At 56.1% G+C, this 57,671-nt stretch carries 47 protein-coding genes and 4 pseudogenes (2 of these 51 cut by a window edge); 29 read left to right on the forward strand and 22 right to left on the reverse strand.

Going from position 1 to position 57,671, the window contains the following annotated elements; translation table 11 throughout:
- Together ACR0JI_RS03050 and ACR0JI_RS03055 are read left to right on the forward strand one after the other, a co-directional pair.
- A protein-coding gene (locus ACR0JI_RS03050) for a right-handed parallel beta-helix repeat-containing protein (protein ID WP_480495633.1) crosses the window boundary here: on the forward strand, positions 1-25 show its final stretch. It extends 1,247 nt beyond the left edge of the window; only the last 25 of its 1,272 coding nucleotides appear in the window; its start codon lies off the left edge, out of view; its stop codon occupies positions 23-25.
- Positions 26-181: 156 nt separating this feature from the next.
- The gene (locus ACR0JI_RS03055) at positions 182-559 is read left to right on the forward strand and encodes a GtrA family protein (protein WP_480495635.1); all 378 of its coding nucleotides are present in this window, start codon (positions 182-184) and stop codon (positions 557-559) included.
- On the opposite strand, the gene asnB is transcribed toward ACR0JI_RS03055, so the two are convergent.
- From asnB to ACR0JI_RS03075, 4 genes are all read right to left on the reverse strand, one after another.
- A complete protein-coding gene (gene asnB / locus ACR0JI_RS03060) occupies positions 556-2,460 on the reverse strand; it encodes an asparagine synthase (glutamine-hydrolyzing) (protein ID WP_480495637.1) in 1,905 nt (634 codons plus the stop codon). The genes ACR0JI_RS03055 and asnB overlap by 4 nt on opposite strands.
- Complete coding sequence (locus tag ACR0JI_RS03065; RefSeq protein ID WP_480495639.1) at positions 2,460-4,190, reverse strand: glycosyltransferase family 39 protein; 1,731 nt, start codon at positions 4,188-4,190, stop codon at positions 2,460-2,462. The genes asnB and ACR0JI_RS03065 overlap by 1 nt, the downstream gene beginning before the upstream one ends.
- Positions 4,191-4,234: 44 nt before the next feature.
- Positions 4,235-6,355, reverse strand: a complete 2,121-nt coding sequence (locus ACR0JI_RS03070) for a hypothetical protein (RefSeq protein ID WP_480495641.1) — start codon at positions 6,353-6,355, stop codon at positions 4,235-4,237.
- Between the two features lie 475 nt (positions 6,356-6,830).
- On the reverse strand, positions 6,831-8,258 hold the full coding sequence (locus ACR0JI_RS03075) for an oligosaccharide flippase family protein (protein WP_480495643.1): 1,428 nt from the start codon (positions 8,256-8,258) through the stop codon (positions 6,831-6,833).
- A 239-nt stretch (positions 8,259-8,497) separates the two neighbouring features.
- On the opposite strand from ACR0JI_RS03075, the gene ACR0JI_RS03080 reads away from it, so the two are divergent.
- The 7 genes from ACR0JI_RS03080 (at position 8,498) to ACR0JI_RS03110 (ending at position 15,147) form a co-directional block, all read left to right on the forward strand.
- Positions 8,498-9,724 (forward strand): O-fucosyltransferase family protein, encoded by a 1,227-nt coding sequence (locus ACR0JI_RS03080; protein ID WP_480495644.1) that lies wholly within the window; start codon positions 8,498-8,500, stop codon positions 9,722-9,724.
- 179 nt (positions 9,725-9,903) lie between these two features.
- Positions 9,904-10,923 (forward strand): hypothetical protein, encoded by a 1,020-nt coding sequence (locus tag ACR0JI_RS03085; RefSeq protein WP_480495646.1) that lies wholly within the window; start codon positions 9,904-9,906, stop codon positions 10,921-10,923.
- An 18-nt stretch (positions 10,924-10,941) separates the two neighbouring features.
- Positions 10,942-12,111: an NAD(P)/FAD-dependent oxidoreductase gene (locus ACR0JI_RS03090; protein ID WP_480495648.1), complete on the forward strand. Its 1,170-nt coding sequence runs from the start codon at positions 10,942-10,944 to the stop codon at positions 12,109-12,111.
- On the forward strand, positions 12,111-12,509 hold the full coding sequence (locus tag ACR0JI_RS03095) for a GtrA family protein (protein ID WP_480495650.1): 399 nt from the start codon (positions 12,111-12,113) through the stop codon (positions 12,507-12,509). The genes ACR0JI_RS03090 and ACR0JI_RS03095 overlap by 1 nt, the downstream gene beginning before the upstream one ends.
- A gap of 102 nt (positions 12,510-12,611) precedes the next feature.
- On the forward strand, positions 12,612-13,514 hold the full coding sequence (locus ACR0JI_RS03100; RefSeq protein ID WP_480495652.1) for an NAD-dependent epimerase/dehydratase family protein: 903 nt from the start codon (positions 12,612-12,614) through the stop codon (positions 13,512-13,514).
- The gene (locus ACR0JI_RS03105; protein ID WP_480495654.1) at positions 13,511-14,323 is read left to right on the forward strand and encodes a sugar phosphate isomerase/epimerase family protein; all 813 of its coding nucleotides are present in this window, start codon (positions 13,511-13,513) and stop codon (positions 14,321-14,323) included. Before ACR0JI_RS03100 ends, ACR0JI_RS03105 begins: the two co-directional genes overlap by 4 nt.
- 11 nt (positions 14,324-14,334) lie before the next feature.
- Entirely contained in the window at positions 14,335-15,147 is an 813-nt protein-coding gene (locus tag ACR0JI_RS03110; RefSeq protein WP_480495656.1) for a glycosyltransferase family 2 protein, read from the forward strand.
- Positions 15,148-15,251: 104 nt separating this feature from the next.
- Here the strand turns inward: ACR0JI_RS03110 and ACR0JI_RS03115 are convergent, their stop codons facing one another.
- Together ACR0JI_RS03115 and ACR0JI_RS03120 are read right to left on the reverse strand one after the other, a co-directional pair.
- Positions 15,252-16,172: a glycosyltransferase family 2 protein gene (locus tag ACR0JI_RS03115; protein ID WP_480495658.1), complete on the reverse strand. Its 921-nt coding sequence runs from the start codon at positions 16,170-16,172 to the stop codon at positions 15,252-15,254.
- On the reverse strand, positions 16,172-17,224 hold the full coding sequence (locus ACR0JI_RS03120) for a Gfo/Idh/MocA family protein (protein WP_480495659.1): 1,053 nt from the start codon (positions 17,222-17,224) through the stop codon (positions 16,172-16,174). The genes ACR0JI_RS03115 and ACR0JI_RS03120 overlap by 1 nt, the downstream gene beginning before the upstream one ends.
- Positions 17,225-17,384: 160 nt before the next feature.
- Between ACR0JI_RS03120 and ACR0JI_RS03125 the strand changes: the two genes are divergently transcribed.
- The 7 genes from ACR0JI_RS03125 to ACR0JI_RS03155 all read left to right on the forward strand — a co-directional run bounded on the left by ACR0JI_RS03125 (position 17,385) and on the right by ACR0JI_RS03155 (position 24,397).
- Entirely contained in the window at positions 17,385-18,470 is a 1,086-nt protein-coding gene (locus tag ACR0JI_RS03125) for an NAD-dependent epimerase/dehydratase family protein (RefSeq protein WP_480495661.1), read from the forward strand.
- A 44-nt stretch (positions 18,471-18,514) separates the two neighbouring features.
- Complete coding sequence (locus tag ACR0JI_RS03130; protein ID WP_480495663.1) at positions 18,515-19,690, forward strand: glycosyltransferase family 4 protein; 1,176 nt, start codon at positions 18,515-18,517, stop codon at positions 19,688-19,690.
- Positions 19,691-19,909: 219 nt separating this feature from the next.
- Positions 19,910-21,280 carry a nucleotide sugar dehydrogenase gene (locus ACR0JI_RS03135; RefSeq protein WP_480495665.1) on the forward strand — a complete coding sequence of 457 codons (1,371 nt, stop codon included), beginning with the start codon at positions 19,910-19,912 and terminating at the stop codon, positions 21,278-21,280.
- Positions 21,281-21,387: 107 nt separating this feature from the next.
- Complete coding sequence (locus tag ACR0JI_RS03140; protein WP_480495667.1) at positions 21,388-22,824, forward strand: UbiA family prenyltransferase; 1,437 nt, start codon at positions 21,388-21,390, stop codon at positions 22,822-22,824.
- Positions 22,825-22,838: 14 nt separating this feature from the next.
- Positions 22,839-23,501, forward strand: coding sequence for a class I SAM-dependent methyltransferase (locus tag ACR0JI_RS03145; RefSeq protein WP_480495669.1), 663 nt, complete (start codon positions 22,839-22,841; stop codon positions 23,499-23,501).
- Between the two features lie 18 nt (positions 23,502-23,519).
- Positions 23,520-23,876, forward strand: coding sequence for a DMT family transporter (locus ACR0JI_RS03150; RefSeq protein WP_480495671.1), 357 nt, complete (start codon positions 23,520-23,522; stop codon positions 23,874-23,876).
- Between the two features lie 317 nt (positions 23,877-24,193).
- Positions 24,194-24,397 carry a hypothetical protein gene (locus ACR0JI_RS03155; protein WP_480495673.1) on the forward strand — a complete coding sequence of 68 codons (204 nt, stop codon included), beginning with the start codon at positions 24,194-24,196 and terminating at the stop codon, positions 24,395-24,397.
- Positions 24,398-24,401: 4 nt separating this feature from the next.
- Here ACR0JI_RS03155 and ACR0JI_RS03160 read toward each other — a convergent pair whose 3' ends face one another.
- Positions 24,402-25,409 carry a replication initiator protein A gene (locus ACR0JI_RS03160; protein ID WP_480495675.1) on the reverse strand — a complete coding sequence of 336 codons (1,008 nt, stop codon included), beginning with the start codon at positions 25,407-25,409 and terminating at the stop codon, positions 24,402-24,404.
- A 401-nt stretch (positions 25,410-25,810) separates the two neighbouring features.
- Between ACR0JI_RS03160 and ACR0JI_RS03165 the strand changes: the two genes are divergently transcribed.
- Together ACR0JI_RS03165 and ACR0JI_RS03170 are read left to right on the forward strand one after the other, a co-directional pair.
- The gene (locus ACR0JI_RS03165; protein WP_480495677.1) at positions 25,811-27,226 is read left to right on the forward strand and encodes an AAA family ATPase; all 1,416 of its coding nucleotides are present in this window, start codon (positions 25,811-25,813) and stop codon (positions 27,224-27,226) included.
- Positions 27,227-27,299: 73 nt separating this feature from the next.
- On the forward strand, positions 27,300-28,322 hold the full coding sequence (locus ACR0JI_RS03170) for a ParB/RepB/Spo0J family partition protein (RefSeq protein WP_480495678.1): 1,023 nt from the start codon (positions 27,300-27,302) through the stop codon (positions 28,320-28,322).
- Between the two features lie 46 nt (positions 28,323-28,368).
- Here ACR0JI_RS03170 and ACR0JI_RS03175 read toward each other — a convergent pair whose 3' ends face one another.
- The gene (locus ACR0JI_RS03175) at positions 28,369-28,581 is read right to left on the reverse strand and encodes a hypothetical protein (protein ID WP_480495680.1); all 213 of its coding nucleotides are present in this window, start codon (positions 28,579-28,581) and stop codon (positions 28,369-28,371) included.
- A gap of 211 nt (positions 28,582-28,792) precedes the next feature.
- Positions 28,793-29,065, reverse strand: a pseudogene (locus ACR0JI_RS03180) (integrase core domain-containing protein); the annotation flags it as partial.
- A gap of 473 nt (positions 29,066-29,538) precedes the next feature.
- Here ACR0JI_RS03180 and ACR0JI_RS03185 point away from each other — a divergent pair.
- From ACR0JI_RS03185 to ACR0JI_RS03210, 6 genes and pseudogenes are all read left to right on the forward strand, one after another.
- Positions 29,539-30,936, forward strand: coding sequence for a hypothetical protein (locus tag ACR0JI_RS03185; protein ID WP_480495682.1), 1,398 nt, complete (start codon positions 29,539-29,541; stop codon positions 30,934-30,936).
- A gap of 120 nt (positions 30,937-31,056) precedes the next feature.
- Entirely contained in the window at positions 31,057-32,388 is a 1,332-nt protein-coding gene (locus ACR0JI_RS03190; RefSeq protein ID WP_480495683.1) for an arylsulfotransferase family protein, read from the forward strand.
- Between the two features lie 7 nt (positions 32,389-32,395).
- Positions 32,396-32,725 (forward strand): annotated as a pseudogene (locus ACR0JI_RS03195) (dTDP-4-dehydrorhamnose 3,5-epimerase family protein); the annotation flags it as partial.
- Positions 32,722-32,975 (forward strand): annotated as a pseudogene (locus ACR0JI_RS03200) (GDP-mannose 4,6-dehydratase); the annotation flags it as partial. The pseudogenes ACR0JI_RS03195 and ACR0JI_RS03200, both read left to right, overlap by 4 nt.
- Positions 32,950-33,318 (forward strand): annotated as a pseudogene (locus tag ACR0JI_RS03205) (sugar phosphate nucleotidyltransferase); the annotation flags it as partial. The pseudogenes ACR0JI_RS03200 and ACR0JI_RS03205, both read left to right, overlap by 26 nt.
- Entirely contained in the window at positions 33,281-33,919 is a 639-nt protein-coding gene (locus ACR0JI_RS03210; protein ID WP_480495685.1) for a hypothetical protein, read from the forward strand. The pseudogene ACR0JI_RS03205 and the gene ACR0JI_RS03210, both read left to right, overlap by 38 nt.
- Positions 33,920-33,960: 41 nt before the next feature.
- On the opposite strand, the gene ACR0JI_RS03215 is transcribed toward ACR0JI_RS03210, so the two are convergent.
- Positions 33,961-34,962, reverse strand: a complete 1,002-nt coding sequence (locus ACR0JI_RS03215; RefSeq protein WP_480495686.1) for a glycosyltransferase family 2 protein — start codon at positions 34,960-34,962, stop codon at positions 33,961-33,963.
- A 205-nt stretch (positions 34,963-35,167) separates the two neighbouring features.
- Between ACR0JI_RS03215 and ACR0JI_RS03220 the strand changes: the two genes are divergently transcribed.
- Positions 35,168-36,991 carry a hypothetical protein gene (locus ACR0JI_RS03220; RefSeq protein WP_480495688.1) on the forward strand — a complete coding sequence of 608 codons (1,824 nt, stop codon included), beginning with the start codon at positions 35,168-35,170 and terminating at the stop codon, positions 36,989-36,991.
- A gap of 30 nt (positions 36,992-37,021) precedes the next feature.
- Here the strand turns inward: ACR0JI_RS03220 and ACR0JI_RS03225 are convergent, their stop codons facing one another.
- Together ACR0JI_RS03225 and ACR0JI_RS03230 are read right to left on the reverse strand one after the other, a co-directional pair.
- Positions 37,022-37,924 (reverse strand): MBL fold metallo-hydrolase, encoded by a 903-nt coding sequence (locus tag ACR0JI_RS03225; RefSeq protein ID WP_480495690.1) that lies wholly within the window; start codon positions 37,922-37,924, stop codon positions 37,022-37,024.
- A 23-nt stretch (positions 37,925-37,947) separates the two neighbouring features.
- Positions 37,948-39,633, reverse strand: coding sequence for a glycosyltransferase family 39 protein (locus ACR0JI_RS03230; RefSeq protein ID WP_480495692.1), 1,686 nt, complete (start codon positions 39,631-39,633; stop codon positions 37,948-37,950).
- 364 nt (positions 39,634-39,997) lie between these two features.
- Here ACR0JI_RS03230 and gmd point away from each other — a divergent pair, with 364 nt between their 5' ends.
- The 3 genes from gmd to ACR0JI_RS03245 are packed head-to-tail and all read left to right on the forward strand — an operon-like array spanning position 39,998 to position 43,332.
- Positions 39,998-41,047, forward strand: coding sequence for a GDP-mannose 4,6-dehydratase (gene gmd / locus ACR0JI_RS03235; RefSeq protein ID WP_480495725.1), 1,050 nt, complete (start codon positions 39,998-40,000; stop codon positions 41,045-41,047).
- Between the two features lie 16 nt (positions 41,048-41,063).
- On the forward strand, positions 41,064-42,035 hold the full coding sequence (locus tag ACR0JI_RS03240) for a GDP-L-fucose synthase family protein (RefSeq protein WP_480495694.1): 972 nt from the start codon (positions 41,064-41,066) through the stop codon (positions 42,033-42,035).
- A complete protein-coding gene (locus ACR0JI_RS03245) occupies positions 41,950-43,332 on the forward strand; it encodes a class I SAM-dependent methyltransferase (protein ID WP_480495696.1) in 1,383 nt (460 codons plus the stop codon). The genes ACR0JI_RS03240 and ACR0JI_RS03245 overlap by 86 nt, the downstream gene beginning before the upstream one ends.
- A gap of 32 nt (positions 43,333-43,364) precedes the next feature.
- Here the strand turns inward: ACR0JI_RS03245 and ACR0JI_RS03250 are convergent, their stop codons facing one another.
- Positions 43,365-44,540: a glycosyltransferase family 4 protein gene (locus ACR0JI_RS03250; RefSeq protein WP_480495698.1), complete on the reverse strand. Its 1,176-nt coding sequence runs from the start codon at positions 44,538-44,540 to the stop codon at positions 43,365-43,367.
- 240 nt (positions 44,541-44,780) lie between these two features.
- On the opposite strand from ACR0JI_RS03250, the gene ACR0JI_RS03255 reads away from it, so the two are divergent.
- Entirely contained in the window at positions 44,781-46,025 is a 1,245-nt protein-coding gene (locus ACR0JI_RS03255) for a glycosyltransferase (protein WP_480495699.1), read from the forward strand.
- Positions 46,026-46,047: 22 nt separating this feature from the next.
- Here ACR0JI_RS03255 and ACR0JI_RS03260 read toward each other — a convergent pair whose 3' ends face one another.
- The 9 genes from ACR0JI_RS03260 to ACR0JI_RS03300 all read right to left on the reverse strand — a co-directional run.
- Positions 46,048-47,577 carry a GMC oxidoreductase gene (locus ACR0JI_RS03260; RefSeq protein WP_480495701.1) on the reverse strand — a complete coding sequence of 510 codons (1,530 nt, stop codon included), beginning with the start codon at positions 47,575-47,577 and terminating at the stop codon, positions 46,048-46,050.
- A 34-nt stretch (positions 47,578-47,611) separates the two neighbouring features.
- A complete protein-coding gene (locus tag ACR0JI_RS03265; protein WP_480495703.1) occupies positions 47,612-48,583 on the reverse strand; it encodes an NAD-dependent epimerase/dehydratase family protein in 972 nt (323 codons plus the stop codon).
- Positions 48,584-48,616: 33 nt separating this feature from the next.
- Positions 48,617-49,360 carry a polysaccharide deacetylase family protein gene (locus tag ACR0JI_RS03270; RefSeq protein ID WP_480495705.1) on the reverse strand — a complete coding sequence of 248 codons (744 nt, stop codon included), beginning with the start codon at positions 49,358-49,360 and terminating at the stop codon, positions 48,617-48,619.
- 3 nt (positions 49,361-49,363) lie between these two features.
- Entirely contained in the window at positions 49,364-50,806 is a 1,443-nt protein-coding gene (locus tag ACR0JI_RS03275) for a protoporphyrinogen/coproporphyrinogen oxidase (protein WP_480495706.1), read from the reverse strand.
- A gap of 44 nt (positions 50,807-50,850) precedes the next feature.
- Positions 50,851-51,777, reverse strand: a complete 927-nt coding sequence (locus ACR0JI_RS03280; protein ID WP_480495708.1) for a glycosyltransferase family 2 protein — start codon at positions 51,775-51,777, stop codon at positions 50,851-50,853.
- Between the two features lie 226 nt (positions 51,778-52,003).
- Positions 52,004-53,509, reverse strand: coding sequence for a PepSY-associated TM helix domain-containing protein (locus ACR0JI_RS03285; protein ID WP_480495710.1), 1,506 nt, complete (start codon positions 53,507-53,509; stop codon positions 52,004-52,006).
- A 74-nt stretch (positions 53,510-53,583) separates the two neighbouring features.
- A complete protein-coding gene (locus ACR0JI_RS03290; RefSeq protein WP_480879238.1) occupies positions 53,584-55,119 on the reverse strand; it encodes an NAD(P)/FAD-dependent oxidoreductase in 1,536 nt (511 codons plus the stop codon).
- Between the two features lie 564 nt (positions 55,120-55,683).
- Positions 55,684-56,706, reverse strand: a complete 1,023-nt coding sequence (locus ACR0JI_RS03295; protein ID WP_480495714.1) for a glycosyltransferase family 2 protein — start codon at positions 56,704-56,706, stop codon at positions 55,684-55,686.
- On the reverse strand, positions 56,706-57,671 hold the 3' portion of the coding sequence (locus tag ACR0JI_RS03300) for a hypothetical protein (RefSeq protein WP_480495716.1). It continues 546 nt past the right edge of the window; the window shows 966 of its 1,512 coding nt (coding positions 547-1,512); the start codon falls outside the window, past its right edge — the gene reads right to left on this strand; it ends in the stop codon at positions 56,706-56,708. Before ACR0JI_RS03300 ends, ACR0JI_RS03295 begins: the two co-directional genes overlap by 1 nt.

Consider the following 57,671-nt stretch of genomic DNA (forward strand, 5'->3'; position numbering starts at 1 on the left):
TACAGAGGATTATCCCACCCGCTGACGGAGGCGGCTTTGAATTTTTCATGAACCAAACACCTTTTATGGCAACCCTCACCAACCAGCGATTTATCGCGTTTGTCGGGCTTGTAAGTCTTTGCCTTTGCCCCGAATTCCGGAACCTGGCCCTGAAATGATTTCAAAACTCAATGACAAAAGTTTGCTTTTCAGGTTCCTCAGCATCAGCGTTCTGGGAACGGCTGCTGATTATCTACTCGCTGTTTTGTTGGCTCTTATCTTCTCTGCGCCTTACGTCCTCGCTTCGATCTGCGGCTTCATCCTGGGCTCGATCGTCAATTACTGCGGGCACAATATCTTCAGCTACGAGCATACCGACAAAGGCACCATCTCGATCAGGGGGTATGGCAAGTATCTTCTGGCCGTGCTGTCTTCGCTGGCGGTGCGCCTGGCCGTGGTGGCGGTTCTGGGCTATGTGACCGCCCTGCCCTTCTGGTTCATACTGCTGGTTGCAATCGGTGCTTCGTTTGTCACCAGCTATGTTATTTCAACGCTCTGGGTGTTCCACAAACCAGGCTAAGCGTCGATATAAAGTTCGTACCACATCATGTAATTCAGCAGACCCCAAAGCGGGCGGCCGTTGTCACGTCGGCCAGTCAGATGATCGTTGATCAACGTCTGGATCGCCTGGACACGGAACAAGCCCACTCTTTCGACATTCTCCGGGCCGAGATAGCGCATCATCAGATCCTTCAGGTCGGTTTTGAGCCATCGGGAATAAGGCATCTCCAACCCGACCTTTTTCTTGTCGAGGATGCTGTCAGGCAGATCATTCTCCATCGCCCGACGCATCAGGTGTTTCTTGCGTCGGTTCTTCATCTTTAAACCTGATGGCACCGTGGCCAGAAACCCAGTCAGTTCCGGATCGGTAAAGGGCACCCGCGCCTCAAGTGAATGCGCCATGGTCATCCGGTCATTCTTGATCATCAGATCATCAGGTAAGAAAATAGTTGAATCGATGTACATCAGCCGCGACAGGGTTTCTTCCGCGCCGCAATGTTCATAGGCTGCCTGAAAATGCCGCACTGACGGTTGCAACGTCTCTGCCTCGGCAACACCGTCCGCGTAAAGATCCAGTTTTTCGGCTTCGCCCAGCACGATCCGCCACCACAGGTGCGCCTCTTCGGGCGGCAAATCTAACCCGCCAAGAAACCGCTTTGCCTTGAATTCGAAACTGAGTTTCTTGTCTGAAACGGGCAGGCAGTTCACCAGCGGTTTCATCACCCCGTTCCGAACAAAGGCGGGTATCTTCCGGGCCTGTTTATAGATGTTATAGGCCGCATGCGTATCATAGCCGGCAAAGGCCTCATCACCGCCTTCGCCCGACAAAACAACCACCACTTCGTCCTTGGCCAGTTCACTGATAAAATAGGTCGGTATGGCCGATCCATCACCATACGGCTCGTCGGTGAAGCTAAGGTATTTCGGCAGCATCTCCCGCACCATATCGGCCGTGACGATCACCTCACGATGTTTCGTATTGAAGGTCTCGGCCACGATCCGGGCATAAGGCAGTTCATTAAAGCTCTGGTCTTCAAACCCGACGGAATAGGTGTGGATGGGTTCGTCCACATGCTTGTGCATGAGCGCCACCAGAGTACTGGAATCCAGCCCACCAGACAGAAAGACACCAATTGGCACATCGGCAACCAGACGGCGCTGCAGGGATTTGTCCATCAACTCATACGACCGCGCGATAGCCTGATCCTCAGTGATGCCGTGATCCACATCGAAGTTCAGATCCCAGTAACGTTGTGTCGTGACCTCTCCTGTGGCGGTAACGGTCATGTAATGGCCTGGCGGCACCTCAAATATGCCCTCAAAGGCGGTCTGAGTGCCGGGGATGTAGTTGAAAGTCAGAAAATCGTGCAGAGCCTGGATCGACGGTTTCCGCACGACCCTCTCATCAGCAATGATCGCTTTGATTTCAGAGCCGAAGCGGAAATGCGCCCCGTCATTTTGGTAGAAGAACGGTTTTATTCCGTAGCGGTCGCGCACCAGATGTAATTCCCTGCTGCGTGTATCCCAAATAGCAAAGGCATACATCCCATTGAGTTCCGGGATCATGTCCAAACCGATTTCCTCGTAGAGATGGATGAGGACTTCGGTATCGGTGCGCGATTTGAAAACATGGCCGCGCTCTTCTAGTTGGTATTTCTCTTTCAGCTCCTGAAAATTATAAACCTCGCCATTGAAGACAATCACGATGGTGCCGTCCTCATTGGTCATCGGCTGGTGCCCGGCATAGGACAGGTCGATCACTGACAGGCGCCGGAACCCAAGCGCGGCGTGCTCATCCAACCAGACCCCATCATCATTCGGGCCACGATGGGCCAGTGTTGCGGCCATTGCGGTGATCAGATTTTCGCCAACATTTTCCGCCGATGGATAGGTTTTCAGAATTCCACAAATACCACACATTACTCGTCAACATCCTTACCAAAATCTGACCCGCTCTGCGGGCGGGCACCGGTGTCACGGTTTTCAAGATTAACAACAACGTCGCCCCCGCCCAGAGACCCGTAGAACTGTCTCACAACCGCATAATCACTTTCGATTTTGGCCAGCAGTTCGGGATGGGCGCTCTGGACCTGGACGGGCATTGTGTAGATCAGCCAAGTTCTGCCGGTTTGTGATTCAAGGCGATCCAGATCCTCGACCGTCATCACGGTCTCCCACCCCATCTGATAATATTCATTGAACGGAAAACCGGCGATGCCAACGGTCAGCACCGTGTCATTGGCCTGCGCCTCCTGTTCAATCAGATCAATTGCACCGACATAATCCTGTTTGGGCAGGTAAACATGGCGCAGGGACATCACGGACACCGCCACGATACCGGCGCATAGCAGCGCAGGCACCCACCCGGCCGCTGATGCGGGCACCCGGATCAGCTGCGCTCCGAACCGGCCAGTCACTGTGGCGCCGCGGATCACGATGACGATGGCAAACCCGAAGGCAAAAAAGAAGAACCGTGGGAAAAGTGTATATCCGATGCTCGTCATCATGGTGACCCCGACCGCCACCGGAATCAGGAACAGCGCAACAACCGCCGGTCGCTTGCGGGCAAAATCCAGAAGCCCAACGGCAAAGATCGCACCCGCCACCAGCACAACGCCACCGCTTGCAAATCCGACTTGCAGACTTCTGAGAACCTCTGCCAGCGCCCATAGCGGATTGGTCCACTCGCTTTCCTCTCCCTGCAGGCCGGAATTCAGCAGCGCGCCCCCGACCATGTCGGGCAGCACCAGCGCGTAGACCTGAAAGGTCAGCAGGCCAATCGGGATGAAACCATAGAACAGGCCATTCCATCGGTAAGGCGCATACTGTGCGGATGGTCTGAACAAGGCCGTAGCCCAGATCGCGAAATGCGCCATCACCATCAGCCCCATGGTTAGATGCGTGTAAGCCCCCAGAACAACAGTCAGGCAATAAAACCCCCATTTGCGCGCGGTGCCCTGACGCATGGCATCCAGAAACCAGGCGCTGGACAAAATGGAAAAAAACAGCAGTGCCGTATAACCCCGCGCATTCTGACTGAACCAGATATGGTGGTAAGAGAAAGTCATCAGTGCCACCGCGAACAGGCTTTCACTGGTCGGACCAACCCGGCGCGCAAAATAGTAGAGCGCAACAATACAACCGATGCCGAAACCCACTGCTGGCAGCCTGAGCACCCAGACACCATCGCCGAAGACTGAAAGAGACAGACGCGCCAACGCCGAATACAGCACATGATTGTTGGCGTCATGGTAGGTGCTGACGATCTGTCCCACGGTCAGGGGCATATAGTTCACGGACATCAGCATCTCATCATACCAGATGCCGATATCCAGGTTATAAAACCTCAGGGCGACAGCAAAGATCAGCAATGCGGTGAAAGCCGCCGTCTGGGATCGGCTGGCCGCTGCCAGCCCGGCATCCAGGGGATTGTTCGGGCTGCTGATCGGCAGAATCCGCAAAAGCAGAAAATAGGCCCCGATGACAACCAGACCAGCCCTAAACAGCCATACGCCCTGAACCAGCGCCGCGTCACCGCTCCTGTCGCCCCTAAGCAATGCCCCAGTGACCCAAAACAGCCCCAGAAATACCAGCACCAATCCGGCGGCGGTCACGAGAGTGGATCGGGCAGAAAAATGTTTCGTCTTCATTGTGCTAATATGCATATGCTCAAACAACTCATTGTTCTTCACGGTTACTTATTAAGATCAGCGGCAGATATGGGGCCGCGCAAGACAATGACCCGATCCCGTGTGGGCGAACGTCCCTCCAGAAAATAAACTTCCCGCTCCGGATAGGCAGCAGCTACATTGCGGTTGCTTTTAGCCCCCAGATCAATCGCGAACAACGGGCTGTCGGCGGTGGCGTTGAAATCGTTCAGCCAGAAAGCGCTGCCATATTCTTTTTGCACCTCCAAGGATATAAACATCAGACTGTTCTGGTAGCGCTCCTGCCGCGCCAGTGCCTGATAGTCTGCGTGATAGCCATTGATCCCAGGATATCTGTTGAAACCCAACCAGCTTTCGAACACCAGAACCGAACACAAGCATAGAAAGACAACACCAACTCCGATCCGGTGTGAAACCAGACCAGCCGGGTAAAAGTGGCTCAGCTTGCAGGTTGTGGTCACTATTCCACAAGCGGTCAAGACAAGCAGCGGAACGATCATCATGAACCAATAGCGCGGTCCGGCGAAATATCCGCCATAGAACCAAAACAGCGAGTACAATCCGAAAGTCGCCAGGATGATGACGGCCATCGCCACCGTGAATTTGGTCCACCTGCCCCAAAACACAAAAAACAGAACAAAGGCCAACGATGCTGCCCCCCACCCGAACAGCGAAAAATTGAGCTCATACAGGTTCTGTTGGCCGTTGATCAGTGCCTCCAGTGGGCTGTGGCCCGTGAAGACATCGACATTGCCCCAGTTCGGGGCTCCTCGTTTAGGGCCAAACCCAAGCACGTTGGAACCCGGCCCCCAGAACGTGTTGTAGTAATTGTTCAGCGGGGTCTGGAACGGGTCCCCTGTCAGATAGGCGTTATAGGGGAAAATCAATCCACCAATGACAACGCATCCCAACCCATAGGCGAGAACAGTCCGCCATTGTCTTTTGTCTTTCAGAAAAGTCAGTATCCACAATCCGGTCAGCACCCCCATGAAGAAGCCCTCCAGCGGGCGCGTCATGACCAGCCAACCCATCATCGCCCCAGCGAGAAACGGTGCGATGATCAAGGGCCGTTCCCGCGCTTTAAGCAGAAGTACCCAGGCTCCGAGGATCAAGGTGTAGGTGAATGTGTGGATCAACTGCGTCGCGGCCATCGAGATGTACCACGGCGACACAGCCATAAGCAGGGCGGCGAGATTTGCGGTTCCTCGGTCCGTCACGGTTTTCATGAAACTGTGCAGCAGCAGTAAACTGATTGCCGCCAGTAGAGGATTGATGATCCATGGCGCTCCGATTTTTACCCCAAGGGCCAGCGCCAGAGGCCAGCCCGGGAAGGTCGTCACAAACCACTGATCCTGATAGCTGTTCATTAGGTAATGGTCGAACGCATCAGTCGACGGCGGTATCGGCAGCGCAAGCAAACCATCGGCAAAATAGCGTGCATGGAACAGGTACAGTATGTCATCCAGATGCGGCACCCCTCCGAGGGAGGCCAGACCTATCAGGGTGGACAGCAGAAAAAGGACTGCCGCAAGAAAAACCGGAAACGCCCTGTCTAGCTTTTGCACCTCGTCCCCGCTGCCGGGCAAGCTGACGGCCTGTGAGACCCGCACGCCTAGCTCGGCCAACCTGTCACCAGGCAGCGCAACCAAAATGGCGACGAAGCTGGCAATGTTGATGCCCAAGAAAGCCGACCCAATAATCAGGTGCTTGGCAAACCTAGGGTAGTTTTCCGTGGCGACAAAATCCATTGCTCCCTTTGAGGCAGCAGCCAGTATTATCAGGAACATAAGGACGCGCGCCCAGCCCAGATCAGAACAAACTTTGATAAGGTGCCGGGGAGCGTTGTGCCACAGCAGAATAAGCGTCGTCCCGGCGCCCTGGATCGCAATCATGGCCATCATCGCGTAAGAAAAAGGCGCAGGATGAAACCGAACGTGTTGAAACCAGAACGGATCCCTGATCGCCAGTTGTGCGCCGAAGCCTGCCAGCAAAAGCGCCGCAGCAATGCCTGCCATTTGCCACTGTGTCCGAATGCAAACACCGGCCACGAACAAGGCCATCGATGCGATCATGAGCCACCAGTATTCGACCCGGGAAAGAGAAGATGGATTGATGGCCCCCACCAACATAAACGCAAACAAACCCACGGCAAATGCTCCAAGAACAAGCCTTGTAACACCCCACAGTCTAATCGCAGCAGAGCCTAAGCGAGGGTCATTATTGGCCATATCAATCACACACTCTGAAGCACTCAAACAAAATCGGTCTGATGAAAGAATTGCCGCTCGCGCCGTTTCTCTCAAATACTATTTTTAAATATTCTCTCGAATCTAGACTAAAGAGCTTCTTTTGTATGCCCCGAATGCCCCCCATTTCGGCGTATGCGTGAAAGCTCGCAACCGAACGACCGCCTCGATGTGTCGCGGCGGGGCGATAAACGCCTGCAATTTGACGGCAACGGCTGCAGGGATCTCACGGCGCGACCATCAACACGAGTAGATTGGTTACTGTTAAAGGCGATGCGATAGTTGATCTATGATAAACAGTTTCCGAAATATGTCCGATTATCACCCAAAAATGAACGATTGTTGGGAAGACCGATATCGACCCGGTAGCATCTGGTTAATCAACAAATGACTTCAGGCGAACCAGAACACTTGGCGTCACCAAGGCAAGGATTGCGCCAAATGACGCCACCCCGATCAACACTGCAGCAACAAGATAGATGGCGTCCAGCATATGCCCCAGAGCCAATGCCCGCCACAGCCCCACCGAGGCTGACATCCCAGCCGCCGCCACGATTGGCGGCATCAGCGACCGCACATATTGTGCAGCACCAATTCTTTCGGGCGTCAGGGCGGCGGCAGTTCGAATTGGCAGGAAGAACATTGCTCGCAGGCCAAAAGCTGCAGCTGCCGCAACAACCCCGAACTGGCTGGCAACACTCAGCAGCGCGATTCCCGCAAGCGCTTCGCAGACCACAACCTTTACGTATTGTCGTGATTGATTGATCGCCATCAGATACGACTCCTGCAATTCCGTCAGCGCGGCAATTGCACCAGCTAGGCAGATCCAGGGCAATACGACTGCGGTCATTTGCCATTGCGTGCCAAAAATCAGCCCTATGGCAGGATTTGCAACAAGCGCCAGCCCGGCAAGGGCGGCCACCCCGAGCAGGGCAACAAGCTCGCACAATTCCAGGAAAAGCTTGATGGTGCTTCCGTCGTTTCTGCGGACGGCGGCGATGGTCGATTGTGCGACCGATCGCGGCGCTGACACAGTTACCGTGACCAGGACCTCGACAAGGCGCCAGGCAAGCGAATAAACGGCGACAGCTTGTGGGCTGCCGGCGATCCCCAGTGTGACTGCTGGGGTTTGCGTGATGATCAGAGTGGTCGCGCGCAGGATCAGCACCTGTGGCCCGAGGCCGCCAATCAGGCGGAAATCAGCCCGCTTCGGCCATCGTTTTGGCCACCATCCGGCTGCAATAATTGTGAAGACGCAGTTGACTGTCATCATCGAAAGGCGTTGGCAAACAAGGCTCCAGGCGCCGTAGCCTTCCATCGCCATAAAGATACCGATCGCACCACCAACGATCACCCCTGCCGTTGAGCGATAGGCCAGCGACCGAAACTCCATCTTCCTGCGCAACAGCGCCGTGGGAACGCCAGACACTGCAATGAGTAGGACTGTCGGGCTGGTCGCCAGCATGAGCAAGGCAACGCTGGGTTGCGCGTAGATCATTGCGGCGATCGGCGCGAGGGCGCACAGCGCTGCGAATATAATCAACCCGAAACCGAACAGGGCGACAAAAGTGGCCTCAAGGAAACCGTCGTCAAGCTCGCGGCGCTCAATTATGCCTTCGGTTATCGTTTCGCGAACCAGGACCTCTCCGAACAAAACAAAGGCAAGAGACATCGCCGCAATCCCGAACGGCTCGGTACCGATCATCCGGGCAATGACAACAAAGATGACAAAGTTGCCCAATTGTTCGAGCCAAGCCGCTCCAGCCGTCCAGGCTGTGCCAATCGCGAAATGCCGCTTGTTCATGATCTTCCGTTTCGTCGCTTGTAAAAGGTCATTTCTGTCAATGGGATAGGTTAATCACCTCAGGACTCAACCAACAATGTTATCCGGCCTCTCCTTATGGTTCCACGTATTACGTTCAGATCACGTTCAGCCGGATAAAAAACAATTGCTTCCATCTAATCCTGCACTCATAAATTCATAGATTGGCGCAACCGCCAAGGCGGCGCATGGTAAGTGAATTTGGATCCGGGAGGCAGTTTGTGGGAAGTCAGGGAACAAAGTACCTGCTTATCTGCAATACGGCGGATGGCTTCGTCGCGCAGTTCAATGGGGTGGTTGTCCAGCTTCAACTGGCGCTGCGGCTGGGATTCCAGCCAATCGTTTATTTGCACAAATCTAGCTACATGTTTGGAGGGCCAAACCCGTATTTCGACGAAAGCGAAGGACCGAACGTCTGGGAATATTATTACGATGCGATCGGAGTCTCATCCGCCGAATTGGCTTCTCTGATCCAAGACGGCAAGGTCTTTACCCTGACGACCGCCTCCGATCTTTTTCGCCTGTTCAGATGGGATCCGCGCAGCTTTTTCATGAACCCTTTCGGGTACTATAAAAGCGTAGAGAACCGGGCGGACGGCCGCTATCCGTCGGGCTGGTGGCTATCGCAAAGAAAAAAGGCAAGGGCCTTCCTTGAGGACGGAACAATCCGGGTCAATGACACGATAGGGCGGCAAGTTGATCAATTCGTCGAGGAAAACTTTTCCAAGAACACTCTGGGTCTACAACTCAGGGGATCCGACAAGATGGATTTCGGCAGCGGCCCCAATCTTGGGCGGAAAGTCCTTCCCGAGGAGTATTTTCCGTATATCGACAAATATCTGGCCGAACACCCCGACGACACCAAGATCTTTGTCGCCACCGACCAGCGCCAGTGGCTCGGCATCATGGAAGAGGCATATCCGGGGAAAATTCTCTCATTCGCCAAGATTTCATTGAGCGACACCAATGAAAACCGACTTCACGATGCCGAAAACAAGGCGCTTCGGGGAGCCGAGGTGATGGTCGACGCCCTTTTGTTATCGCGCTGCAACTACCTTCTGAAATGTCACGCCGCTGTCGGCGAGATGGCTTTGGTCATGAACCCGAACCTGCAGTTTCTTGACCTCAACTATGAGCACCAGTATGCCAAAGTGAAGAACGCATTCGGGTATGTAATCCTTGCACCAGCTATTCGGTTATTGTGCCTGATCTGGCGATCGCTGGCCGAGAACGGGATGTCGTTGACAAAAGTCGTCTCTGTCGATGGCGACCAAATCATGGTCGACCCATCCCGCCCGCGCCAGCTCAACACCAAAGAGGTGGCCGACGTTAAGGCGCCCAGATCACCGCTGTTTTCCGGGCGGTTTGTGTCGGATGTGTTTGATCGGTTGGCCAACCTGCTGGCAGCGCGCTGTTTCAGGTACGAGGATCAACAACCAAGGCATTAGTCCTCACCAACACTGGTAACTTGTGACAACCATGCACCGGCTTGGCAAACTTCTGCCTCAATCTGTCCCGGAATTCCAAGACGGCATACCCGGTACAGCAGATCGACGGAACTTGACAGGCACCCCAAACGCACTGAAACTTCGCTACTAGGTTGGTTTGGGTTTTTTTTGAGGTTGTTTTGCAAGATTCTCCAGTTGTCTCTCCGCCACTTAAGACAAAGGCTCCGAAGCCTTGCGGAGAGTATCTGTTCAGCATTGCAATCATTTCAAGAGGCACAATTTCCGAGATTCAAAAGGCGGTACATGCAGCGATGCGCCTTTTGGAGTTTAGGGCTAAATTCTTTGAAATCATGCTTCTTGTCAGCATATCAGAATATGATCGAAACAAAGAAGCTTACAATCAACTCTTTGGGTTACGGAATCTACGAGGGTTGATTTTGCGTGATGGGACGGGCGAGTATCGAAGCGCCATCGTCGCCGCCACCGAAACCATCGGAGACTTTGTGTTAATCATTCTGGCCGACGAATACGAAATTCTGAATCTGGAAAAAATCTACGACACCGTGATCGAAACAGGTGTGTCAGTAAGATTGAGAGAAGCCTGCCCAGCCGGTCCTGTAACTCGTATATTGGCGCGCCTACTAAGCCTGATTTCCGGTTACAGGGTCGATCCCCAACTCTTGCGGTCAGCCGCTTTTCATCGGTCCCATATAGAGCGGATCGCTCCCAGAGCGGATCGTGAAATCGCATTGCGTTTTACACCTCGGGAAGGTTGGCTGTCCGAGGAGTTGACTACTCTGAAAGTGGGACCAAACTCTCGTCGGCCGTCCAGCCGTCCTATTTATTTAAAATTTGGCATGGCAATGGAGATTTTGGCCAACTCCCCGCCAAGCATCCTACGTTTGTTGGCTATGATGAGCTTTTTTGTATCGCTATGTGCCGTCCTGTTTTTTGTCTATGCGGTCTGCCTATTTCTTTTTGGCTTTCCACTTCAACCCGGCTGGCTATCGACAAGCGTTGCAATCAGTGGCTCAACGGCGTTTGCCGGCCTTTTATTCGGGGCAATTTCAACTGCGCTTTATCAGGTCCTCAGCAGATTACAAAATGATACCGGAGATGAAATTGTTCGCGAATTAAACAACACGGATTTCTTTAGGGATTACAGGAGGATCAATGTTGAAACCTTGGGGTCAAAGTGACCCAGGCTCCGATTTTCCATGAATGACCTTTCAGTCACGAAACCTAATAGTGGTGCCGAATTCGATGTCGTCATCATTGGCGGCGGCTTCTTCGGTTGCGCGCTTAGCCTGCTGTTCCGCAGCATTACGCACCGGATTCTTGTGATCGAAAGAGGATCGGAGCTTATGACAAGGGCATCCGCCGTAAATCAGGCGCGGGTGCATTCCGGTTTGCATTATCCGCGTAACTTCGCGACGGCGTACCGGTCGCTAAAGAATTTTCCTGTATTTATTGAAACATTTCAAAACTGCGTTCAAGACGACTTCGAGATGCTTTATGCAATCTCAAAACGGAATTCCCGTATCCGGGCCAATCGGTTTGAAGCAATGTTTCAACTTATGAACGCGCCGATCCGAACCGCCAACGCCTCGCAATCCGCTCTGTTTGACAACGATACTATAGAAGCGGTTTTTACCTGCCCCGAATACGCTTTCAACTGGATCAAGCTGCGACAACATCTGCAGAGCAGAATGGCGAAAAATGGCATAACGATCCAGCTAGAAACCGAGGCACATCGCGTAGCGCAGACACAAGGCGGTCTACTGGAGCTTGAACTTTCCAACGGTTCATCCATCACAGCAGAGACTGTATTCAATATCACCTACGCGCAATTGAATATGCTGCTCAGGAACAGTGGCCTCAATCTCTATCCGCTCAAACACGAGCTGGTGGAAATCGCTCTTGTGACCCCTCCACCCGACTTGGCGAATCTTGCGGTTACTGTAATGGATGGACCGTTCTTTTCATTGATGCCGTTTCCGGCCGAGGCGGTCTATTCCCTGTCCCATGTCCGCTATTCCCCACATGCGGCATGGATAGATACACCCACCGGTACATCCGCTTATGCCACTGCCGCGAGATTGCGGCGCCAAAGCCGCTGGCGCCACATGGTCAATGATGCTGCGCGTTACATGCCCTGCATAAAGAACACAAAGTGGGTGCGATCTCTTTTCGAGGTAAAGACCGTTCTCATACGCAACGAGTTCGACGACGGACGTCCGATCCTGATGGAAGAGCACGAACAGATGCCCGGGCTTTTTTCAGTACTGGGGGGCAAAATAGACAATATCTTTGATCTTTTCGAATATCTGACAGCCAGGCGGGAGGAATGGTCCCAACTGTCGCCACACCTGCTAACAGAGCACTGATGCGCTTTTTCAAGTTCACAGCCATCAGCGGCATTGGTCTTCTGGTTGATATTGCAGCCGCCCTTTTCCTGCATCGTGCCGTCGGAATGCCACTATGGCTTTCCGCCACACTCAGCTTTCTGATCGTCGCAACATGCAATTATGTAATCTTCGAATTCTGGCTGTTCCGCAGGAAGGGCAGCGCGGTATCCGCCCGACGCTTGATCGGCGTCATGGTCAGCGCGGCCCTCGCCGGGCTCGCTCGCATCTCCACAATTCTGATCCTTGATCCGCTTGCCGGTGCTATGATGGTGAACGGATGGTCGAGAGACGCGTTGATTCTTCTGGTTGGCGCCAGCGTGTCACTTACAGTTAATTTTTCTATAAATTCCCGCATTGTTTTTAGCCAAAAAATGTAAAGGTCACCCTAGAGGCATGAGCGGGCCATTGTAGTTTAGAAGGTTTCGGGGGAATGAGTTATGGATTGTCTTGTTGGATACACGGGGTTTGTTGGCGGGAACTTGGCACGGCAGCACAACTTCGGAGGTCTATTCAACTCTGCAAACATCGATCAGATAACCGAGCATGAATACGATACGCTGGTCATTTCAGCCGTTCCGGCAACAATGTGGCTGGCCAACCAGAACCCTTATGCGGATCGTGCCAATATTCTGGGGCTGTTCGGCAAGTTACGCCACACGCGGGCCGCCAGTATTGTTCTGATTTCGACCATTGCCGTTTATCGCGACCCATCTCAGGCGGTGACCGAGAACAGTGAAGCATTTGAGGCCGAGTTGCCCTATGGTAAGCACCGTCGGGAACTTGAAACGCTGATTTCAGATCATTTCCCAAATCATTTGGTGCTGCGATTACCAGCATTGTTTGGGCACGGGTTGAAAAAGAACTTTTTGTTCGACCTCATGAACCCGGTGCCGTCTTTCCTGAAGCCTGAAATTTACGACAGTCTGTATAAGGCCCTCCCAAAAGCTGACCGGCAGGTTATCGAGACCGCCTTCAACTGGAATAAATCCTCAAACATGTGGCAATACGACAGAGCTGGAATTGCAGATACATCAACGGGCGACCGCCTCGGGAAAATCTGCGAAGACGTCGGCATCACCGCCCTGGCCTTCACCCATGCAGACAGCACCTTCCAGTTCTATGACCTATCCCGGTTGTGGGACGATATTAAGAAGGCGAGAAAAAATGACCTGCCTATTCTGAACCTTGCGACCCAGCCCCTTCGAGCGGGTGATATTTTCAGTGCTTTAACCGGCAAGTCGTTTCACTACCGTGAGGCACCCAAAATTACTCAGGACATACGCAGCCGGTTTTCAAACCTTTGGGCGCGCGACGACGGCTACCTTCTTGGACGAGATGAAATCATCTCGGGCATCCGGGAGTTTGCGAGGTTGGGGCAATGAAGCTGTCAGTATCGAATATCGCATGGCCTCCCGAGCAAAAGCTCGAAGCCTATGCGCTTCTGCGCGACCATGGGGTCACCGGCCTGGAACTTGCGCCAAGCCTTCTGTTTCCCGATCTGCCCTCGCCGCTGCATGCAAATGCGGACGATTGCAACCGTGTTATTGCCCGGATTGCCGAATTCGGTTTGCGTCCATCTTCCATGCAATCCCTTCTGTTCGGTGTATCCAACGCCCAGCTCTTTGGCTCTCCCATCGCCAGGGAAACCCTGCGAGAAACCATAAGTCACGCCATTACGCTGGCGGCACGCCTCGGCTGTTTGAACCTTGTGTTTGGATCGCCGAAGAATAGAGTGATCCCGTCCGGAATGAGTGACGCGCAGTCCAAGGCAATATGGCGTGACACCTTCCTTAAGATGGGAGATGCAGCCTCTGCCGCGGGCGTTGTCGTCGCACTTGAGCCCAATCCGATACAGTATGGTACGAATTTCATGACCACCATCGCCGATACTCTAGCGGTCGTCACATCGGTCAATCATCCTGCAATTCGCATGAACCTGGACTTGGGAGCGGCCATCATGACGGAAGAGGTAGCAACACTTGAAACCTGGCTTCCTGCCGCTTTGAACGTCTCGAACCATGTTCATCTCAGCGCCCCGGAACTCGCCCCTTTGGCAACGCAGGTGCCTGCCGTGCAACACTTATTAAACGCCCTAGAAACAGCAGACTGGCACAACTGGGTGTCGGTTGAAATGTGCGGTGGAATTCCTGCGCTTTCCAAATCGCTTGCTGCTTGTTTCATTCAAAAATGAAAGGGGGCTGAATGCCCGAAGACAAGTCAGACTGGCAGGTGCCTACGGGCCGGTGTGATATTTTTTGCCCCCGCAGCTTTGCGGCAGCGCTTGTCATTCCAGTCATCAATGAGAATGGACGATTGCTCGGGCAGTTGGACGCCATTGCGGCCCTGCAACTGCCTGTAGATGTCATAGTCGCAGATGGTGGCTCCGATGATGGTTCAACGGATGCGGAACAGCTTGAATGCAGGCGGGTCAGAGCATGCCTGACAAAAACGGGCCCGGGCAGGTTGAGCGCGCAATTGCGGATGGCTTATGCTTGGGCGCTTGAGCAGGGTTATGACGCGATCATTACCATGGATGGAAACGGCAAGGATGGCGTCGATGGAATTCAGCGAATTTTCGACAAGCTTCAGGCCGGGTATGGCTATGTTCAGGGATCGCGATACATTCAGGGCGGTCAGGCTATAAACACGCCCCTATCGCGCTGGATTGCAGGTCGCATGATCCACGCCCCCTTGATCAGCTTGGCGGCGCGGCATTGGTTCACCGATACAACCAACGGGTTCCGCGGCTATTCTGGAGCTTTCCTGAATGACCCAAATGTCCGTCCGTTCCGAAACGTGTTCGTGAATTATAATCTGCTGTTTTATCTGTCCGTACGGGCGTCACAACTGGGCTATAGGGTGACAGAAGTTGGTGTGACCCGCGCCTACCCTCGAACTGGTGCCGTGCCGACCAAGATTCGCGGGTTCCGCGGCAAGCTGAGTTTGTTTAGTGAACTTATCGGAGCAGTTACAAAGCGATATCACCCACCGGCGCCAGGTCATCTAAAAAAATGAGTCATGCCTGAACCTTGCACCATGAGCTGCACACCCAAAACACAGAAGCAGAACAGGTATCGTAAGGTGCATCGTGCTGTCGAGATCCCCGACAGCAGCTTTATCTATGGCCGCTTGGTGATGTAGCCCCAGACCTCACCCAGCGTCCACGCCGTCGACAGCAGCATGACATAGGGCAACGCCTTGATATACCGCATGCCGCGCCCCTTGCTGGCCTGCAGCTTGTAATGACGCACCCAGAGCAGCGGCGGGATCAGCGGACCAGCCAGGATCAGCATCAGACGCTTTGCGTTGCTTTGATTACGCGCCCGGATTTCACCAAACAAACGGCCCCAGTCAAACCGTTCGGGCAGCAATTCGCGGAAGGTTGCCTTGGGGCGATGGTGATGCACGACCACCTCATTCGACAGCCAGAGCTGCTCGCCCTGTTCGATCAGATACCAGTGCACGATCGGCTCGTGATAGCGGTCTTTCCACAGGTGCTGGGTTTTATCCAGCGCCTTGCGGCTATAGGTCAGGTTCACGTCTGAAACCCAGTCTGCCGGGCCGGTGTCGAACGGTCGCCCGTAGCGGCCGAAATCGGTGACGTAGAAGGCCCAGTTCAGCGAGCTGACCGGTTCCATGCATTCGATCGCGCCGCCGATCACGTTCTTGCCGGTCTCCGCGTACAAACGCACTATGGTGCGCGCCCAATCCGATTGCGGCAGGCCGCGGTCTTCGAGAATACCGATGATGTCACCCGTGGCCGCAGCCAGCCCTGCCGAACGGCGACGATCATAAAGCTCGTGCTTGCCCGCCTCGGACGTAATTGGGCGGATCGGCTCAATCACGCCAAGATCCAGAAACCGCACCTCGGGGTAGTCATCAGCATATTGGGCAACATCCGCCACGCTGGCGTCATAGGGAATGATCACATCCAGCGGCGGCGGGTCATCGAAACTACGCACCGCCTCAAGGAAATCCCGCACATAGCTGCCGCCTTGCACGATGGTCAAAACGATGGAAAGGGTCGGATCGCTGCTCATCAGATTTTCATGTCCCCAAGATTGTCCAGAATGACCGGTTGGCCGCTGCGCGTGCTTTCCGGCACGGCGGTGGCTATTTCGACCGCGCGCAGACCGGCATGGCCATCAGCACAGTTCAGACCGGTTTCCCCACGGGTCAGCCGGATGAAATCGGCCAGTTCTTCGCCAAAGGACTGAATTGCCGTCGATTTCCAGGATTTCAGTTTCTCGCGCACCATGATTTCGGGGTAAAACTTGCGCACCTTTTTCGGCGCGCCCCCCGGCTTGTCCATGGTGATGACAAGGTTCTGCATCGGCGCATAGGCCCCGCGCACCATGCCGCGCGAGCCATAGACCTCGATCACGCTCTGATAGCCTTTCCAATCATTCCAGCAGGCCTGATAGATCGCTGGAATGCCATCGGGGTTCTTGAAGATCGCCACCGCGTTATCCTCGGAGTCCGGCACGTTCCAGACCGTGTTGGTAGCCACGCCGTAAACGCTGGTGATCTCGCCCAGAATGAATCGCGCCATGTCGGTCATGTGGATGCCCACATCCCACAGGGCACCGCCGCCCGAGAATTCAGCCTGATATTCCCAGTCATGGGTGAAATGGCCCAGCCCGTCATGGCCGCCATAGACGCGGACATGGTCGATCTCGCCAATCTCGCCCGAGGTCGCTACCTCTTTCACATGCGCAAACGACGGGTAATAGCGCATGTTGAACCCGGCCCCCAGGGCCTTGCCCGCCTTTTTCGCCGCCTCAACGATCCGCCTTGCGCCTTCCACGGTCGGGGCCAGTGGCTTTTCGGTCAGCACATGCAGCCCTTTTTCAAAGGCACGCAGGCATAAGGGTTCACGCACATGCGCGGGGGTCGATATCACCACCGCATCCATCGGCGTCTCAAAGAACCGGTCGAGATCGGTAAAGGCCGGCGCCCCATCAGCCACGGCCACGGCACGGTGAAATTCCAGATCCAGAACCACTGCCAGTTCGGCATCAGGAGACTCGAGAATGTTCTGAACCCGCATCTGGCCGATTTTACCGGCCGCCCCGATCACACCGATCTTCATAAAATTCCTCATTAACAATTGCAGGTGCGCAATAGGGTTACACCCGACATCTCTAACAACAATTCACCTGCAAGCGGAGTAGCATAGGCGCTGCCTCCACGCTAGGCTTCTGAAAGACAGCACTTGCCGACACAGCGAAATCGAAGAGGAACCCAAAGTCGTGAACGTCGCCGGACTGGAACACCTGAATGGCAAGACCGTCTTCGTGACCGGAGCAACCGGTTTTGTTGGCAAACGGCTTGTTCCGACTCTGCTGGATACCAGCGCCAGGGTCACTGTTCTGCTGCGCAGCCGCCACGGCGCGCGCGCGCTTGAGGCGATGGGCGCGCATGTCGTGACCGGGTCGCTTGGCGACAGGGTTGCAATGGAAACCGCCCTGCGCGATCAGGACGTGCTGTTTCATCTGGCCTATGACATGCGCGCACCCGCGGCTGACAATCTCGCCGCATTCGATACCCTCAGACAAGCAGCTGACACCGCCGAGGTCGGACGGATCATCCATATCAGCTCCATCGTCGTCTATGACGGCTGGCCGCAGGACAATCTGTCCGAGGACAGCCCGCTAACCCAGGCCAGGGGCACACCATACCGGCAGGCTAAAATGGCGATGGAGCAAGCTCTGATACAGGGAAAGTGCCCGGCGGCTATCCTGCAGCCGACGCTGGTTTATGGCCCCGGAAGCATGCTTTGGACCGACCGGTTGGCCGATTGGATGGCGGCGGGTAGCGTGGTGCTGCCGGACCCCGAAGGGCGGTGCAACGCGGTCTTTGTCGACGATCTGGTTCAAGCCATGCTGCGCGCCGCCGTGCTGGAAGGGCTGGAGCAAGAGCGGTTCATCATCTCGGGTGCGCCCCCTTTTTCCTGGTCGGATTTGCTGACCGGCTATGCGGGCATCATCGGCAAGGGCACGGTTCGCCATGCGCCAATCGCCGACCTTGCTGCCCGGCTGCCACAGGAACAACCGGGCGAGATCCCCGATACTCCGCCGTTGGCAGCCCGGATCAGCGCCGCCGCACGGGGCTGGATTGGCCGGCAACGGTTCGAGGCATTGGTGCAAATGATCAAGCGACGGCTGCCGCAGCAGGATGAGGTTTACCCGGAGCGCTATATGCTGGACCTGTTTTCGACCACAGGTCAGTGCAGGATCGATCATGCCCGTGCCAGACTAGGCTATGCCCCGGAATACGATCTTGAGGCCGGATTAGCCGCCACCCGCGACTATCTGCGCGCCAGATACGGAAAATAGTTTGTTTGTAATCAGTTACCACATGTTATCAGGGATAAAGACATTTGACCCATATCGCCATTGACGCAACGCCATGGGAAAATGAACGCGGCTTTGGCCGGTTCACCCGCAACCTGGTCGCCGCTCTGGCCGCCCGCGATACCGGCTTTCGCTATACGCTCCTGTTCGATCAGGAACCGACGCGGCCCGTGCCCGATGGGGTCGAAATCCGCATTGCAGGGTCTGAATTGTCGATGTCCGAGGCCTCATCCGGGGCCAAGGCCCGGGGCGGGACCGATCTGCTGACAATGGCCAAGGCGGCACGGCGTATCGACTGCGATGTCTTCTTTTATCCGGCGGTGTATTCCTATTTCCCCCTGCCCGCCCGACGCCCGACGGTGGTGTGCTATCATGACACGATCCCGGAACGCTTTCCCGATCTGATCTTTCCCAAAAAACTGAATTTCCGGCTGTGGCAAGCCAAATGCTGGCTGGCCAAGATGCAGGCGACGCGGGTGATGACGATCTCAGAGGCTTCGGCGAATGACCTAACGCGTATCCTGCGCATCCCCCGCGACCGGATCGACACGATCACCGAAGGGGCTGAAGCCATTTTTCGGCCGCTTGATGATAATTTGGCACTAATACAGGCCAGGCAGGCCTATGATATCCCGCCCGATGCGCCGCTGCTGGTCTATCTGGGCGGTTTCAACCGGCACAAGAACGTGCTGCGGCTGATCGAGGCAATGCCCGAAATCCTGGCAAAAGTGCCGGACACACGTCTGGCCATTGTCGGACGCACCACCGGTGCACGGTTCTGGGACAACATCGAAGACCTCAAGGCCAGTGCCGCCGCCGATGCGGCCCGGTCTGAAAGCATCGTCTTCACCGGCGAGATTGATGACCCCGAACTGGCCGCCCTGCTCAACGCCGCCAACGCGCTGGTTTTCCCCTCACTCTGGGAAGGGTTCGGCCTGCCCGCGCTCGAGGCAATGTCCTGCGGCACACCGGTTCTGTCCTCGGATCGCGGCAGCCTTCCCGAGGTGGTGGGCGATGGCGGGCTGTATTTCGATCCTCTGTCCAGCCAGGCCCTGGCGGATCGGGCCATCCGTCTGTTGAGTGAACCGGGCCTGCAAACCGATCTGTCGCAAAAGGCACAGGCACAGGCCGCGGGCTTTAGCTGGGACAAGGGCGCGGAACTGGCCGAGGTATCGTTTCGGCAAGCGTTGCGCCCGAAATGATAAAAATTTGTCCGATTTCGGTTTGTTATAAAATCCTCGACAATTCTGTCATAATCCAAAATTGATCCCCCTTAGGAAACACGGCGTTGCAGTCTCGAACCCGGTCGACAAATTTGTTGGATTCGCCCCCGTTCCGCCCTATCCGTGGAAAGAGCCTGAATTTCCGACGGCCAAACCGCACATTGATTTCAGTCTGACTTTGTACGATCAGGATAGATTATGAACTACGAAACCTCGCACCATCTTTCCCTCAAGCAGCTTATCGCGGCGCGCGATGCGCGGGTTGCTGTGGTTGGGCTGGGCTATGTCGGGCTGCCGCTGGCGCTGACGGCTTATGATGAGGGGTTCGACACCACCGGCGTTGACCTCAACCCTGATCGGGTGGCGCGGATCAATCAGGGCGATCAGGTCATATCGTATCTGGCGTCAGACCGGATCGCACAAGCGGTAGACAGTGGCAGGTTCCGCGCAACGCAGGACGCCGCGGCACTGGCCGAGGCCGATATCATCCTGATCTGCGTGCCGACACCGCTGACCGATGCACAAGACCCGGACATGCGCTTTGTCGCCGCCGCAGCGCAGACCATCGCGCAGCATCTGCGCCCCGGTCAGATGGTGGTGCTGGAAAGCAGCGTCTGGCCCGGTGCCACCGCGACCCTGGTTCAGCCGATCCTTGAGGCGGGCGGTCTGCGCGCGGGCAGTGATTTCTTCCTGGCGTTTTCGCCCGAGCGCGAAGACCCCGGCAATGACAAGTTCGACACGCACAGCATCCCGAAGGTGGTGGGTGCCGACGATCCGCTGTCGCGGCAACTGGTCGAGGATTTCTACCGCGCTATCGTCACCAGCGCCGTTCCGGTCAGCTCGGCCGCCACAGCCGAAGCGGTGAAGCTGGTCGAAAACAGCTTTCGCACCGTCAATATCGCGCTGGTCAACGAGTTGAAGACCGCGCTTGAAGCAATGGACGTGGATGTCTGGGAAGTGATCGAGGCGGCGGCCACCAAACCGTTTGGCTTCATGCCCTTCTATCCCGGTCCCGGAATTGGTGGGGCCTGCATCCCGGTGTCTCCGGCCTATCTGGCCTGGCGCGCCGCGGATGCAGGATCTGATACGCCGCTGATCAATCTGGCCCGCTCCAGCAACGACGCCGTGCCATCCATGCTGGCGGCACGGATGGCGGCCGAACTGGCGGCGCGTAACGGCTCGGCCATCGCCGAGACCGGGCAACCCCTGACCGGTCAGCGCATCCTGCTGATGGGCATCGCCTATAAGCGCGATGTCGAAGACACCCGCCGCAGCCCGGCGCTGGTGTTGCTGGACGAGCTGGAGAAGCTGGGGGCCGAAGTGGACTATCACGACCCGTATTTCCCCCGCCTGCCCGAAGGCGGCGAATATCCGCAACTTGCAGGCCGAACCTCCCAGCCGCTGACGGCGGACAACCTGAAACGCTATGCGGCGGTGGCCGTGATCACCGATCACAGCGCCCCGGATTACGGTCTGGTCGCGCGCGAGGCGACACTGGTTTTTGATACGCGCAATGTTTTTGCAAAACGCGGGATCACAGTAGACAGCGGGCGGTTCAGGAAACTTTGATAAAGGCCAGGGTCCCGGCCCCCGGAAGCTGCGGACCATGGCAGAGACACGCCACCGACAACCGGTTTACTTTCAGGCATGTGCAATTCGAAAGAAGACCCCCAGTAATGAGTAAAAAACCGGAAAAAATCTTTGTTGATCTGGATGGGACGCTGGTCAGAACAGACCTGTTTGTCGAGGCTATTCTGCTGTTCCTGAAGAAAAACCCGCTCAATCTTTTTCCGGTTCTCCTGTGGGTGTTCCGCGGTATCTCCTATGCCAAGGCGCGGATCGGCCGAGAAATCGGATTAGAAGCTGCGGACCTGCCGTTCGAAACCGACCTGCTGGATTATCTGCGCGTGCAGAAAGAAGAAGGCAGGTATCTGATCCTCGCTACAGCCTCGCACCGCGTCTATGCCGAAAAGGTGGCCGCGCATCTGGGCCTGTTCTCGTCTGTTCTGGCCACAGAGGAGGGCCGGAACCTGAAAGGGCCCAACAAGCTTGCCGCCATTCGTGACACAGCCGGATCCGACGCCTTTACCTATGCCGGGGACAGCACAGCAGACAGCCCGATCTGGGCGGCAGCCGGGTCGGGTATTTTCGTCAATGCCCCGGCCTCGGACGTGGCCGCGGCGCAGGCTGCGGGCACCGCTGAAAAGATCATCGCCTCACGCCCGCCGGTATGGCGCGCCTTCATCAAGTCGATGCGCCCTCATCAATACGCCAAGAACGCCCTGATCTTTGTGCCGATCTTCACCTCGCAGATGCACCTGCCCGCTGCGGGGTTCCTTGCGGCACTTCTAGCCTTTATCTGCTTCAGCCTCTGTGCGTCGGGCGTGTATTTCCTGAATGACCTAATGGACCTGCAGGCCGACCGCCGCCACACCAGCAAGCGGCATCGTCCCCTGCCCGCGGGTGATCTGCCGCTTCAGACCGGCGTCATCGGGGCCATCGCCCTGCCCGGCATCGCCTTTGCCTTGTCCCTGCTCTTTCTGCCGCCCGCCTTCACGATTGTGCTGATCGCCTATCTGGCCATCACCATGGCCTATTCCTTCTGGCTCAAGCAGATCGCAACCGCAGATGTCATGGTGCTGGCCTCGCTTTACACGCTGCGTGTCATCGCCGGAGCAGCCGCCACGGGCATTGTGCTGTCCTCGTGGCTGTTGGCATTCTCGATGTTCATCTTCGTCAGCCTCGGCTATCTCAAGAGATATATCGAGGTCGCAGCGGCCCCACATGACGAGACCAATGTGCATGGCCGCGACTATTCCCATGCCGACAGCGAGACCATGTTCAGCCTTGGCGTCGCCAATATCACAGCCGCCGTTGTAATTCTTGCGCTCTACATCAACAGCCCCGAAGTGAAAGGCTTTTACAGCACTCCGGAAATCCTGTGGCTGCTGTGCCTGTTGCTGCTGTATTGGGGCAACCGCATCTGGGTCGGTGCTCGGCGCGGTCGGATTGCCGACGATCCGGTCCTGTTCGCCTTGCGTGACAGAATAAGCCTTTTGATCGGCGGGGCCTTTGTCGTGGTGACCCTAACCGCCAAATACCTCACCATTTGATGGAGCTGCCCAGAATGGTTAGATACCAGCCCGCCCAAGTTTCAGACATTGCCCGGCAGATCTACTGTGACGGTCCGATCATGTTGCGAAAATTGCAGCATTGGCGCCCTCTGATCTGTCCTTATCACGTTCTGCTCGATCAGGTGCCCGCGGATGTCAGGGTTCTAGATGTCGGATGCGGAGCAGGCCTCTTTCTGGGAACGCTTGCCTCCACCGGCAGAATTGCGGGAGGGCTTGGCTTTGACAGCAGCGAAGCTGCCATCGCTGCTGCAGGCGCCATGACACGCCAATTGCCGGAAAACCACGACGTCAGCTTTCAGCATCTGGATGCAACCAAACCTTGGCCGGAAGGGGAATTCGATCTGATTTCCATGATTGATGTCATGCATCACGTCCCTCCGGTTGCACAGCGCGGAGTCTTTACTCAGGCCGCAGCGCGTGTGGCACCGGGTAAATGGTTTCTCTACAAAGATATGGCCCGGCGACCGGCCTGGCGCGCCACTGCAAACCGGCTTCATGATCTGGTCGTGGCCCAGGAATGGATTCACTACGTGGATATAGATGAAATTTTAACCTGGGGTGCCCAGGAAGGGCTCACTGTTCAAGCGCGGCAGAACATAGATATGCTTTGGTATCGCCATGAGCTCACTTTGTTCCAGCGCCCAAGCCTGACCTGAAACTTCAAGGAGAAACTCATGTCGATTTACTGGTCTGCACTGTTGCTTGCTGTTTGCGCGAATATTTCAGCAAACGTGGCCCTCAAACTGGCCGTACTCGGTTTCTCGGGGCCGCTCGACATTCGCGCTACGCTGACAGCACCCTGGGCATGGGTTGGGGTAATAAGCTGTATTCTCCTTCTCGGTGGTTATCTCATCGCCATCCGCGGTGTCGAACTGAGTATCGCTTATCCTATCGTTACCGGGCTCGCCATGGTCGGAATCGCCATTATGGGTCATGTCCTCTTCGCTGAAGCCCTGAACCTGCAAAAACTCGTTGGCATCGGGTTTATCATTGCCGGGGTGGTCGTGCTCTCCCAGGTCAAACCTGCCTGAGACCACCGCCCCACCCCTTGGCAGGCGGAGATTTGCACATTTGCACGGCAAAACCGCTCAAAGATTGCCCTTTCTGAGAATTCCAGAGAAGAATTGGGAAAGGCAGTCCTTTGACCACAGGCAATACGCAGTATCGAACGAGTAGTGGAGCTCAGCTCCAGCGGGTATCCAATAACCAAATTTTAACCTCAGGTGGTTCATAGTTTTGCCATGATTCCACACCGGAATCGATAAGGGGAAGTTCCCCTGTGGTACTGCGATGACCCGCCCTTATGGGGTGAAAGAAAACGGAACCAGAACGGAGCGCTTGGACCAATATGCTGGGAATCTTTAGTATAGCGATATGTGTCGGCCTTGCTGCCAGCATCGCGACCTGGCTGTCCGGGTATTCTCTGCTGATGGCTTTTGGGGTTTATGCACTGTCCGGCTGGCTCTTCATCTTGATTGCCTTCACCGCGCTCTATGCCACCAGATCACTAAGAATGCGTACAGAGAAACCAGACCACGCCTATTCAGGCTGAACTGTCACTCTTTTCCACTCACCCTCTTGGCCACATATCCCAGAAACGCCCACTGCGGGTTTCTTATCTGCGGGCGACCGGACGCGGCCCAATAGGCCAGCCAGTCCGCTTCCAGCGCATAGACATCGCGGCCCGGTGCCATTGCCCTGGCTTCCTCCAGCGCCTGTGACGGCAGGATCGGTTTGTCCGGTCCCTCGACCACCTGGCCACGGCGCGAAAAGCGGATCAGGTCGCCGGGCTCTTCGATCATCTCATAATCGGGCAGGTGATCGGCTGCGATCATGTCGCGGATCATTTTGCGGAACACCCGCCGGGGCGAGGCCGAACCCGATTTCTTCAACAGCACCTCAACCGAAATCCGCCACTCGGGTTGACGACCGCAATGTTTGCGCGCCAGCTCATAGATGCGCCGCTCGAGCGGTTTGCGCAGGCGGAAGTAATCGCGGCTGAGGGTCAGCACGGATTTCGCCAGCACCGCGCGAAACAGCCAGTCCGACAGTTTCACACTGACGCTGACCATCCGGCCCGCCCGGGTGTGGCGGACGATTTCCCAGCTTTCGATCAGGCCGAACCCGGTGGTGGTTTCCTTCTCGCCGGTGACAATGTTGGTGGTGATCCGGGTGCCTGCCAGCCGCTCGAACGCTTCGCGCAGACGCTTGTAGCCATCGCCGCTGGTTTCGCGATTGGTGGCCACCAGCAGATCATGCGCTTTCAGATGCAACACCCGGCTGACCGTCCGGCCCGCATTGATCGCTGCCATCAACTGACTGATGCAAAAGATCAGGATGTCCTTGTCGTGGATCGTCGCCAGCCCCCGCACCGAGGGCGTCACCGTGATCTCGACCCCGTTATGCTCGTAATTGAGGATCCGGCGATCCGGCCGGGTCGAGAGCGAAAACATCGGATGCTCCATCGAGCCCATATCTGTCTTGGGCAGCGCATCGAAGATATCGCATACAAAAAAATCACCCGTTGGGTGCCGGTCGGGCAACAACGCCCCTGACCCGCTCATACTGCCCTGCCCATATGTCCTGCCCGAATCTTTGTTCGTGGTTTTATTGACGCCTACCGTAGAGTTATCCACAGGAAGCGTAAAGCCGCCGAAACGTGGGATCAGAGTCACTCCAACGTGGGATCAGAGTCACCATATCGTGGGATCAGATTCAGTATGATCCACAAAAAATACAAAAACCTCTTTTTTTTCTTATACTTAATAGAACTCAAGTTCACCTGTAACTAATAAGATAACAGGATTCTAACTGAACATTTTTTTGCTATACGCTCAAAAGCAGCGTCTCGAAGACTTTCTACCCCTTAATTTTGCTTAGAAAATCCGGTTTTGTACTCATAATGCTTCCACATGCTTCCTTTTGTGGTATATTAATCAAAACATAGCACATAGGCAGGTTTTCAATGCGAGCAGCAACCTCCGAGGGGCTTCCCCCTTATTTCAATATTGATCCGGATCTTGCTTATGCTGAACTTGGAAATCCAACCGGCACGGGTAAGTTTTCACAAATCGCGGATGCCTGTGCACGGGGGCGCAGTGATCTGGCAAACCGGGGGTTGGAGGAAAACGGTCAGAAGAAGCTGCGCCTGTTTTCAACCTGGGAAATCACCAAATATCTGATCCCTGTCGCACCCGCCCATTTTCGGCGCGTGCTGAAGGGCAACCCGGACTTGCCGCAGGGGCAATCCGAAACCGAGGGCGGGGCCAAGTGGTTCACGCTGGATGAGGTTCTGCGGCTGAGGGCACATTTTGCCTCGGAGGGGTCCAAAGCCAAGGAGTACCGCCCTTACCGGCCCAACCGGCTACCTGCCAAGATCGTCTCGGTCGCCAATTTCAAAGGCGGTGTTGGCAAGACCTCAACCTGCGCGCATCTGGCCATGTCTGCCGCCCTGGATGGTTACAAGGTGCTGGTCATTGATCTGGACAGTCAGGGTTCGATGACGTCGATCTTTGGCGGTAAGGTAACCGATGAATGGCAGACGGTGTTCCCTCTGCTCGCCCGCCACTACGCCACCCATCTGCGCCGTGACAATCAGGGGCGGCTTGATCGGGGTGAGGCACCGCATCCGATCGACGACACCTTGTCCGAAGCGCTGAAGGTCCGCAGCAGCGATCTGATCCAGACCACGCATTGGCCGAATATCGACCTGATCGGCGCGCAGTTGAACCTGTACTGGGCGGAATTCCAGATCCCCGTCTGGCGAATGCAGGGCCGCAGCTGGAAGCTGTGGGATGCGCTGACAGATACGCTGGACGAAGATGGGGTGCTGGACGAGTATGACATCATCTTCATCGATACCCCCCCTGCCCTTGGCTATCTGACGATCAACGGGCTGGCCGCCTCGGATATCCTTCTGGTGCCCATGGGGGCCTCGTTCCTGGAATTCGACTCCACCGGGCGGTTCTTTGACATGCTGCATTCCACGTTTCAGTCCATCGAAGATGGTGAGAACATGGCGGCCCGCGCGTTGGGGCGGCCCGAGATGGCCTTTCAATGGGACGCAGTGCGCACAATCATCACCCGCTATGACGGCAGCCAGCAGGCCGAGCTGGCCGGGCTGATGCAAGCCTATCTGGGCCGCACCCTGTCACCGCATTGGCAGGGCTACACGGCGCTGATCGGGCAGGCCGGGGAACAGGTCAACGGTATCTACGAGGCCGATTACCGCGATTTCAACCGCGAGACCTATGTGCGCGGGCGGGAAACCTTCGATGCCACCTATGCCTCGTTCAAGAAGCTGCTGATTGGCGTCTGGCGAGGTGAGGAACTGGCGCAGCAGGCCGAAGCGGCGGGGACGCCGGAACTGGCGCTAAGGTGATCATGTTTCGCGCGCGAAACACATCAGTGGCGCCCGAAACAGGGTCTGATCCGCGCTGGAAAAGGAGAAAGTGATGGCAAAACGCAAACGGTTGACCCCTGCCCGGCCGGATTATCTGGAAGACACCCGCCCTGCCCCCGGGTTGAACCCCATGTTCCCTGCGGAAACGCCCCGCGCTGCGCCTCCGGTTGCACAGGTGGCCGGAGCCACGGCGGCTCAGGCGGCACTGGAGGAGCTGTCCGGAGAATTGCGTGCCGCCCGTGCCGAGGGGCGGTTGGTGCAGGACCTGCCGCTGGATTCAATCGAGGAAACCTATCTGGTGCGCGACCGGTTGGCGGCTGATGACGCGGATATGGAGGCGTTGAAGGAAAGCCTGAAGGCGCGCGGGCAGCAAACTCCGATCGAGGTGGTGGAGTTGGAAGGGGGGCGATACGGCCTGATTTCTGGATGGCGGCGCATGACCGCTTTGCGGGCCTTGGCAAAGAACACGGGCGAGGCGCGCTTTGCAACCGTGCGTGCCTTTCTCAGGCAACCACAGAGCGCATCTGACGCTTACGTGGCCATGGTCGAGGAAAACGAAATCCGCGTCGGGCTGAGCTATTATGAGCGCGCCCGGATCGTGGCGCGTGCGGCAGAGCAAGGGGTTTACCCGGATGAAGCCGCCGCCCTGCGCGGATTGTTCACATCAGCCAGCCGGGCCAAACGGTCCAAGATAGGGTCTTTCGTGGCGATTTATCACGCGCTGGATAATCATCTGCAGTTCCCTTCGGCCATTCCTGAACGGTTGGGGTTGTCGGTTGCGAAGGTTTTGAAAGATAATCCGAAGGCTGTCTCGATGCTGGCCGAAGCTCTGAAGGTTAATCCGGCCCACACACCCGAAAATGAGGGGCAGAGTTTGGCACGCGCGATCCTGAAACTGGACAAGAGTGATCGGAAGTCTGCCATCCCCGAGGCCGTCGCGCCGCATCCAGAAACGATCGGCGGTATTCACCTGAAACAGAGCCGCAATGGAGCGCAGCTCACGTTGTCCGGCAAGGGTGTTTCAGGTACCTTTCTTGCGGAATTGCGGGATTGGCTGAAAACCCGGGCGGGGTAATGTTTCGCGCGCGAAACGGTGCCGGGTTGAAGGCGCATGGCCTACCTTACGGGTTGTTGGCTTTGGACCGGCGTCTTTGGACCGTAAGAGCCTTGTCGGCAATCCGCGGGTCGTGCATGTTGGTCGCCTCAAACCCCAGGGAATCGCGCACCACATAAAGAGGTCGGTTTTTGGCTTCGGAATAGGATCGGCCCAGATATTCGCCAATCACACCCAAAACCATCAACTGAAGCCCGCCTAGAAACAGTACTGCGACCATCAAAGAGGCATAACCGGGGATATCCACCCCTGAGAAGATTGTCCGGATAACAAGATATGTCCCGTAGGCGACAGCAATGAACGCGGTAAGGCACGCCGATCTGTTTGAACCCGACCCACGCAAATAGCCCCTTCATGTGTCCGTCGTCAGGGATTTTGGGACAGATGGCCGCCTGAGCTAGGAGAGGATCTGGCGCATCTGGTTGGTTTGATTATGCGGCGGATTTGCTGCGAAGCAAACGCCGAGTTTCGAGTGTATTCCGTTTAATCCTTTCTCGTTGTTTCAGAATGGTGTGGCCGCGCCCGAAGTAGACACCGGCCGGGGTGAGGTTTAGCAGGCTCTCGTGATAGCGCCGGTGGTTTTAGTGATCGACAAAGGCGTCGATCTGCTGCCTGAGATCACCGGGCAGGTAGTAGTTTTCCAGCAAAATGCGGGTCTTCAATGTCTGGTGCCAGCGCTCGATCTTTCCCTGAGTTTGCTCATGCTGCCCGAATAACAGTTTGGCCGATATCCCGGTACTGTATTCGCTGGCATATGCATGCCGTGGTTTCGATCTATTTTTTTTGAGTCAAGCGAGGTGCTGTGCTAAACCTTACGGAGATTTTCTTATTGTTGTGCAGGCAAAAGAACATAGTAGCCAACGTTAGCCAGTGAGGTGTTCATGCGTATTTGGACTAAGGCCGCCCTATTGTTGCTTTTGGCAACGCCCGCCCATGCCTATATCGGCCCGGGGGCAGGGCTTGGTGCCCTTTTCACCTTGGTCGCAATTTTCCTTGGAGGTTTCCTCCTTGTCATGGGGTTTATATGGTTTCCGCTGAAACGCGCCCTCAGAAAAAGAAAAATTGGTGATGTGAAGGTTGAGGACGCTGACACTCAGCAATGACGGTCGCGTTTTTTGTTTCATTGTTCGCCGTCGCCGGTTTCGGCTTTGGTCTTTGGTTCTTGAGGATTGTTGGGGTGACAAAGAGCCTTGCGGATGACGCGATGCAGGGCATCTCTGCAATGCTGGACAGCGAGATGGACGACGACGCCAAGGAGGTTTTGGTCCGGCAATCCGGTTGGTCCCTCATTGTGCATGGCTGGAGAGTGTTCTGGCGGTTTGGCGCGGCTCTTCTCGCTGCGGCAGTTCCCCTTCTGATTGCGGACGTTTTGGGTCTTGCCGCTATCAGCGAAACAACGTCGCTGATGCTGCGTCCCGAATACATCATCGGTGTTTCGTTGGCGGCGATCGCCATCGGGTGGCCATTGCGCCGAAAGACCCGGGAAAGGACGCGGGAGACAAGCACAACCGGAATCTATGGAACCACTGATCGGTTCGCACATATGCTGGCGTTTTCAGGTCCGCGTTTTCACCGGACGACGGCCAGGATTGATGACTATGCCTTTGACAAGCGGGTTGGGGATTTTAAGGTCGGGCCACCGGTATTCATCACATCTCTGGCGCGCGGCGGCACGACGTCGCTGCTGAATGCGTTGTCCGAAGTTGAGGGGCTGGCGACGCATCGCTACAGGGACATGCCTTTTATCTCGGCACCATATCTGTGGAACGGCATGGGTAATTTGCTGAACCGCAAGGTCACTCAGGTGGAACGGGCACATGGCGACGGGTTGCGGATCGGGCTCGACAGCCCAGAGGCTTTTGACGAAGTATTCTGGCGCTTGTTCTGGCCAAAAAAATATGGCGGAGATCAGATAACGCTCTGGCATCAGGCAGATTTTCGCACGGAAGCACAGGAATTTTTCATAACGCATTTCAGGAAAATATGTTACTTGCGCAAAGCGGCGGCTGCCGTCAACGGGCAGGTTCCGCCGCGCTACCTGTCCAAAAACAACGCCAATATCGCCCGGCTGCGGCTGTTGCCGAACTGTTTCCCCGGCTGCGGCATTGTTGTCCCGGTCAGGCACCCCGGAGCGCATGCGTGGTCGCTTTTACGCCAGCACAGAAACTTTCTCAGGCGGCAGAAAGAGGACGAGTTTGTCCTGCGCTACATGCGCGACATAGGTCATCTGGAGTTCGGTCTGCTTCATCAGCCGTTGGGTTTCCCTCATCTGGCAGTCGATGAGTATGGGCTTGATGATCCGAATTACTGGCTGGCCTATTGGATCGCGGCATTTCGTGAAGTCACGGAACATTGCGACGCGTGCCATATCGTGGTGCAGGACGATCTTCGCGCCCGACCGAACGAGGTGCTTCCAGTGCTGACTGAGCGGCTGGGCTTCAGTGCCGGCAACATGAACTTCCGCCCGTTCTTTCATGCCCGGCCAGACGCGAAGATGGATGAAGGGTTTTCTGGAGATCTGTTAAAGGAGGCGACCGCCGTCTACGACGCATTGGTGGCGCGAGCGGTGAGGTGAGGTTGTAATGGAAAAGTTTCTTTTTAAGAAAATTGAGATCTGGGTTCTGATCGCGTTCAGTACTGTGGTTACACAGTGCCAGCGGCAATCGCAGCCAGCAAGTGTTAGGAGTAATTTGTAGTGGAACGCAACAATTTAGTTAGTTTTATTGTTTTTCTTGTATGCGGTGCGGTCTTGGCTTTTCTGGCGGGTATGTCCACCGCTATTCTGAACCTGCCGCCGACTGCACTGATCCGGGAAGCCAAAGACACGGCCGAGGAACTGATCCGTGGCCCGTGGTTTCGCGACCCTCGGTGGATGCCACGCCGCTATGAGGGCGTAGGCCTTGTCAAGCATGATCCTGAACGGAGTTGGGCCGGACTCACGGTTGTGCAAGGCATGTTTGACGAAGGTGCAAGAGCGCGTGTCTATAACGCTGATGGTATACTTCTGCGTGAATGGCCTCTTGATTTCCATGCAATTTGGCCCGACCCGTCACACATAATACCAGAGAAAAATATTCCTCGGAAGTTCGGGGAGTATCATACTCAGGGGATAGCTCTGGAAGAAGATGGCTCTGTCCTCGTTAATTTCGCAGAACGCGGCACCGTACGCCTTGATCCTTGTGGGAATATCGTCTGGACCGTTGATCAGATGACGCATCACTCGATCACGAAGAATCCGGACGGGACCTATTGGATTCCAAACAAACGTGATCCGGCAACCATCGCTCCAGAATACATGCTTCCGGGAGCCTCGGTCGAAGCAATCATGAATTCCGATAATTTTTATGCCGATTCAGCGCTTTTAATCGATCCCGAGGGGCGCATCATCGAAGATGTCCCGATCTTGGAACCAACGGTTGACTGGTTGGTGGAAAATCAGGAGTTCGACATCATACACGGGCTCAATCCGGAAGAATTGGACCCGATACATCTCAACGATATCGAAGTTGTCACCCCTGAACTGAGTGCACGCATTCCAGGGTCAGAGCCAGGTGATTTGCTACTCTCCATGCGCAACCTCAACGCGCTGGCTGTGCTGGACAAATCCAGCGGCAAGATCGTTTGGATGCAGCACGGGCCATGGCTGGGGCAGCATGATCCCGATATCGCGCCGGACGGAACCATCACAATTTTTGACAATGGATTTGATCGACGGATGCCAGGTCGCGAATTCGAGGGAGCCGGTGTGCTTCGCTTCGATCCTGCGACCGGCCTGGCAGAGACAGTTTATCCAAAAACCGACGATCAGCGGTTTTTCAGCTTTATCATGGGCAGGCATCAGGTACTGCCCAACGGTAATATTCTTATAACCGAGAGCACATCAGGCCGCGTTTTCGAGATCACACCTGATGGAGAAACCGTGTGGTCAATGGTGTTTGTCGTGGGAGCCAGCGCTGCCGCGCTGGTTGAGGAAGCTCGGCGCTATCCGCCGAATTATGTAGATCGAGACGTTTGGTCCTGCCCTTGATGGCGTTCGCGGCGCGTTGTTTGATGTTGTTGTCGATATCCGCACAGGCTCACCCACCTATGGGCAGTGGCTGGGTGTTGAATTGACCGCAGAGAATGGAAAACACCTTTTGGTGCCAAAAGGGTCTCTGCACGGCTTTGTCACGCGCGAGCCCGACACCGAGATTTGCTACAAATGTACCGATTACTATGCACCAGGTTGCGACGGGGCGGTGAGCTGGGACAGTTGCGGCATCGATTGGGGTCTGACTGGCGACCCGGTGCTGTCCAACAAGAACAAGATCGTGTCGGCACTGGCGGATTTTGACAACCCGTTTGTCTGGGAAGGCAGATCGTGAAGCTACTGGTGACAGGAGGTGCAGGTTTCATCGGTTCGGCGGTAGTAGGGCGGGCAATCCGGGCCGGTCGCTGGTCGACTATACCCCGGACGCGATCATGCATCTGGCGGCGGAAAGCCATGTGGACCGCTCAATCGACGGCCCTGGCGCCTTTATCGAAACCAATGTCGTCGGCACCTAAACGCTGTTGGAAGCAGTGCGCGGTTATTGGGAAGGGCAGGGGGACGGGTCTGTATTTTTTGGCCGGCACCGCGCCAGACAGATAAAACCATCCCCTCGGGGCGAGTTGGAAATCACCGATCTGCAGCAGATGTATCTGGAAGAAGGCCAGCTTAGGGTCGAAACCATGGGGCGCGGCTATGCCTGGCTAGGCACGAGCACCCATGCGCATCCTTCTGGAGGCGGGCAACTTCGCCCGCACGCTTGAGAAACGTCAGGGGCTGCAGACCGGCTGCCCGGAAGAGATTGCGTGCCAGTCAGGGTGGCAACGCATTACCCTTATTTGCTTGCGGGCCATCTTTGGAAGTCACCGAAACATTGACGGGTTGGCGGCGCATGACCGCGCTGCGAGCGCTGGTGCAGGAGACGGGTGAGGCGCGCTTTGCAACCGTTCGCGCGTTCCTCAGGCAGCCGCAGAGCGCCTCAGACGCGTATGTGGCCATGGTCGAGGAAAACGAAATCCGTGTCGGGCTCAGCTATTACGAGCGTGCTCGGATCGTGGCGCGGGCGGCAGAGCAGGGCGTTTACCCGGATGAGGCCGCTGCCCTGCGCGGACTGTTTGCGTCGGCCAGCCGGGCGAAACGGTCAAAGATCGGATCCTTCATTACGATCTATCACGCGCTGGATGATCACCTGCGCTTCCCTTCAGCGATCCCTGAACGGTTGGGACTGTCGGTTGCCAAAGTTTTGAAGGAGGATTCCAAGGCAGCCTCCAAGCTTATCAAGGCTTTGGTTGATGACCCGGTCCATACTTCCGAAGAGGAGAGTCAGTCTCTAACACAGGCGACACTGAAATTGAGCAAGAAGGCTCGCAATCACCCAAGAACTGAAGCCAGCGTGCTACAACCGGAAATCATCGGGGGTATTCATCTAACTCAAAGCCGAAACGGCGCCCACCTGACATTGTCGGGTGAAAACGTTTCGGATGCGTTCCTGGCTGAATTGCGGGAGTGGTTACAAGCTCGGGCAGGGTAGTGTTTCGCGCGCGAAACGGTGCCGGGTTGAAGGCGCATAGCCTACCTTACGGGTTGTTGGCTTTGGACCGTAAGAGCCGCGTCGGCAATCCGCCGGTCGTGCATGTCGACCGCCTCAAACCCCAGGGAATCGCGCACCACGTAAAGAGGTCGTTTTTTGGCTTCGGAATAGGATCGGCCCAGATACTCACCAATCACACCCAAAACCATCAACTGAAGCCCGCCTAGAAACAGTACTGCGACCATCAAAGAGGCATAACCGGGAATATCCACCCCTGAGAAGAACGTCCGGAAAACAAGATATGTCCCGTAGGCGACAGCGATGAACGCGGTGAGGAAACCGACATATCCGGCAAGCCGGAGCGGCAGGGTCGTAAAGCCCGTAAATCCGTCAATTGCGAAGTTCCACAGCTTCCAGTAGCCGAATTTGGTTTCACCGGCCGCGCGGGCAGGGCGCTCGTAAGGCACGCCGATTTGTTTGAATCCGACCCATGCAAACAGCCCCTTCATGAATCTGTTCTGTTCGCGTAGGCGACCAAGCGCGTCAACGACACAGCGATCCATCAGCCGATAGTCACCGGCATTTGAAGGCATCTCAAAACCGGCAAGCCGACGGATAAAGGCATAGAAGATACCCGCAGAAACGCGCTTAAGGAACGTATCGCGGTTCCTATTCGCACGCACGCCGTAGACAACGTCATACCCTTCGCGCCACTTCTCGACGAATGTGCGGATCAGTTCGGGCGGGTCCTGAAGATCCGCGTCGAGCGGGATAACCGCCTCTCCCGATGCGTAATCGAGACCGGCCGTCAAAGCGCTCTCCTTGCCAAAATTGCGGGACAGCTCGATCAGCTTGATCTGCGGGCTTTCTTGATGGAGCTTGCGAACAATATCGGCGGAGTAATCAGTGCTGCCGTCATCGACAAGAATGATCTCATAGCTTTCTCCGAGATCTTCGAGAAGTGGAACCAAGCGCGCGAAAAAGGTGTTAAGGACCGCTTCCTCATCGTACATTGGAACCACAATTGACAGCGTTGGTTTCATTCCAAGTCCTCATCACAAGCCAGAGACAGGCCCAATAAATTTCTCTTTTGATCAATATCATCAAGCGCGAGTACGACAAAGCGATGAGGATTCTTGTCAGAATCTTTTCCGTTCAGCAAGGTCATGGCATCCCGGTGCCCGAAATTCGGTTTCGGATGAAATCAGGTGAAGTAACGGTAAATTTGGTACATGTAGCGAGGTCGCCATGAACTACGATCGACTATTTGACAGCCTTAAGCGTATGTGTCGCTGGCCTCAGGCCTTTGTAGTGTCCATGGCCGTGTTTTTGATTGCATCCGCTCCGGGGCTGGTCGCCGATGGACGGACTGCTGACGACTGGCGTCAGGTTCATGGTGCGCCCTTTGGCAGCGGTATACCGGTGAACTGGACGACCGACGAAGGCCGATGGGCCATGGAGCTGATATTCGTCTACATCTTCGGCGAGCGCTTCATGCCGGGGCTGCAAGCGGGGCTCGCGGCCCTTGTCTTGTTCTTCATTGCCCGGATTTGTGCGCGCGCTGCGGTCAACGAAGAGCTGCAGCCACTGGGAACCGTGTTTATTTTTGCGTTGGGTGTCCACCACCTTTACATGGTCAACGTTCTGAATTTCTCGAGCCATGCCTTCGCCTACCCGCTGGCGCTGCTTCTGTCCCTTGGCGCTTTCAGGATGTTTTGGAAAAGCACCACGAGTGATTGGAAGAATGCTCTTGTTCTGGTGTTGTTGGCCGCCCAGTCTATCGCGTTTTGCGCCGCAATTTATCAGCCATTTGCGCCGTTTGGGGCCGTTTTGTTGTTCGTTGCCTACATGCGTGTGGACAAGTTCACACGTGAACAACTGGTGCGTTATACCCTTGTTGCGATCGCGGGCGTCACCCTTGCGGGATTGCTTTATGCGATAGAAACCAAGCTTGCACTTGCACTGTATCCACGCCCGCCGACCGTGGATCGTGTTCAGATCGTTTCGGCATCCAGCCTGGTGGTGAAGCTGGCAGAGGTTCCCGTGCAGTTCCTGCGCGTCTGGGCCGGCACGCTGCAGTTCATTCCCGGATGGTTGAAATGGCTGAATGTCAGCTTCTTTGTCTTCACCGGCCTGCTTGTCCTGTGGTCTGCTGTAGAGGCCACCGGACGATCAGGGACCCGGCGGCAGGTGCCTGTCAGAGTGCTTCTCGGTGCGGCCGGAATTTCGGTGCTTCTGCCGCTTTTTGTCTGGCTCTCAAGCGAAAGCAATTATTTGCCGCCCCGCGCCGCTGCATTTTCAGGAATTCTTTGGTCGGTACTTTATCTTACATCGGCCGGTCTTATCCTGGGTCATTTCAGGCGGCGCCTTGCCTTGCTTGTCTTTCCCGCTGCATTTGCGGCAGTGCATGTGATGGTCGCCGCTGCGGCGTGGAACGATCAGATTGAAACGGGAACGCGCGACCGTGAATTGGCAGCCCAGATCATGGCGCGGGTTTCTAGCGTCGAAGGCTATGACGGCGGCCCATTCAGGATTGTTGGCGGCACGGCATACCACGACCTTGAGTGGGGCGATATCATAGGGTGGACATCGTTCCATCCCGGTAATCCGCTCATCGGAATCTTCAAAAGTCTTTTCAATGTTCCGTGGTACGCAGAGGGCGGGTTGTCGGACGGGCCGCGAGCCTGTGCCAAGTTTCCCGCCTATGACTCGGTCTATATTCACGACAAGACGGTATATGTTTGTTTGTCGGCGGTGGATGGATTTACGGACGAAAGCTGTGTCGATAGCGGTAATGCTGATATCGGACAAATTTGTTTTACCCGGACCGCAGTGATCCGCTTTCGTGATGCGTGTGATACGTCTGTAAGAAACTATGAGGTTGTCGTCTCTGATACAGATGCGCCGGGCCGCGTGGCGACGTTTTCTGGTATAGAATCGTCGGGGCATTCCTGGGCCGACGGGTGTTTCCATACAGCCGCCTGGCGCGGAGCTGCCCCGGCTTCCATTGCCGTCTCATATATGGATGTGGACGGATCAATAACCTGGAGCGAGGAGCTGCTTATCGAGTGATCGCGGGTCTGCGTCGGGGACAAGGCCGCGTCATTGTTCATCTACCCCGTGATACACGATGCCCAGCCAGAACCTTTCCCAGCCGAAGCCGCGATGCAGTGATATCGGCCAGGCATAAAGCGGATGGAAATACGGTATGAAACGTACGGGGATGCCCGACCTTTTCAGGAAGGTGACGTATTCCTCGGTCTTTTTCAGATTAGTGTGGACCTCGATCAGATCCTGCTTGCTGGAAACCCCGCCGTGCCCGGGAATGATCACGGTTTCAGCGTCAAGATGTTTCAGCAGTTCGATCTGTGCCTGTAGGTGCGTTGCCAGCGTCACGCCCTCTTGCGCGCTTAAATATGGCACGCCGTTTGCTACAAACATGTCGCCGGTCGCAATGACGTTCGCTGGTTCAAACAGCACTGCGATATCACCGTTGGTATGGGCAAACGGGATGTGGATGAATGTAATGGTTTGCCCATTGAATTGCATCTGGTCCCCGTTGGATACCAATTTTGTCGGCAAGCTTTCCCTTGTCTCTTCGGGGGAGTTCTTGAGGCTTATAAATGTGTTGGGGTGGGCGATAATTTCAGCGCCCAACCAGCGGAACTCGGCATTTGCGCCGGTGTGATCGCCGTGCGCATGTGTGTTGACAACATATTGTACGGGGCCGCTGTTCAGTTGCTCAATTGTATTGATCAGTTTCTCCGTCAGAAACCTTTCGTCGGTGTCCACGATCAATACACCTTCAGGGCCTGTGAGAACCGTTACATTACCACCATTTCCTTGCAGCAGATAAAGGCCCTGGTGTAACTCGGTCATCCGAAAGTCGAGGGCGGCAATGTATTCTTCTGTCAGATAGGCGAGCTCCTGGCCTTCGTCCTTGTAGTAATACCACCTGATGAAGCCGATCCAGGCAACCGCCAGGCAAGCAAGGATCGCCCCCATCACAAGTAATATGGCTCGCAAACTCATTGCAGATCTCCCCCCTTCGGAAGCCCGCTTGGCGCCGATGTCAAATACTCTGGGAATGCATCAGGTTGGGCGCAGAAAACCAGGATTCCCCCTTTGTCGATCTGTTCATCACAGACGCGCCCGTCCGCTTTCGCCAATTCGATAAATCGGGATATCCCATCGGGCACTAAATTCTCTGGCCAGTAATGTGCAAAGAGTAACCAGATCGGGTCGTTTCCCGATAGCCATTTGCCCGCCCGTTCAACATAATCATCGCTTGTCAGAAAGTTGTCGTCATCGCGTGCCTGCATCTGCCAGGACTGTGCCGAGCTGTCGTGATTGAGTAGCCCGATCACTTCGAAGTTTTCTCCGCTCATCAAATCCGGTCGTAAAGCCCGTAAACTGGGTTGTGCCCCGTAATAGACCCAAAGTTTCGCGGGATGATGTTCGACCGTTTCAAGATGTACCGAAACTTCGGCATTCTTCAAATCAGCTGAGCGGATCAGTGCGACAGTGACCAGCCCAAGGCTCATCAGGGATACGATCAAAGATGTTTGCGCCCCCAGCCGCACGACGTTCAGAGCAGCCCTGAGGATTACGATTATACCGATTGCGAAACAGGGTACTGCGAACGGTGTGAAGAACATGAAGTGCCGAACAAAAATGATGGGAAGCAGCCCCATGGTGTTCAGTGTCAGGAACGCCAGTGAGCCGACGACCAGACCGCCTGCCAGAATGGGGGCTTTGCGCCAATACGTGGGCAATCCGACGAGCGCGATCAAAGCGCACAGAATATGGATTTCCTGTAGCAGACTGATCAGCCCTGCCGCGTACAAAAGCTGTGGAAAATAGGCCGGTTCGATCATCAGGTAATATACGTTCAGTATTGCCTGAGCAGCCTTAATCGTAGGCTCTGAAAACGGGGCCCATATGTTCAGGATCGATTGTTCATAGCGGTTGGCGTAGGCGATCTGTTGGATTTCGGCCATGGGTTGGGTGTACCAGAGATGAAATCCGACACTTACCGTCAGCACTAGAATACCCAGAATAAGTAATCGAGACATCGAACGCCAGAGCTCTGGCGTCCCGGCATTGGAATTTAGGTGTCTTGAAATTGTCTCTACCAGCATCCCTCCACCAACGGCGGTCAGTATCAAGGGCGATGCGAACTCAAACACGCATGTCAGGAATGCGCAGCCGACGAATGCGATGGCCCGTCTGACCGTGGGAGAGTCCAGATAAGAAAGGCCTATCCAAAGCAGGGCACATGCAAAAAAGAAACCAAAAACATAATGTTTGGGGTTTGTCGTGAAAAGAAGCACTTCATTGGTGGAAGCCAGAAGAGCGAGAGACCAGAGCGCCTCGGGAAGGTCAAGATAACGGCGCATAATGCGCCAGATGATGAAATACCCCCAGATGGCCAATATTGCTGCGACGATACGAACCGCCGTAAACCGCGAAAGGCCCTCATTCCCGAAGATATGTGTCGCGATGTCGAGTTCGATAACCGACCCGAGCGGAGTGGATTGTTCAAAATAGGGTAGCGGTTGGAAATAGGCGGAAAAGGACGGAAGCGGGAAGTTGGACATAAGCATCGCCTGGTCATAACCAGGATCCCGCCCGTCCCAGATTGCAATGATGCGGCTGAGAACAATTATGGCAAGCAAAAGAATGGAAAGGATTGCAGCGCTGCGAGAGGACATGCTTGAAACCATTAAAACACTTAAAATACACTACCTTTCCTGAGCATAGGATACATGTGTTTCACATCACAAGTTTGATCTGTGCACAGGGGCTAAGTCAGCGTTGTTGTCTGCAGAAAGGCGCGGCATAGTCAGATCGCGCGTCAACAATAGGAAATATATGCAGAAATTGTCCTGAAGGTAGCGACGGATTTCCATATTTTACTTGCTTAAGCGGGGGAAGTTACCTACCAATTTAACTATCGTATTGGTGGTATAGTGATTACTCCTGAGAGGCACGATGTGGTTTCGCCGCTGTTGGCGCCAAAATCACAGGTTTTGATCGCTTCATATTGGTTAGTATTAAGGTTAGTGAGTGCCAGAGCTGTCTAAAGTTGCATTAATCACAGGCGTTACCGGCCAGGACGGCGCCTATCTCGCAGAATTTCTACTCGACAAAGGATATGTCGTTCACGGTGTTAGACGCCGGTCCTCTGCGTTTAACACCGGTCGGATTGATCATCTCTTGGTTGACCGGCATAAAAAGGATGCAAGATTCTACATCCATTATGGCGATATGACAGATTCAACAAATCTGCTGCGCCTTGTTCAGAGCACTCAGCCTACCGAAATCTATAATCTGGCGGCCCAAAGCCATGTTGCCGTAAGCTTTGAAACCCCCGAATACACGGCCAATGCCGATGCCGTGGGCACATTACGCCTGCTGGAGGCGATCAGGATACTTGGCCTGGAGAAAACAACGCGGTTCTATCAGGCTTCAACCTCCGAACTTTACGGCGATACCAAAGAAGCTCCTCAATCTGAAACAACCCCGTTTCAGCCCCGCAGCCCATATGCCGCTGCCAAGCTTTATGCCTATTGGATGACGGTAAACTACCGGGATGCCTACGGGTTTCACGCCTCAAATGGCATTCTCTTTAATCATGAAAGCCCAATTCGCGGTGAAACCTTTGTCACCCGCAAGATAACCCGTGCCGTCGCAGCAATTCACAATGGATCGCAAGAGAAAATCTACCTTGGGAATCTAGAAGCCAGACGCGATTGGGGGCATGCGCGTGAGTTCGTTCGGGGCATGTGGCAGATGCTGCAGCAGGACAAGCCAGGGGATTATGTGCTGGCCACCGGTGAAACCCATTCTGTGCGTGAATTTGTAGAAGCCGCGTTTGCTCATATTGGCGTCGATATCAAATGGGAAGGCAGTGGTGTCGATGAGGTTGGCATCAACTCCAAGACCGGAGCAACCCTTGTTGAGATTGATGCGGCACTCTTCAGGCCGACAGAGGTGGATTTATTGCTCGGCGATGCTTCCAAGGCCAAAGAGGTTCTTGGTTGGGAGCCTGAAATGAAATTCGAAGCGCTGGTACATGAAATGGTTGCAGCTGACATTCGTGCGGCCGAAAATACGCGCCAGTGATTAATGGGTGACTGGTATGCACATTCTACTGACAGGCGGTGGAGGGATGGTTGGAAAAGCCGTGGTACGGCTGGCCAATAATCTATGCCCGGACTTTCAGATCAACGCCCCCGCCAAATCTGAACTGGATCTCAGAGACCAAGCTGCTGTCAAAGCCCATTTTGAAAACAACCGGTATGACGCGGTCATTCACTGTGGCGCGCGTGTTGGCGGCATAATGGCCAGTGTCGAAAATCCCGTCAGCTTTCTGGTTCAGAACCTTCAGATCAATACGAACACCATTCAATACGCGTATGAATCAGGTGTTCCGAACTTCATATTTGTTGCAAGCAGTTGCATGTACCCGCGGGATTACAAGATCCCTCTGAAAGAAGAGTACATTTTAGAGGCGCCCCTGGAGTCGAGCAGTGAAGGTTACGCTCTGTCGAAAATCTGCGGTGCCAGGCATTGTGAATATATCAATGCCGAAAGCGGCTTGGCTTACCGTACATTCATACCCTGTAACCTTTTTGGTCCCTATGACGACTTTACCCCCGACTTTAGCCATTTGATCGGAGCGGCCATTCAAAAAATTGACGCTGCGATCAAGGAAGGTAATCCCTCGGTTACGATTTGGGGCGACGGAACCGCGCGGAGAGAGTTTCTGTTTGTTGACGATTTCGCGCGCTTCCTGTTGGCGCATATTGCAGAGCTGACAAAGATGCCTGAATTGCTCAACGTCGGATACGGGGTCGAGCATTCGGTGCTGGAGTATTACCAGATGATTGCCGAGGCTATGGGATATAACGGCGATTTCGTCTTTGATACAGACCGGCCTGTCGGCATGATGAGCAAACTCATGGACAGTTCGAAGGCGCGCGCATTGGGTTGGTCCCCTGAAATCGAAATCCGGGACGGCATTCGTGAAACTGTCGCATTTTATCGTGGACTTCGGCAGTCAGATGACGGTGAACTCTTCCGCCGATCAAAGAGTATGTACAATGGATAGTATGTCAGACAGCGTGCGCCGTCCCCCGGCAGCTTCAGGATCATTCGAGCGAGAGGAAAAAATGGTTTCCTATAAAAGCATTGAGCGTTGCCGGATCGGAGGCGCAGATGACCTCATAACGGTTCTGGATCTTGGAGAGCAGGCCCTTACGGGGGTTTTCCCGGCCACGACCGATGAGCACGTGACCGTAGGGCCGCTGCAGTTGGTATGGTCTCCATCCAGCGGTTTGTTACAGCTTGGCCATTCCTACGAGCCGACAGAAATGTACGGCGATAACTATGGCTACAGATCAGGACTGAACCAGTCCATGGTGGACCATCTCAGGCGCACGGTCGGGCGGCTGGAAGCCATGGGAGGTCTCAAGGCAGGGGACTCTATTCTCGATATCGGCTCCAACGATTCAACACTTCTGAAGGCGTACCAGACCGAAGGGCTGGATCGCCTCGGCATCGACCCGACGGGCAACAAGTTTAAATCATATTATCCGGATGACGTCGGTCTTGTTTCCGACTTTTTCTCGGCCCAGAACTACTGGTCTGCAACCGGGAAAAAAGCCAAGATCGTCACATCGATTGCCATGTTTTACGATCTCGAAGATCCGCTCGCATTCGTCAAGGACGTGGCTGCGGTGCTTGCCGACGATGGGTTGTGGCATTTTGAGCAATCTTACATGCCCACCATGTTGCGCAAAAACTCATACGACACTGTTTGCCACGAACATATCGAATACTATTCGCTAATGGTGATACATAACCTGCTTCGCCAAGCGGGGCTCAAGATCGTTGATTTTGAACTCAATACTATAAATGGCGGCAGCATCGCGATCACAGCAGCCCACGATCACAGCAAAATTGCGACGAACCAGGTTCTTATAGAATGGCAATTAGAGCAAGAGCGCCGCTGGGAACTGGACACGCCGGCCCCCTATTTTGCTTTTGCTGACAGGGTAGAACGTCATCGTGAAGATTTGGTGCGCCTCATTCGTGGCCTTACGAGTCAGGGTTACAGAGTGCTTGGATATGGTGCTTCCACCAAGGGCAACGTGCTTTTGCAATATTGCGGGTTAACGTCGGAAGATATTATCGCAATCGTCGAAGTGAACGAAGAGAAATTCGGCCGCTTTACACCGGGGACACACATTCCAATCGTTTCCGAGGCGGAAGCCGCAGCTTTGAAGCCCGATTTCTACCTGATGTTGCCCTGGCATTTCCGTGACGGCATCCTCAAGCGTGAAACCAATATACGCAACGCGGGTGTGAAGTTTATTTCTCCGTTCCCGGTCATTCAGATTGTGTGATTTCGTGAATGCTTCGCCTGGACCTTGGCGGGCTATTTGTTCGCTAAAAAAGATGTGGGCACTACTCCGCCGGTGGTTTTAATCAGTTCACAATAGGTCTTTTCGAACTGGCGGTGCACCCAGTCTGGATCGAACCGATCCTCTTGGCTGCGTTTCAGGGCGTTTTCAGCCAAGATTTGGCGGCGGTCTTCATCTGACAAGACATCCGACACGGCCGCGCAGATCGCGTCGATATCGCCAATGGGAGCGACAGCGCCAACGCTGTCATCGATCAACTCAACCACGCCGGAACAAGCGGTGGCCACGGCGGGGGTTCCGGCCTGAAACGCCTCGGCGATGGTAAAGGGTAGGGCCTCCCACCTTGAGGTCAGCAAGAACAGGTCGGCTGCTCGCAACAGCCGGATAGGCTTATCGGTGCGGCCAATGAATTGTAGGTGTTTGCCAAGCCCCTTGTCCCGCGCCCGCGCGTGCAACTGCACCTCATCTGGCCCGTCCCCGGCAACGACGAAGCGATAGCCGGGATGCGTCTCCTTCATCTGCGCGACGCAGTCGATCAAGATGTCGATCCCCTTTTGCGGCAACAGGCGGGCCAGCGTGACAATCAGCCGGTCGCCATTCACAAGCAGTTCGGCCCGTAGCGCGGCGATTTCTTCTACGCTGTCATCAGGTGGAGGGGAGACGCCCAGACCGATCACCTTCAGCTTGTCGCGCGGCACATTTCCAATATTGGCCAGATCTTCGGCAGAACGATGGCTAGGCGTGATCACCAGATCGCATTTCGCGGCAATCCGGCCAAAGGCGGCAATCCGTTCGGGTTCCGACCCGTGATAGGTAACGGCAACCGGGATGCGCTGCCCGGTGCGGGCCAGATTGGCGACTAGGGCAGGGGCTGATTCATGGCAATGGATCAGATCGGTCGGATTGTCCGCTAGCCAGCGCCGCAGCCGCCAAGCGGCACTCGCCGTATGGCGCAGCCGGTTGGCCATGCTGCCGCCGTCGCCCGCGACGAAGCGAGTGGGCAAGTCCAGAAAATCCGACTGCTGGCCAGGTCCGCCCCAGATATCAGCGGTGCCTGCCAAGGTGACACGGTGATCACGCGCCTGCAACCAATCGCTTAAACCCAAAATATGCCGGGTGATACCGCCCATCCCGAACTGGGTGCCCATTTCGACAATATGGAGTGGGTCTGAGGGTGGATCGGTCTGCATCTGAAGCGGATTCGGGCCAAATTTCTGAACTATTTCCCAATAATAGCACGTGAACGTTGTTTGCCTATGCTGCGGTCACGGCGTGTCAAAGCTCGGATGTATTTGCAACATGTTCGCAACACCGGATGCGAACCGGTTGTCCGTATGGCTTCCGACTTTCGAATGTTGTGGGGATCGTGTTTCATACCGGAAAGCCATTGGTAATCCGGTTTGAGTCACATGCAGTCCCTGCGCATTTTGATGTTCACTACATTTTATCCTCCCTATTCCTTTGGCGGCGATGCTATTGGTATTCAGCGCATGGCCCGGGCGCTGGTGGCGCGGGGGCACGATGTGACGGTGGTGCATGACGAAGACAGCTATCTGATCCTGGGCGGCAAACCACAGCCAGAAGGTGCCCCGGACGGGGTCCGGCGGATCGGGTTGCGCAGCCGCAATGGTATGATGTCGAACCTGCTGACCCAGCAGCTTGGCCGCCCGGTTGTCCATGCCGCCCGCATCCGCGAGATACTGGCCGAGCGGAAACCGGATATCATCTGGCACAACAATACTTCGCTGATCGGCGGGCCCGGCCTGTTGCCGATGGGCGAAGGGCTGAAGATCTATGAGGCGCATGAGCACTGGCTGGTCTGCCCCACGCATGTGCTGTGGCGGCACGGGCGCGAGTTGTGCGATGACCGCCAGTGCCTGCGTTGCGTGCTGAACTACAAACGTCCGCCTCAGCTGTGGCGCTATACCGGTGCGCTGGACCGGGCATTGGATCACATGGACCTGATCATCGCCAAAAGCGAATTCAGCCGGGCCAAACATCGCGAGTTCGGCCTGCGGCAGGAGATGCAGGTGCTGCCCTATTTCCTGCCCGATCTGGACCAGGACGCTTTGCCGGAACCCGCCGCGCATGACCGTCCCTATTTCCTGTTTGTCGGACGGCTGGAAAAAATCAAAGGGTTGCAGGATGTGTTCCCGGCCTTTGATCGTTACCCGGATGCCGATCTGCTGATCCTCGGAGATGGCGATTACGCGGATGAGCTGAAGGCACAAGCCGCAGGCAATGACCGGATCAAATTCCTGGGCCGCAAGACACCTGACGAGTTGAATGCCTATTATCGCGGCGCACTTGGATTGATTGTGCCTTCGGTCTGTTACGAGACATTCGGCATCATCCTGATCGAAAGCTTCCGGTTGGGCACGCCGGTGATCGCCCGGCGGCTGGGTCCGTTCCCCGAGATCGTCGAGCGGGCAGGGGGCGGGGAACTGTTCGAGACCGAGGATGATTTGATTGCAGCGATGCGTAACCTTCAGCACCAGCCTGACCAGCGCGCAGTTCAGGGTGCTGCAGCACGTAAGGCGTTTCTGGAGATCTGGCACGAAACACCCGTGCTGGAGGCGTATGGCGCGGCGCTGGCGCGCGTGGCCCATGGTGCAGGAAACCAAAGATTGGCTGCGGCGCTGGAAGCTGGGGTCTTTGAAACCGGCGCTGGATAAACACCTCGGAGTTGTAACACTGTCAGGGGGCCAGCATTCCGATCCGGTGGGCGTTGGCCATGACCGAGAAAGTGATGGTTGTGGCCGGGATGCTTGGCAGGCATGAGGCATCGACCAGATGTACCCGTGACAGCCCTTTCGGTCGCCCCAGAATATCCGACTGCCCCGCACCAGGCGTTTTGGCCATGGGAACCGAGCCGCCCACGTGAAAGCTGGATCCCACATCGCCGGGGCGGCGGGCGAAACTCAGCGGCACAAGCCCTGCCAGCTTCAGGACCTGCCCCATGCGTGCCGTGGCGCGCGTCATGACCTGTTCGGTTTCGTCATTACCTTGCACGGTCGGGGTTAGCCGCCCGTCTGCGGCCATCGTCAGATCGATCCGGGCGGAATGGGCAGAATGTAAAAACGCCTGCGCCACGACCAGCCGTTGCGCCAGCAGCCTCCATAACGGGGCCGATCCGGGCAGTTTCGAGCCATAAGTATTGATCAGATCATGGGCATAGAACTCGTTCCAGGTATAGACCTGCGCGTGGACCAGATGCGGTGAGACCGCGGGGTCATCCAATTCAATGAAGATCTGCGGCAGGGTGTGATAGGGTCTTCGGTCCGGGCGCCGCGGCGCGCGCCAGCGGTGCAGGCTGGGCAGAAAGAAATGCTGACTGTCCTGTAGTTGCAAGCGGGCTGCGGAGTTCGGAGATGACGCCAGCATCAGCCGCGCGGTTTCCAGAACCCCGGCGGCGACAAAGATACGGTCGGCCTGCAGGGTTTCGCCGTCCTCCAGCGTGACCCTGACATGACCCGGGCGTTCATCGAACTGGCGGACAAGACCGGTGCGATAGCGGAAATCCGGATTGTGACGCAGGACGTCAAGCGTTTGCCCGGACGCATAAATCAGACCCCAGGGGCAGCCATGCAGGCACTGGCCGCAATATTGGCAACCGGGTTCAACAGCCAGCCGCGCGGCACCGGCATGGGCCCCCAGTTTCGCAAGCCTCGCTGCTTGGCGATCCAGATGCGTCAGCATCCGTTCGGCTTGCGGCGATGGGGTCAGAGGGGCGCGATCCTGCATCGAAAGGGTGGGGAACAGAGTCTGTAATGCGTCCACCCGACCGCTGATGGGAAGGAATTCCGCAACCGCGTGGTAATGCGGTGACAGATCGTCAATTTCGATCGGCCAGTCGGCGATATCTTCGGCGCGGTTGGGCAAAACGGCCGAGCCCCAGAGATTGGACAGCCCGCCTGTGGCGTGTGTGGCGCGCAATCCGATCCGGTCGGGCGATACCAGCGTTTCCGCCCCCGGTACCATGGCAAAATCCGACCCGAACCGGCGGACTTGCCCAGATGGCGTGTCGAACTGAGGAGCTTGCCAGGCTTTTACATCATCGGCGGACCAGATTTCGGGACCGGCCGCGGCCAGCCTGTCACGGCGGGCCTGCGCCGAGCCTTCCAGTCTGCGCCCTCCATCCAGCATCAAAACCTGTCGCCCCCGCGCCAATAGGGCCTTGGCCACGGACACCCCCGATGGCCCCGATCCGATGACCAGATCGGTCACGAGGTTGGGCCCGTCTGTGCCGGGGTATGCGGCCTCATGCGGGAACCGGGCGCTTCATCTCGGCGACGATGTCATCGATGATCTGCTGCAGCGTTCGCATCGGGCGGAACCCGGTGACACGTTGCAGTTTCGAGACATCGGGCAGGCGGCGCTGCATATCTTCGAAGCCTTCGGGATAGACCGTGTCGTAAGGAACACATTGAATTTCCGAGGCAGAGCCGGTCGTTCGGATGACCTGTTCGGCCAGCTCGCGGATCGTGACCTCCTGATCAGTGCCGACATTGAAGACGTCGCCGCGCGCCTCGGGCAGGGTCATCAGACGGCACATGGCTTCGACCACATCGGCGACATGGCCGAAACAGCGTGATTGTTCACCAGTGCCGTGGACCATCAGCGGCGCGCCTTCCAGTGCTGACTTGACGAAATTCGGCAGCACCATCCCATAGCGCCCGGTCTGACGCGGACCGGTGGTGTTGAAGAACCGCAGCACCGTGACCGGCAGGTCGGATTCACGCGCGTGGGCCAGTGCCAGAAACTCGTCGAGCGTCTTGGCACAGGCATAGGACCAGCGCAGATTGCGGGTGGCGCCGATGGTCAGATCGCCTTCTTCCTGAAAGGGGAAATTGGTGCTTTTGCCATAAACCTCGGAACTGGAGGCGATGAACGTATGCGTCTTGTTCACCAGCGCGGCATCCAGCACGTTCTCTGTCCCCGCCACATTGGTCAGGATCGACCGGCTGGGTTCGTCCATGATCAGCTTGACCCCGACGGCCGCCGCCAGGTGGAACACCACATCCGCCGGATCGACCAGTTCGGCGACCAGCCCCCGGTCAAGAATGCTGCCTTTGACAAAAGTGAGGCCCGGGTGGTCCGCAACAGAAGCCAGATTGGACATCAGCCCGGTCGACAGATCGTCAAGGATCGTGACCCGATGCCCTTCACCGATCAGTCGTTCCGTTAAATGGGAGCCTATAAACCCGGCGCCACCGGTAATCAGAATATGCATTTGTTTGTACCAGTCACTGTGTAAGAACCAACTTTACCACGATTTTCCCCGCACCATCGCACGGATGCCGCGCATTACCCTGCGGGCCGTGAGATAGGGCCCGCCGCGTCCGGCAAGATGCGCCTTCCAGCGGGCGATGTTGTTGAAATAGAACATCTCGAGCCGGGGCAGGTCGTGCATATCATCCCCCGCTTTGGCCACGCCCAGCCTTGTGCCGACCGAGGTGTCGTAATGCTGCGCGATCTGTCTGAGAACGCTAGAGTTCGACGCGCCATAAGGCGGTGCGAAATGCCGGGTGGGCTGGCCAAGCCGGGCGGCAATGTCCTGACCGGATCCGCTGACTTCCTCTTCCAGCATGAGCGCATCCAACGTGGTGAGATCGGGATGAGTGACACTATGCGCGCCAAAACAGACCCCTTCAGCTGCCAGCGTCTCGACCCTGTCCCAGCCCATCAGCGGGCGGGCAGGGATATTGCCTCCGGCCCAGCGGTCGCTGCCGCCCATCAGGCCCGAGGGTAAATAGACGATCGGGCAGAATCCGTGATCGCGCAGGATCGGCCAGGCGGTGTCGGCGAAATCCTGGAACCCGTCATCGAAACTGATGATGACCACGCGGGGGGCGGGCGGGTTGGCCAGCGCGTCCGGCGTGACCACCGGCAGGCCGGATGCCGCCAGCGCCTGCATCTGCGCGGCAAAGATGTCGGGCGCGATCGAGGTCGGCCCCGGCGCATCCGAAATCGAATGATACATCAGGATATCGGCCTGCCAGGCGGACATGGGTCAGTCTTCCACCACATGGGTGGCAAAGATCTCGCGATACCGGTTCCATTTCGCGCGGTCGACATGGCCCTTCTCATCAATGCAATCCGCCGCGCCATAGGCCATGGCAAAGGCGTGATGCGTATTGTCGTGTGCAAACAAACCCTGCCGTCCAAATACGAGCAATCCGTCCAGATCTGAGAGCCACTGATCCACCGTATCAAACCGCTCTTCATAGCCCATATCGTAAACCGGATAGGCGTGGCTCAGCCGTCGGGTTTCACAGCGGCGCACCGAAACCGTGACCGGCAGGCCCAGCTGACCCAGCCATTTGGTGAATTCCTGCCCCAGCTCCTCATCGGACATGGACCACCATTTCTCATCCGGGTCGCAGGGCAGTTCGGCGCACAGCACGGTGACGCCTTTCGGCGCGCCACTGGCGTTATAGTTCTTGGGCTCTGACATTCGGCTGATCGGGATCGAGAGTTCCGGGAAGTAATGTGCATCGAACTCGGTGAACTGGTCTGTCTCCAGCACCAGGTACAGCAGGATCATACCGCGGAATCGGATCGCACGGGCGGCTTCGACCACCTCGGGTGGCGGCGTGCCGATCAGGCGGGTCAGCCCGGTCAGCGGGATGGTCGACAGGATCAGATCGCCGGTCAGGTGTCGTTCGCCCTCGCCCTCGCGGATCGTCAGGCCGGTGATGCGGGTGCCGTCCCGCTCGATGGCAGTGATTTCGGTGTTGAACAGGAAAGTGGCCCCGTTGCTTTCCGCGCTGTCCCGCATCGCATCCGAGATTTGCCCGAACCCCTTGCGCGGATAAAAGAACCGCCCGGCGGTTTCACTGCGCAGCCCCGGCAGCAGGCGCAGCATCTTCATCAGGATCTTGCCGACCGATCCGCTGCCGACCCGGCGCTCGGCCAGTTTCACGGCCAATTTGTCCGGGTCCAGCCCCCACAGTTTGCGCACGTAGGGGAAATAGAAATTGTCCGAAATCGTCGGCCCCAGCCCGTCATAAAGCACGGTCGAGAATGTCTCGGGCCCGGTGCTTTTCTTGCGGAACGGCTTCAGTACCATGTCGCCGATCAGCGACAAGGCAAAGGGTTTGGGCAGGCGCATCAGCGCGTCAGTTAGTTTCAGCGGGAAGTGGATCCATTTTCCGCCCAGCCGGATGCGCCCATGACGCGGGCGCAGCAGCAGATCGTCCCCCAGCAGGGCTTTTACATCGGCCAGAACCTCGGGCTCTGCCGCGGGGTGAAACCGATGCGAGCCATAGTCGCAGATCACGCCCTCAATCGGGAAGGAAGCCGAATTGCCACCGGCAATAGCGGCGCGTTCGATTACCGTTACGCGGGCCTGCCCGGTTAACGCATGGGCCGCGGCCAGCCCGGCCGGTCCGGCACCTAGTATGATGATATGGGGCCTTTCAGTGCCGCCATCTGAAGGGGAGACATCCGTCACGTGTGCATTCCTTTATTGCTTCGGAAAGTTTGTGCCATGCCCAATCAGGGTCTGAGATGCAGCCGTGAGATCATGTCGGCGATCAATCCCAATGACCAAATCATGATCGCAGCAAGGAACGCGAACACCGTGGTTCCGCTGAGGTTCAGGTAGGTGAGGTCTATAATGAACTTCACAGTCCCCAGAGCAAAAAACACCAGCCCCATAGGAATGAAAACCCGCAGCGGATTGAACAATGTGCTGATCCGCAAGATCAGGATAATAAAATTGATAAAATCAACCGGTCGGATTTTTGATTTACCCACCCGTTTGCCGTATTCGATGGGCGTATAGATCATCCGCTTGCCATTCGAGGTCATGCACAGCGTGATTGTGGTGGTGAACGAAAAGTTCTGAGGCAGCAGCGGAAGGAACGGGATCAGCTCGGATTTGCGGAACACGCGCAGGCCCGAGTTCAGATCGTTGATCTTGCGCTCGGCCAGAAATGAAGCGAAGGCAAACAGGAATTTCTTGGCCGGCCTGCGCAACAGCGGCACGTTCTTCATCGCAGCACCCCGATCGCCCACCACCATGTCCTGATCGCGGCACATGGCCAGCATGTCGGGCAGATAGCGCGCGGGATAAGTGCTGTCAGCATCAAGAATGGCGACATATTCATACTGCGCCATCCGCACACCACGCTTGAGGCTGGCGCCGTAGCCTGAATTCACGTCGTTGAAGGTGACGGTGGCTCCGCTGGCCTCGGCCTCGGCGCGGGTGTTGTCCTGGCTGGCATCGTCCACCACGATGATCTCGTAAGGAATGCCCAAGGGTTCGAGATGGGTGCGCACGTCCTCGACTGTGGCGCGCACGGCGTTTTCCTCGTTGAACGCGGGGATGACCACGCTCAGGCTCATGCCTGACGTGCCTGACGTGCCTGGTGCGCCGGTCGCGGCGTTTTCCGCGTCAATATGCTCAGCAACTTTGTTCATGAAAATGAGAACCCCTTACATTCATTATCTTTTCTGCCCGTGCCCGTCTGTACCAAGTGCATGGCAAAAAAGGTGTGACAGTATAAATTTCCTTTGCCGTAGACGGTATTCGAACACTTCAAGTCTGAACATAGACAATAAAGTTGGCCAAATTAGACCATTTCGGCGTCAAGACTGGTGCGTGTCTGGACGGCATGTGGCTGGTCGGCTTCGTGTGGCGATCATATTACCAGACTGGACGTCCCAATCGGAAAGTGATGGTTTGCTCACTCCCATCCGGTTTTTTAAGATGTGTAATAACGTTGTTTGCCGTGTCGGTGGGGGTGAGTTGAAAATGTGCCGAGGTCACGCCTTCCCTTGGCGTCAAGCTGATCTGTTGATCTGTTTCTCCTTTGATTTCAATCCGTGCAGCGCTGATCTCCGGCTCGCTGACACGCAATTCGAGGTTAACAGGCGTTTTGCGCCGCAAAGGTTCTTGCAAAAGCAGGTGTGCCACCGAATAAGCGGCATCCGTTGGGTAAACTCTGGTGGTAGGGTAGGAGGTGGGGCCAAAGCGAAGATACCCCGCCAGTACAATTCCCACCAAAAGCAGCAGATATGCCCATCGAAAAATCCCCAACCCGCGCCAGATACGCCTGATCGGATGATATTGCGCGGCGTCAGGCACCATCCGGGCCGCAAAGATCAGCGCGCCAGTGAACGCGACCCCGGTCGCTGCAAGCCCCAGGGCAAACCAAAGCACCATCGAGAAAGCTCCACCCCAAAAGCCATAGTGAAGCTTATCCACCATTGGCCTCCAACGCGCAAAGCTTGTGCTGTCGTCTGGTGTGAAAGCGCCCAGAACCTCGAATGTCTTGGGGTCAACTATCACGCGGCTATAGCCGCGGATATCCGAAATGCCCGGAAAATATCCTTCAAACGTATAGCTTTCTACCTTTCTTCCGGGAATCGTCAGGGTTTGTGGCTCGAAACCCGGAAGTGCCGCGCGCGCGCGGGCTTCGACCCGATCCAGGGTAGCCATACCGAAATCGACCGGCAATCTGGAGTCACGCGCGACCGGTGGCTGGGCTTTCGGTGTTGTGCCGTCAAACCCCAAGTCGCCCAGCAGAAAGTAGAAAGCTGTTACCGCGCTGATAATCAGGAAGGGGAATGTCCAGACAGCAGTTACCCGATGTGTACTACTGACCCACGATCTGAACTCCATCGACTTACGGGGCCATCGGAAAAAGCCCCTCCAGAAACGTCGATAGGTGATAAGCCCGCTAACAATCTGAAACAATAGCACGACGGATGTCGCGCAGATCGCAAGGAATGCGATCTGTCGACCGGTCATCAGCGCAACGTGAAGTTCCCGCACAAGCTCCCCGAAGCCGAATACACTTGTCACATCAACAACGGCCCCTGTCTTGGGATCCGTCCAGAAAATGACCTCTTCACCCCAACCAGTACGACCGTATGTTTGATCTGCGAGCCACCGAGACGGGCGTTTTACGATGGTGCGGACCTGGCTTTCCGGATGGGCTTCCTTGATGCCATCATAGATCATTCCGAAGCTGGCGGTACGTTCCTCTTCAACTGTGGTGGTCCAAGTCGCGGGCCGCCCGATTGCATCAAGTTCAATACCGATAACAAGAATGGACCCTGTCAGAAACAGGAAGAAGAAAAAGATCGAAAAATGCAGGCCCAGCCAGGTGTGCAGGGTAAACAGGCGATTGCGTAATTTGCGGTTCATTTGGATACCCGACGGTTCATAAACCTACGGCACACTAAACGTGGTGGAGGTCAAAGACACAAGAACTTCGGGCATTACCTGTCGCCAAGTGCTTTGGCCTCGGTGTCTACTCCACCATTCGAGTATGCCCCCCTACGAAGATGATCCTTAAGGGTTTTCCGCTTTTTGGGTTTGACCTCGAATTCCTCATGATACGATCTCTCGACATTTACGTCCCACACATCGTTGTCTTCACCCATGATGTTGCGGGCTGCGTACATCGCCGACAGCATCGAATGATCCTGATTGTTGTAGCGATGGAGGCCGTTGCGGCCGACAGTCTGGAAGTTCTCAAGCGTTTTCAACCAGTCGCTGACCGTATCCAGCGCCTCTTTGTAATCCCCGTCATAGACCGGATAGGCCTTGGGTTGCCGGATGATGGCGCTGTCGATGACGGTGTCTGCCTTGGCGAGGCCGAGCTTTTCCAGCTCTTCGCTGGCCAGTTCTCTCAGATCCTCATCGGAGGATGACCACAGACCGTCGCCTTTCTGGCAAAAATACTCCATTCCGATGGACGACGTGTTCTGGTCCGGCAGCATCTCTTTGGACCAGGCGCGGAAATTCTGGATGCGCCCGACTTTCACCTGCGGGCTGTGGATGTAAATCCAGTTATCCGGGAACGGGTCAGCATGGTCGAGGACCAGGGTCACGATCAGGAAGTCGCGATACCGCAGACGATCCGCTGCTTCGACAACCTCGGGCGGCGGCGGCGGATCAAAGGCGTGGATCAGATCACGCACAGCCATCGAATTGATGAACTCTTCCCCTTCGACCCGTTCAGTGCGTTTTTCCCCTCTTTCGTCCCAGTGGCGGATGTCGACCGAGGTCACGCGATTGCCGTCTCGGTTCACCTGAATCACTTCGGAGTGTGTCTCAACGCTGCCCCCCTTTTCCCGGATCAGATCGCGGGTTTTTTCCCACATCATGCCGGGGCCAAGACGGGGGTACTGGAATTCCTCGATCAGGCTGGCGGTGTCGTTGGCACCGGAAATCGCGTTCCAGACCGCTTTGGGTAGGGACAGGTTCTTGATCCGCTGCGCGGCCCAGTCGGCCCGGATCTCAGAGGGCGGAATACCCCAGACCTTTCTGGTGTAGCTGTGGAAGAAATGCGCATAAAGGCGCCCACCAAAGCGGTTGATCACCCATTCTTCAAAAGTGTCTTCCTGCTTTTTGGGCCGGATCTTCCACTTAATGAAGCTGCCGATGATCTTGTAGGTCTCGTAGGGGCCAATGTTGCCCAGGGCGTTGAAGATGCGCAGTGGGTAATCGTAGAACTTGCCGCGATAGAAAATACGGCTGAGGCGCTGCACAGTGATGAAATCATCGCCCATCACCTCGTGCCACATATCCTCGACTTCTCCTACCTTGGTGAAGAATCGGTGCCCGCCAATGTCAAAGCGGTATCCCTTGTGGGTTTCAGTTCGCGAAATCCCTCCAACCATGTCCGACGCTTCGTAGACTTGGGGGACGTGCGTATCGCTCAGTTTCTGGAGTTCATAAGCGGCCGTCAATCCGGCCGGGCCGCCGCCAATGACTACAACTGGAATAATATCTTTGGTCAAATCACTCACACCCACACTAATTCTCATACAAAAACTCTGACGTCAGGCTACAAGAGGTCACAGCAGTTTCACAACAACTTCCTGTAAGTTAAACGACTTGGTGCAACGTGTTTGTGAAGTAGTTTGCATGCAGAAAGATAAAGAGCGCGCTTCGATGACGGATCGCGATTCCACTGCAGTTACCGGGCAGGTGGCGGTCGGCGCAGGCAGGGATACCTTGCGAAACGGTATATGCGGAGCTTCGACGGGCAGGGTGAATGGCAACTCATTGAATAAGCTGGCGATAGTTGCGCCACTATAAATGGCGGCTTTTCCGGTGCCAAATGCCGAATGTCCCCGCGCTTGCCTGAGCCTGCCGGGGCCTTTATTTTATTTGGCTGGCATCGTGGCGCATCGCGAACATTAGAGAAAATGCCGGTTGTGATGGTAAAATGTTCTTGCACGTATCTTCAACAATACGCGGTATGCTGGGGAATTGTCTGCGCAGGGGCCATGGGAGCCGGCGGCGCCCCAAACGGCGACTCGCCCTGGACCGCAGGCATGGCGAATCATCTGGTGCCAAAATCCGGGGGCTCATCCCCGCGTGACGCGCAGTTTCTGTTTTTGCCCCAGTACGTGATACTCGAACAAGCACCAGACATAGATGGTGGCCGAATAGACGTAGTAGACCTGATGATAAAGCAGGCATTTAAACGCAAACCATGACCCGCCATGGCCCGCCATGGTGCGCGCCAGATCGAGATTTATGACAAAGGCCAGCGGCAGCAGCAACAGCGGCAGCGGCCAGGTGCCTGGCCAGAATGGCAGCGCCAGCATTGACAGCAGCAACAGCCCAGCGATCGCGGCCCGCAGCCGTTCGATCATCGAGGTGTTGAGATCGTCCGTCAGCCCCTCGCGCGAGATCATCAGCCGGGCCCAGGGCAGGGCGCGGCAGAAGATGTCTGTGCTCAGGCTGTTGCGTATGGTCCAGACTTTCAGATGTTTGCCCTGCAGGCGGGGTTCTACAAGAATACGGCGCCCGGTACTGGCGATCCGGTAGCCCAGCTCGATGTCCTCGATCGAGGGAACCTCATAGGTTTTTACGTCAAATCCGCCGACCTCATTAAACACGTCTCGCCGGATGGCCCCACATCCGGCCCAGAAGGTGCGGGCGTCACGTTTGGCCCGCTGATGATGATAGCGGTGCAGAAGGTTCTTATAGCGCGAAAACCAGGATTGCCCGTCCGGTGTATCGTCATAAGAGCCAAATACGGCGGCTACATTGTCCTCCGACATCGCGCTACGGATATGGTCCGGTCCGTCCGGCCAGGCGATGACATCGGAATCCACGAACCACAAGATTTCACCCGTGGCGTGCTGCGCGGCCAGATTGCGCGCTGCCCCTGGTCCGCCATTGACTGGAGTGGTCAGAACCGTGGCGCCCATTTCACCCGCAAGGGCTGCCGTGCCATCCGGGGATTGGTCATCGACCACCAGAACCTGCTGTACCTGACCTTTGTTCAGCATTTCAATCAAGGGAGGTAACACACGCGGCAATAGGTGCTCGGCCTTGTAAGCCGGCATTACAACGCTGATGGAAAGAGGCTCGTTCGGCATTATTGGTCCTCTGTGCTGGCGGATTGCAGCGCCGCGGGGCGCCTGACAAGAAGAAGAAAGGCAGCGGCAAATGGCAAGAGCCACATCACACGCGCGCCATATCGCGGCGCTGGCTGTGACACTCCTCCGCACACTAGGGCATTGACTGCGATGCCAAGCAGCAGAAATAGCACAAACACCTTGAAAGGGGGCGCCACCTGGGCCGGCCGGACAAGCAGCAAGGCCACCACCAGGGCAGAGACTAGATAGATCGCCGGATGAATGATATCCGCCATCCTGAGCCAGGACTGATCGCGGGTCAGCAGGGTATTGTCCAGAAACACAAGCCGCTCATCAGGCAATCCAGACAGTAGTTTTGCGTTCTGCAGGCTGGCGTCATGCGGGATCGTCATCACCACGCTGTTCGAGGCCAGCTGTTCCATTGCATTCTGCGTCAGCGCGAAAATCGTACCGAAGGGGCGGGCCGCCAGGACCCGCAGGAAAAACGCACGCTGTTCGAAAGCCACTGCGCGCTGATCTTCGGGTGTCATCAACTGGAAAGATCCAAGGTTCTCGGATCGTTCGAAAATGATATGCGATGCCGTCAGGCGGTAAGGGTCATCAGACCAGGACAGGGCTTCGTGCAGGGCGCATGTTGCCAATTCGGATGTCGGGCAGACATCATCCAGGTATGCCATCCCCGGGCCGTCTACGATCAGTCGCGCTGTGATATGAGGCGTATAGACCACTTCTTTTTTTGTGACCGTTTCCACTGCAATCTCGAACGCCTTGCGCTCGGCGATGGCAACGATGACCAGACATGCCGCAAACCCGGCGGCAAGCCAACGGCCCTGGCCGACACGCAACAGGGCAGCCAGCACGACCAGGGGCAGCATCAGAACCGCAATTCCCAGATGCGAGGGGTGCAGAACCACGGCAAAAGTGCCAAGCGCCAGAATCCCCATCGCTTCAGCAACTGGTATGCG

Source organism: Ruegeria sp. N10 (assembly GCF_056531545.1).

Excerpts from the sequence above, each read along its gene's own strand:
- ACR0JI_RS03165 (WP_480495677.1), top strand. The coding sequence starts at position 25,811 with ATGCGAGCAGCAACCTCCGAGGGGCTTCCCCCTTATTTCAATATTGAT.
- ACR0JI_RS03155 (WP_480495673.1), top strand. The coding sequence starts at position 24,194 with ATGCTGGGAATCTTTAGTATAGCGATATGTGTCGGCCTTGCTGCCAGC.
- ACR0JI_RS03095 (WP_480495650.1), top strand. The coding sequence starts at position 12,111 with ATGCGCTTTTTCAAGTTCACAGCCATCAGCGGCATTGGTCTTCTGGTT.
- ACR0JI_RS03255 (WP_480495699.1), top strand. The coding sequence starts at position 44,781 with ATGTTCACTACATTTTATCCTCCCTATTCCTTTGGCGGCGATGCTATT.
- ACR0JI_RS03295 (WP_480495714.1), bottom strand. The coding sequence starts at position 56,706 with ATGCCGAACGAGCCTCTTTCCATCAGCGTTGTAATGCCGGCTTACAAG.
- ACR0JI_RS03170 (WP_480495678.1), top strand. The coding sequence starts at position 27,300 with ATGGCAAAACGCAAACGGTTGACCCCTGCCCGGCCGGATTATCTGGAA.
- ACR0JI_RS03150 (WP_480495671.1), top strand. The coding sequence starts at position 23,520 with ATGTCGATTTACTGGTCTGCACTGTTGCTTGCTGTTTGCGCGAATATT.
- ACR0JI_RS03160 (WP_480495675.1), bottom strand. The coding sequence starts at position 25,409 with ATGAGCGGGTCAGGGGCGTTGTTGCCCGACCGGCACCCAACGGGTGAT.
- asnB (WP_480495637.1), bottom strand. The coding sequence starts at position 2,460 with ATGTGTGGTATTTGTGGAATTCTGAAAACCTATCCATCGGCGGAAAAT.
- ACR0JI_RS03175 (WP_480495680.1), bottom strand. The coding sequence starts at position 28,581 with ATGGTCGCAGTACTGTTTCTAGGCGGGCTTCAGTTGATGGTTTTGGGT.
- ACR0JI_RS03120 (WP_480495659.1), bottom strand. The coding sequence starts at position 17,224 with ATGAAGATCGGTGTGATCGGGGCGGCCGGTAAAATCGGCCAGATGCGG.
- ACR0JI_RS03270 (WP_480495705.1), bottom strand. The coding sequence starts at position 49,360 with ATGTCCGCCTGGCAGGCCGATATCCTGATGTATCATTCGATTTCGGAT.
- ACR0JI_RS03280 (WP_480495708.1), bottom strand. The coding sequence starts at position 51,777 with ATGAACAAAGTTGCTGAGCATATTGACGCGGAAAACGCCGCGACCGGC.
- ACR0JI_RS03075 (WP_480495643.1), bottom strand. The coding sequence starts at position 8,258 with ATGAACAAGCGGCATTTCGCGATTGGCACAGCCTGGACGGCTGGAGCG.
- ACR0JI_RS03090 (WP_480495648.1), top strand. The coding sequence starts at position 10,942 with ATGAATGACCTTTCAGTCACGAAACCTAATAGTGGTGCCGAATTCGAT.
- ACR0JI_RS03220 (WP_480495688.1), top strand. The coding sequence starts at position 35,168 with ATGAACTACGATCGACTATTTGACAGCCTTAAGCGTATGTGTCGCTGG.
- ACR0JI_RS03115 (WP_480495658.1), bottom strand. The coding sequence starts at position 16,172 with ATGAGCAGCGATCCGACCCTTTCCATCGTTTTGACCATCGTGCAAGGC.
- ACR0JI_RS03225 (WP_480495690.1), bottom strand. The coding sequence starts at position 37,924 with ATGGGGGCGATCCTTGCTTGCCTGGCGGTTGCCTGGATCGGCTTCATC.
- ACR0JI_RS03140 (WP_480495667.1), top strand. The coding sequence starts at position 21,388 with ATGAGTAAAAAACCGGAAAAAATCTTTGTTGATCTGGATGGGACGCTG.
- ACR0JI_RS03285 (WP_480495710.1), bottom strand. The coding sequence starts at position 53,509 with ATGAACCGCAAATTACGCAATCGCCTGTTTACCCTGCACACCTGGCTG.
- ACR0JI_RS03145 (WP_480495669.1), top strand. The coding sequence starts at position 22,839 with ATGGTTAGATACCAGCCCGCCCAAGTTTCAGACATTGCCCGGCAGATC.
- ACR0JI_RS03265 (WP_480495703.1), bottom strand. The coding sequence starts at position 48,583 with ATGCATATTCTGATTACCGGTGGCGCCGGGTTTATAGGCTCCCATTTA.
- ACR0JI_RS03135 (WP_480495665.1), top strand. The coding sequence starts at position 19,910 with ATGAACTACGAAACCTCGCACCATCTTTCCCTCAAGCAGCTTATCGCG.
- ACR0JI_RS03210 (WP_480495685.1), top strand. The coding sequence starts at position 33,281 with ATGACCGCGCTGCGAGCGCTGGTGCAGGAGACGGGTGAGGCGCGCTTT.
- ACR0JI_RS03240 (WP_480495694.1), top strand. The coding sequence starts at position 41,064 with ATGCACATTCTACTGACAGGCGGTGGAGGGATGGTTGGAAAAGCCGTG.
- ACR0JI_RS03110 (WP_480495656.1), top strand. The coding sequence starts at position 14,335 with ATGCCCGAAGACAAGTCAGACTGGCAGGTGCCTACGGGCCGGTGTGAT.
- ACR0JI_RS03105 (WP_480495654.1), top strand. The coding sequence starts at position 13,511 with ATGAAGCTGTCAGTATCGAATATCGCATGGCCTCCCGAGCAAAAGCTC.
- ACR0JI_RS03065 (WP_480495639.1), bottom strand. The coding sequence starts at position 4,190 with ATGAAGACGAAACATTTTTCTGCCCGATCCACTCTCGTGACCGCCGCC.
- ACR0JI_RS03250 (WP_480495698.1), bottom strand. The coding sequence starts at position 44,540 with ATGCAGACCGATCCACCCTCAGACCCACTCCATATTGTCGAAATGGGC.
- ACR0JI_RS03215 (WP_480495686.1), bottom strand. The coding sequence starts at position 34,962 with ATGAAACCAACGCTGTCAATTGTGGTTCCAATGTACGATGAGGAAGCG.
- ACR0JI_RS03230 (WP_480495692.1), bottom strand. The coding sequence starts at position 39,633 with ATGTCCTCTCGCAGCGCTGCAATCCTTTCCATTCTTTTGCTTGCCATA.